Genomic DNA, 57,671 nt, shown 5'->3' with positions numbered 1-57,671 from the left:
ATCCACCGACTTTCAATCTCCAGGTGGAAGGTCCTGCTGATATTGTTGAACATCTGGATCCCACCCAGATCTATGGAGTCGTGGATTTGACCGATTATAAACCGGGAACAGCCAAAGTGATCCCAACACCGGTTGTTCCCAAAGAGATTACAATTTTCAAACAGTGGCCCCCAATATCATTATGGGTGAAACGACAACAAATTTCTGATGATAAAAAATAAGGAAAAAAATGGCACTTCTGCATGTCAATGTAGATCACATCGCAACAATCCGTCAGGCAAGGCGGGGAATTGAACCAGATCCAGTGACTGCCGCACTCATGGCGGAACTAGCAGGAGCGCATGGCATTACAGTCCATTTGAGAGAAGACCGCAGACACATTCAGGATCGGGATGTTCAAATTCTGAGACAAGTGGTTCAGACCAGACTCAATCTGGAAATGGCGGCCACTGAAGAAATGTTTGCCGTGGCTCTTGAACTTAAGCCTGATATTGTTACACTGGTTCCTGAAAAAAGGCAGGAAATCACCACGGAGGGAGGCTTGGATGCCTGCGGCGCTTCTGAAGTGATGCGCCGGGGAATTCAGCGTCTTGTGGAAACGGGAATCCGCGTCAGCCTGTTTATTGATCCGGAATTACCACAGATTGAGGCAAGTGCGCAATTGGGGGCCCAAGATGTGGAACTGCATACAGGGGCCTATGCCAATGCCCGTCTGGAGCAGGATATCACCCATGAACTCCGCCGTCTGGGACACGCTGCCGAAAGAGCGCACCAGCAAGGATTGCAGGTCAATGCGGGACATGGCCTTAATTACAGCAATGTCCAGGCCGTTTGTCGTCTTCCCTATGTCGCAGAATTGAATATTGGCCACAGCATCATCAGCCGGGCCACATTCACAGGAATTCAGATCGCGATCAAAGAAATGCTGTCACTGATGCGTGATGCCTGATTTCCAACACAGCCATCAATATATTTTATAAACACTTTTTCAAATATTCCTTCCATGAAAGACATAATTATCAATTACACGCCTCATGAAACACGAGTAGCCATCATTGAAGATGGACTTCTTTCTGAAATTCATTACGAACGACAAAAAGAACGTGGAATCGTAGGCAACATTTATAAGGGGAAAGTCCTCAAGGTGCTTCCGGGGATGGAAGCGGCATTTGTGGATATCGGCGAAGAAAAAGCCGCGTTTTTATATGTGGATGATGTGCTTCCGGAAGGGGCATTTTCCACTGATCCTGAGGTGGCACCATCGTCAAAAAAAGAAAAAAAAGTAATCGAGGACTTGCTTCAGGAAGGCCAGGATGTTCTGGTTCAGGTGTCCAAAGGACCCATCAGCACCAAAGGCGCACGCATCACCAGCCATGTTTCATTGCCGGGAAGAAATCTGGTGCATATGCCCACCACCGACACCCTTGGTGTCTCCCGTCAAATCACTGATGACAAGGAACGCGGACGGCTCAAGGAAATCGTCAACCGACTTAGGCCTGACAAAGCAGGATTCATCATCCGCACTGTTGCAGAAAACCGGGACGAGGATGATTTACGTTCTGACATCAATTATCTGGTGTCGTTGTGGGCGACAATTCTTAAAAAGTTCAATGAACTCCCGGCTCCGGCATTGCTTCACACCGATCTGGATATTATTTTCCGGACAATTCGGGATATGCTTTCCAGAGAAGTCCGCAAATTTGTGGTGGACAACAAAAACCAGTTCAAGGATGTCCAGACATTCATCAAAACCTATCTGCCACGTTACTATTCCCTGCTGGAATATTTCACCAAAAATGTGCCGATCTTTGATCACTATGGCATTGAATCAGAAATTGACCGGGCACTGGGGCAAAAAGTGTGGCTGAAATCCGGCGGATACCTGATCATTGACCAGACAGAAGCCTTGACAGCGGTTGATGTCAACACAGGACGTTTTGTTGGTAAGGAAAGCCATGAAAAAACTATCCTGAAAACCAATCTGGAAGCCGCCGAAGAACTGGTTTATCAGCTCCAATTGAGAAACATCGGCGGAATCATCATCATTGACTTTATTGACATGGAAGTGGCCCAGCACAGACAAATGGTCTATCAGGCACTGAAAGATCAGCTTCGTCATGACAAGGCCCGCAGCAAGATTCTTCAAATCAGCGAAATGGGTCTGGTTGAAATGACCCGGAAACGGGACCGTGAAAATCTGAGCCGGTATCTGTGTGATCCCTGTCCTTATTGTGAAGGAAAAGGCCAGATCAAATCACTCTCGACCGTCAGTTATGATATTTTCAGAGAAATCTACCGTAGTTGCAAACGGAGAAGTCGTGGTTCCGTGGTCATTTTTGTGAATCCGGATGTGTATGAATATCTCCAGAGTGAAGCACTGAACGATATCAAACAGATTGAAGGTGATATTGGCCAGACCGTCAGTTTCAAACCACTGGAAGAACTGCATCAGGAACAGTTTGAACTCTATGAATATTAATCTTGTCGGAGAAATGTCTTATGCTGGAAAAACAGGCCGTCCATAATCTTGAAACCCACCTCCGTGCCAATCCCTATCCGGGGAGAGGAATCATTATTGGCAGGAACGATCTCCGGGAATGGATGATGGTGTACTGGATCATGGGACGCAGTGCCAACAGTCGCAACCGGCAGTTTGTGTATGAAAACAACATCCTCAAAACAACTCCGGCAGATCCCGCCAAAGTGAGTGATCCCTCATTGATCATCTACAATGCGTTCAGGGTTCTCGGCAGTCAGTATATTGTGACCAATGGCAGTCATACCGATGTGATTCATGACGGACTCAAACAGGGAAAAACCTTTGAGGACAGTCTGCAAGGAGAAAAACATGAACCGGACGCTCCCAATTTCACGCCCAGGATTTCAGGTTTGCTTGATTTGGGAACAGAGCCCCGCGCAAGTTTGTCCATCCTCACCGCCAACCCCTTCAAGGCTGACACAGCCAACCACGCGTTTTATCGTTATCCGCACATTGAACCCGGTTATGGCTATCTGGTAACAACCTATCAGGGCGATGGTTCCCCCCTTCCCTCTTTTTCAGGCACACCGTTGCTGGTTCCCTTGCGTGGTAATTTGTCAGAAATTGCCCAAACCTATTGGAACGCTCTCAATTCAGAAAACAGGATTTCTCTTGCGGTGATCAAAGCCGTGCCCGATCATGCTCCCGAAATGGTCCTGCTGAATCAATATTCGTGACACAAATCTCTGAGTTCATGCTCAGGGATTCTTGATCTTGACATGATTAGCCCAGAATCGTCTTCAGACACTTTCGCAGTGACTGTAAATCCTGGCTTTGGAGAGTTCCCAGTTGTTGAAGTACCATGGATTGTTCCAGGGTAGTAATCACGGGTTTACCGACGGAAGGTTTGATCAATCCAGCCTCTTTCCAATCCTCAATCAGAAACTCTCCCACCAATTGAGCAGAACGGACCTGACTCGTGACAGCCATGACAATCACATCCGGTTTACTTTGCTGATAAAGTGAGGAACTAATCACCACGGCAGGTCTCTTTTTCGTCGCGGTTTGATCGGTGAAAGGAAAGGGAATCAGTAGCACATCCCCAAAATTATAAGTGGTCATACTCGGCATCCTCGGAGTTGTCCCAGACCTTGGCGAAGGACGCTTCAGACGTCCGCATGGCGTCGTTCATCAATTGGCGGTCCGCTTCCCGTTGACTGATGAAATCAATAAAATCTTCCACCTCCTGAAGTCTTGAACGTGGAAGCGATTGAATCTTTTCAATTAAGTGCATTGTTAGAGATTCCATGGTTTTCTATTATTAAGAGGTAGCAGAAGTATTATAAGTTACACGGGTTTGTATCCCTAAGGAGACTATCAATCACGTATAGAATCAGCGCCTTATCAGTGATATGCAGATGATCAAGGGACAAGAGTACACCAGATCCGGTGTACTCTATTTTCTGAAAGCCTGAAATTTTGAACCAGGCTTTGGAGAAGGGATCAGAATTATTTTTTTTGATCGCCTACAACACTTTTGAGTGGACATGGTTTAAATATTGGACATTTTTCACATCCTTTGGCTTTAGCAATCGGACATAAAATCATGGTTTTTCTCCTATGAGGGTTGGTCTGAAAAAATGAAACTCTGGTTTACACGAACTGCTCAGCACAAAACCAAAAAAATCCGTAAAACATCAGGATTTGTCTATCAATAATTTTCGACATGGTGAAGCTACTGTTTGATTTTCAACAACACCTTGTCATGTTGAAAACATCAATACTTAAGTTGATGTGCGGATTGAGACGAACCTATTTCAATGCTTACAATTTGAAAGCTAAAAAATAATCATTATCCAGTGCTGTGTGTGTGAATTGATCACAGTTTCTGTATCCCCCTGTCGTCTTGACCTAAATTATGTTCATCCCGTTTTTCTAACTTCAATTCATCTTGTTTGCAACGCTATCAGTCCTTTAACCCCACTGTTCAATCTTTGAAAGAAGCAGATCACCGATGTCTCTCCGATAATCTCAATGAAATGACTTTCCCTGTTTGATTTTTCTGTTCAGACATATTAACGAACACAATAGACTCACAGTTACACTCTTTGTTAACCTATCATGAGGTGAATCATGACTAAATATGTTGGTGTTTTAACATCAGGCGGAGACACTCCGGGATTGAATGCGGCCATTCGTGCCATCGGCAAATCTGCAATTGGATTCTATGACATGCACATCATCGGATTTCGGGATGGATTTCGCGGATTGGTGGAAAACCGAAAAATCAGACTCGATGAACAGGAGCTTTCGGGCATCCTGACTGTTGGCGGAACCATTCTGGGAACCAGCCGGGATAAACCCAACAAAATGCCGGTAGGGAATAAAGTCATGGATATGACAGAAACCATTGTGGAAAATTATCAAAGGCTTCATCTGGATGTGGTGGTCTGCCTTGGCGGCGGCGGTACCCAGAAAAACGCTTATCATCTCCAGAAACATGGCTTGAATGTGATCACCCTTCCCAAAACCATTGATAATGATGTGGACATGACCGATGTCACTTTTGGTTTTGATACCGCTCTCGGTATCGCCACGGAGGCCATCGACCGTCTCCACAGCACCGCTCACAGTCATCATCGGATCATCATTTGTGAGGTGATGGGGCACAACGCCGGCTGGTTAGCCCTTGGTGCAGGAATCGCCGGAGGCGCGGATGTCATTCTCATTCCGGAAATTCCCTATAACGTAGATCTCATTGCTGACGCGATCCGACGTAGAAGTCGTGCCGGAAAAAACTTCAGTATTGTTGCCGTGGCTGAAGGCGCGATGTCGATTGACTACGCTGAAAAACTGAATGCGGCCAAGGCCCGAAAAAAAGCGGCCAAGGAAAAAGATAAAGACCCGGAGAAAAGCGATGCGGCCGCAGAATTGGCAAAAATTGAGGCAGAACATAAAAACAACATTATTTTTCTGGCACAGAAACTTGAAGAACTGACGCATCTGGAGGCCCGTGTTTCAATCCTGGGTCATGTGCAACGAGGGGGAATCCCGTCAGCGGCAGATCGTTTGCTTGCGTCAAGACTCGGCACAGCCTGCGCTGAACTGATCGAAAAGGAAGTTTACGGAGTCATGGTCGCCTCTGTAAGCGACAAGGCCAAACCGATTCCTCTGGAAGAAGTGGTCGGCAAACGCAAAATTGTTCCGCTTGATCATTCATGGCTGGAAACAGCCCGCAAGTTGGGAACCTGTCTGGGCGATGAGCTCAAAAAATAACCACAACCGGGAACCATTATTTGATGTCGCTATGAACCACATAAAACATCTGGAAATCCCTATCAGGGAAAAAATTCTCGGTACGCCGATAACTCAAGGTATTGCTGAGGTAATCGTTAAAAATGTCACCAGTGACAACCTGATCCTGAAAGAATGTCTGGCCTCCGTGATTGAGAATCATAATTACGGAGACGACAAGCAAAAACTTCGGGATGATTTTGAGGGGATGCAATTTTACGTTGAACAAAGCATTAAGAAGAACAAGATCAAACTATCTCTCATTTGCCACAATGTTCCGGATACCGCGTTATTTGACCGTGAACACCTGACGCCGGCCCAGTTTCAGCAGTTTTCTTCCATCATCCGTGATCTGGCTCTGCCGCTTTATCTTCCTGACAATGAAGAACCTCGAAGGCTGAATGCGGATGATTCACCGGAAACTGTTTCAAAATGGATCAAGGATTTTGTTCATCGCACAGGACTGCTGGACCGTGGCAAGCGTTCTGTCGTATCGTTTGTATGGGGTGGTCACTCCCTGCCGACTGATTATATCGGTGAATTCAACGAATACCGTTTCGCTGAAAAAATCGGATATTTTTATACGTTGATCAACACCCGGCATCATAAAGATAAAAACCTGGCACAACCCGCTGAAGACATCACCGGTAGCGGCCCCGGAATCATGAAAGCTCCGTTCAAGGGTTCCCTGCAGGCCTTCCATGAACTGCAACAGAAAATCAACCGTTTTTTTATCGGTTTTACCGAACAGGGCATCATGTCTGCGGAAAAATCGAATAAACTGGTCGATCGACTGGTGGTGTTTCCTGACATTGAAAAACGCATGGAAGCCTTCATTCGGGCCGCTCACCGTGGAAGAGTGCATCCCGGTGGGATTGGAACGCTGGAAGAAATCATGATGTTTCTGAGCATGAAACTGCATCCGCGCAATCATGGATTGATTTATCCCTTTGACTGGGTTGAACGCCCGGGTGGACAATATTTTGACATGATCGACCAATATCTGAAGACCTGCTTCAAGGATTCCTTTCTGGAACATTACCAGATTTTTAACAACATCTCTCCACGAACCTATGCCCTGCATATCAAAGAAAGTAACCTGAAACTTGACCGGCGGTTCCTGTGGAATGACCATCTGTATTTCCCCAGGGAACTCCAGACGCCATTTCAGGTCACTTTCGAATCTGTGGAAGCTTTGGAATTGTATGATGATGTCGGCCCCTACAAACTGTGTGAAAATCTCCGGAAGTTTTTTTCCGCGCTGGTCACACTGAACATCAAACGTCCCGAAATTCTTGAATCATGGGGGACAGACCGGCCACGACTGCATGGCAGTTCCAATGTTCTTAAAACGACAGACCATCTCATTGATAAACTGACTGCGGCCGGACGTATGAAAATTGAAGGCGAATACATGAAACCCTATCGAATCCACTAAAAATCATTCCATCTTCCAACTGTCAGGATAACCATGTTTGATCGATTTTTTCCCATGACTCCTGTCAAAGTCCTTTGTGTACTGCTATTGCTCATCTGTTTTCATCCGCACACCGGACATGGCGCCTTGACCTATGATCCTGAACTGGAGTGGCAAACGCTGACAACCACACATCTGCGGATTCATTTTCATCAGGGGGAAAAACACCTGGCTCAAAAAACTGCCATGATTGGAGAGCGGATTTATGCCAGTCTCGCTACCTGGTTCAACTGGCAACCGGACTTTATTGACATGATTCTCAATGACCGCGTGGATTACAGCAATGGTGCGGCAACCCCCATTCCCCGAAATACCATGTATCTGTTCATGCATCCGCCGGATGATCTGAACACCCTGGAAGAATTTGATGACTGGCTCGATCTGCTGATACAGCATGAAATGACGCATATTTTCCATCTCGACAAGGCCTCAGGTTTTCCAAAGGATATCAGAAAAATTTTTGGAAGAACCATCGCTGATCCCTTTGTTTTTGCCGCATTTCCTGCGGTTTTTCAGCCTGTCTGGATGCAGGAGGGCCTGGCCACCTTCCAGGAAACCAGCCTGTCCCGGAAAGTTGGACGGGGACAGAGTGCCTATTTTCGCATGCTGATGCGAATGGAATTGATGGGGGGCTTCAAATCAATCCGCCAGGTCAATGACAGCCTGGTGGCCTGGCCTCCAAATACGCAATATCTTTACGGCGTATTTTTTTATCAGTTTCTTGAGGAACGATATGGAACACCCTCTATTCGTGGCTGGATTGAGGAATACAGCGACAACTGGATCCCCTTCGGAATCAACTGGACTGCTGAACAAGTCTTTCAGGATAAGGACATGACTGAGTTGTGGGAGGAATTCTCTGTCTGGCTTCATGCCCGTTTTCAACCTGAAATGGAGGAACTTCGTCAACACACCATTGAGGAAGGTGAGCGACTCACCTCAGACGGATACATGACCAGCATGCCGCAAGTCACTGAAGACGGCAGTCTGTGGTATCTCCGTAATGATTATAAAAGCGCGGGCAGTCTCATGCGACAGATACCGGGCAGGGAAGCTGAAGCGGTGCTGGAAGTCACACACCAAACCCGGTTTGACGCTGACGCTCATCAAGGTGTTCTGTTGACCCAGTTGGATCTCGTGCGGAATCTTAACACATGGAGTGATCTTTATCATTTCAATCCTGAAACAGGAGAACTCCGACAGATCACCGAAGGCGGGCGCTATTTGTTTGCCATTTGGGGTCCGGAAAAAAATGACATTCTGGCTGTGCATACGACCAGTGCAGGCACAGCCTTACGGCGTCTCAACCTCAAGGGTGAGGTGCTGGAAACTTTATGGGACTCAGAAAATCAGGAAATCATTTCATGGCCGGATCTTTCTCCTGATGGCCAAAATCTGGTGGCAATGGTGTGGAAACCTGGAAAACGCTGGAATCTGGAATTGTTTTCTCTTCAAAATCACACCTGGACGCCTTTACTGGAAACTCTGGAAATTGAAGCGCATCCACGTTTTTCGAGTGAGGGAACCAACGTCATTTTTTCCGCAAATTATGGGGGCCGTTACAACATTTATCAACTGAACCTGTCGGATCAACAAATCACCCCTCTGACCTATCTTGCCGGTGGCGGGTTTTATCCCTTTCCTGCCGGAGATCAATTGTATTATGCCGGCATGTCTGTCACTGGCCTGAATATTTACCGTATCGCACTGCAAAGTCTTCCCTTGCCTGTTTCAACAGAAACTTCGCCGATGTTTCAGCTACACGATGAAACCACAATGGCAGACGCTGACAAGGGCTTGAGTCAGGGCGTGACAGAGCCTTATTCTCCATGGCCTGGCCTGAAACCAACATTCTGGACACCATATCTGAATTTTGATTCTATCCGGGGTGAAGCCGGGATAATGACCAGTGTTTCAGATCCACTGAACCGGCACACCTATAACCTGCTGGCAGCGTATGATGTGACCAACAACTGGCCGCGGGGCACAATCATGTATTCCTATGACCGTTGGGATCCCACCCTGATTTTTCGTTTGAGCCGCGAATACCGGGGATATTTTGATGATTTTTCAGAACCACCGGAAACCGCTGAAGAAACCAGTATTTTCCGTAAAATCACCACTTTTGGCGCAGAAATGATCTTTCCCTGGCTGAAAATGCAGCGTCAATGGTTGTTACGGGCTGGCGTGCTCGACTGGCGTGAAGAATTGGTCGATCTTCGACCTGACAACATTTCAGGGACATTGCCTCTGCCGGATATTCCTGCTGATTCCATTCTGGGATTGGCGTTGCAATATCACTCCACTCAAATCTGGGAGCTTTCTGTTTCTGAAACGGACGGCGCTTATGTAAGCCTTATCGCGGAAGACAGCGATTTACTGAACAATGATTACACTGGTCAGGTTTACACTCTGGACTGGCGACAATTTATCACTATTACCGGACTCAATGTCTGGGCTTTCCGAACAACACTTGGCTGGGGAACAGACAACCCCAGGCCGTTTCAACTTGGAGGAAATCAGCAATCCACCGCGATTGGCCAGGGAAGCGGAAGTGCCGATAATTCATTTTTTGAAGTCAGAGATTATGCGTTGAGAGGCTATCCTGAAGGTCTGCCAGATCTGAGAGGGCGTTTCCTGACCCTGTTTTCAACAGAATGGAGATTTCCAATTGCCCGGGTGGAACGACATCTGATGACCCCACCCGTTGGTATTCATCAACTGTATGGCGCATTGTTTGCTGAAAATGGCGATGCGGGCAACCAGTCGGAAGACGCGCAAAAACCGCATCGCTCCGCAGGCATGGAAATTTCATTTGAACTCCTGGTGGGATATTCCAACGCGTTAGTGATTCGGACAGGAGTTGCACAAGGGTTGGATGAAGGCGGAATATATGAAGGCTATATTTCGACCAACACTTCATTCTAGGGGCCTCCAATCCAGTGTTTTTTTTGACTTTCAAAACCTTTTTCAATGTGTCAGGCAAATATAAAGATTTTCAAATTCAATTCTTACATAATTGCTCTGAAAAACGTTTATAAATATCTTTCAGGAAAGATACTAGCCCATGAGCCAACTGGATCTGGAAACTCTGCCTAAAACCGAAAAACGCTGGCTGGCCAAGGCCATCGCCACCATGATCTGTGCAGATGGACATGTGGACTCATCTGAAATGGAATATCTCAGCGAAGCCATTGGATTTCTGGACGATCGGCAGGAAATTGCTGAATTGATGGAGCAGGTCAAACTGATGAAACCGATTGTTCTCGACCCCATGCCAATAGAACCCCAGAAAGCGTTTTTCATGCTCAAACAACTTGTCCGGATTTCAATTTCAGACGGACGGATCACTCCCTCTGAAATCACCTGCTTTCGTACTACCGGTGGGTTGCTGGGATTTCCGGTTTCGGTGACCAACAAAATTCTTTACACTGCCGTGTTTCATCTGGAACACACCAAACCTCATGCAGAACTTATTTTCAGCGATCACACAGAAAATGTGCTGTTATGGGATGTTAACATTAAAGGATGCACCTTCAAATACCATCGAAGCATCAATCCCCATTCCCGACTTTCATTGCGAGTTCTGGATGCGGAGGGCAATCCAGTGAAATCATCCATCAGTATCGCCGTACAACGTGCCGCGCCAAGTGATCTTTACAGCACACAGGTGTATATGGTGCGGGCTGTTTTTCAGGGAATTGTGCATGAGCAACATGGCATTCTGCAACTGATCTATCCTGAAAAATATGCCCAATCAAACGAAGAACAGGTCATCACCTGTAGCAACAATTCACTGATGGGCAAGGCTGTTTCGTGTTATATTTGTGGACAGAATGACATCGTATTCTGGCACTTGCGCTCTCATGCCATGATCACTCAGTCCAGTCTGTTCAACATTCCTGTCTATACTCAAGCCACAGATGAGCATGATTTTTGTGATTATTCACTGCTTCAGATTACCGTTTGTCCCAAATGTTACTATGCCTCAGACGACATCAGTTACTTTAAAGCAGGAAACAGCCGCTCCCCGATCAGTATCTCTGATATTCAGCAGAAATGGCTGACACAAACTGAAACGCTTCGGAAAAGTCTGGCCTTGTCCAAAGATTTTTATACAGAAAAAAGATCCATTCCTGAGGCCATCCAGACTTACAGTCTTGCCTTAAAAACTTGCGATGCGATTGCGAAAATCAAGGAGGATTCTTTTTTTGTGAGGAAAGCCGTCAGTTTTTTGATGAACCAGGCAGAGTTATACGCACGTCAGGATCAGCAGGAATTGGCAGAAGCGAATCTGCATGAAGTCGTCACACGCCTGGAACCTGTTTATACGGATCTTCAGGGGGAATCCATGATCCGCTCCGTGCTGCTGCTTTCACTGATCAAGCTGTATTTTGGCCAGAAACAGGATTTTGGCAGAATGATGAATTTCTTTGCCACTTATGAAAGCACACGAAAATCGGTTCCAACCCTTGGCGAAACCAAAGCCTTCAAGCTGGCCAAAGAACGCATAAAAGCCGCCTACGATCAACGCGACAATTTCAATTATGCCGCCTGGAAAAACAGCCTTTCCCCCCAAAAATGACTTCCTTCGCCTTAATAATGGGCACCTTTCAAAAATAGTTGACACGTTACTGTCGTTGAGTCCATCTCCTGGGCAACGGACTGGATACCTGCCTGCACCGGTATGACCGTTAAGGGCAAACTGGAAACTAAATTCAGTCTTTTTGAAAGATGCCTGATAATGAATTAAAAAAATTATCCATCAACGTCTTTACTCATTGATTAGATAGTGCTACAGCTACCCTAGAATTACCTTTATCCTTCATTTTTGAACATTTTGAAGAGCTGGTGGACATGGCTGCAGAACGAAGAAAGTATTTAAGAGTTTTATTTGAAGAAACAATTACAGTGGAAGCTGAAGAGTGGACTGATCCCATGGCTACTGGACTGGATATTTCACTAAATGGAACGAGATTCCATTGTGAAAACTCTCTTTCGGAAGGTGATGAAGTCGTTATTGGTTTCAAACCGGATTTACGACTTCGTGGAGTTGTACGCTGGTGCTGGCCCATTGAATGGTATTATCAGGCTGCTGTTGAATTTCTTGAACTTGAATCAAGCGAACAGGCTGATCTACGAGACTATATTTCCGGCGTGACAGGTGAGCCTTACCCTGATTATTCTGAAGAAGAAGCTGAGGAAGAGGAATCTGTTGAAGATGATCTCGAAATGGATGATGGCATTGATCTCCCGGACCTGGAAGAGGTGGATGATTCCATGTTTGATGCGGATGCTCTGGAAGAAGATGAAGAAAGTGATGCTGTCATCATGGAATCTTATTCTCAAGGGGATGAGAACAGGCCGATACTCACACCCCATAGTTTTAATGGAAAAGCCATTGGTGTGATGAACCTGCCTGAACAACATAAAGATGTTTTGGAACGCTATCTGCGAGAAAGAACAGGCTTCGAAATTTCACACGCGAAAAACAAAAACAGCCTCTGGCCCATGCTGAAAGCTGGCAGAGCGGATATTTTGCTGATCAACTGGAATCTTGACGGCAATACATCGCTTGAACTTCTGGCGGAAGTCCAGCAGAAGTTTCCCGGTATTCCCGTTATCTTTCTGTCAGAACCGGTGAGTCTGGAAGATCGTCTGGATGCCTTAAACGCGGGTGCCGCGGACTTTATCACTCGGCCTGTGCACATGTCGGCAATTGCCCAAAGCGTTCTCCGGAACCTGGCTCTCGGACAGGCTATCGCAAACATTGACGCTGATTCTGTGGATGCGGATCTTGAGTTACCGGAGGATTTTGGCGATGACATTGAATTGTCAGAAGATCTCCTGACAGATGATTATTGATTTTTCCTATGTTCGGGGACACTACGGTGTCCCCCTTTTCCCTGAAAATTGAGCCCACCTATTTCAATAATTCTTTTGCGGCCTTAGACTTATAAAATTTTTCCAGGCGATGGCGTAGACGTTCTGATACATAACCGGACTCCACAGCTTTTTCCAGCACAGGAATAGCCCAATGCGTTCCTTCAGCCAGCACTCGAGCCTCATCCCAACCAACATCTGTCAGCAATGATTGAATTGTGCGGTTTCCATAATCTTTGAAATAAACATCAATCCAGCCTGATGCGACTTCAAAACATAGGGGTGTCACCCTGAAACTATCCCAGAATTCCTTGATCACCGGTTCCAGTTCATCCAGCAAATCCGGTCGAATTTTTTCCATGCCTTTATGTATTTTCAAACTATGAAAATTTTTCCACAGGTCATCGGTAAGTTTTCGATAGAGTTCACCATCCAGTTCACGGTTTAAAAAATCCTCTGATTGTCGAATGGATGTATTGATCTGTTTTTCAATGAATTGTTTGATATTTTTTTCTAAAGAAGCTTCCAGTCCTGACAGGTTGTCGCCAATAAAATTTTTCCCCATATTGAGCAGTTTGGAGGCCCCCGGAATTTTTTTCGCGACAGGATTTTCCATCAAGGCGAATTCTTTGAGATTGCTATAAACCACATCAGAAATCATTCTCGCGTAAATGGGAACATTCAGCATTTCATGGATAAATTCCTTTCTCAGTTTACGTCGGATCTCAGTCTGCTCGGTGAATTTGTCATACATGCGCTTGGGTAGCACTTCCTCCCAGCGAGTTTCGTGGTCTTTCATATATTCATAAGTGTTCTCCTCGCACTTTCTGATAAAGACGCGGGCTTCATCAGGAACAGGAACATCCATGACATTTTTCCGCAACGATTCCTTGACCTGTTCTGCTGAAAAAATATCGGATATCTTGATTTTCCCCAACCACTGGTATGCGGCTGAGAGTTCTTCCTTGAGTCCGGAAACCAGATTTTTTCCAGTAAACTGTTCAAGTTCAAATTGAAGATGCGCTTCCAGAAGTTCATTAGCTTTTGACATGTCTTTCCCCGAAAATTAAAAATAACTGTAAAGATGCACACCAATCGAAGGACTGGTCGTGACGATTTCAATCGAGTTCTCCAGATTTACCTGACGTTTTGCCTGCTCAAAGGCAAGACCGATTTTGCTAAACTGGAATTCCCAACCAATCCCGGCATAAGCGCCCATCCCCTGAAGCTCGCCCCAACTGCCTTTAGTTTTTAGCGTATTGCTCGACACACCCAACCGAAAAAATATCCCTCCAGCCTTGGGAATCGCATAATATTTAACTTCGACTCCCTGCTTCCAGAGTTCCATTTTCTCATCAATCTGGGGAATTTCAATCAATGCGGGATTGTCAATAAAAATAATGCCGAATGCAAAGCCGAAGGAGTATTGATAGGCTTCTTCCAGCCACAGATTGATAGTAGGACCGATTCCCGACCATGTTTTGTCAATATCTTGTTCAGTAAAACGCACATTGACCGTGTCAAAGTGTTCCCGTGCTCTTAGTTTTAGTTCCAAAGCATTGGCTGAGGAGACAACAGAAAGCACTAAAACGATGATCAGACTGAGTTGCATGAATGAAGTTCTAATCATGATCGTTCTCATTAAAATTGATTATGTTAAAACATTGATACAGGCGTCCCGCTATGGGGAAGTGAAGATCGTTCAACTGCTGATCGGGCATGACGTGGAGACCAATGAATCCCGTGGACAGCCACCGCCCTTGTATTGGGCGATCATCGACGATGGTCCCTATTTCCGGCATGCGCCATCACACACCAGAGATCGTCGACTGGAAATCGCACGAATCCTGCTGGCTCATGGCGCTGATGTCAACGCTTCGGCAGAAGGCAAACCGCTGTTGGCCTATCTGCCGGAAGATCCCGCCGCCAAAGGCTATTTCCCTGAGATGCGGAAACTGTTGCTGGAGCATGGAGCCAGGGAATGACAAATACTTTGCATCCCTAAAAATAATAATGCATCGCGACCGCTGGGCCCATCATGGAAAAACTGACCCTGTCAGCAATGGACTGGTTGGAAACACCGATTTCAGCGGCTATCCCCAGATTTGGAAAAGTGATGGGAAACAGCTCTACTCCAAGCACAGCCTGAAACGACCCGCCTGAACTATTGGTCGATGCCTGACTGTCAATGACATTCAGGTGTCCGGCGCCAAGTCCCCAATAAAGGTGATGATTTCCTTCCTGCAAAAATACTCTCGAAAAACGCATTTCCAGAGACAGGACAGACAGCAGGGTTGTGCCGCCATCCCTGGTCTCTGCGTAGCCCCATAGTAAATTGATGGAATCCGTAGCACTGAGCCAGTTTTTGATTGAAATCGCTCCTGTTCCATATTCGCCAGAGGTGCTCTGACTCGTGAGTGACAAATGTTTTTGATAAAAGCCCACGCCAAACTTCCTGCTGAGATCAGGATGGTACTTATCAAATTCAATGAGCCTGATATCCGCACGCTCAATATGCAGTACACCAAAGCCACGATCAGATTCCAACGACAGAATTTGTTCATCAAGTTTCTGAATCCGTCCGCTCAACGATTCGCCACTATTTAGGTGAACCACTGCCGCAAATACGGCTGAATGGCACACCCACAGAAAAAACATGCCCAGTACCAAGCTTCTTAACCACATCATGAGACCCCGTTGCACAAAATTCACATTAAAAAATTTCTTTTGTATTTATTATCGGCAGAATCAGTGTTTTCTTGACTTTCCCATGATTTTTCACAAAATACGACTTCATTTGAGAACATTTACATGTTCAAAATCATAAGATTATCAATATCTGTTTTCAGAATGGATTCATGTCAGTGATTCAGGAGTTTCAACGAGCGGTTCAGGAGTACTGGCAAAGTATCGAAACGAGAAATGTCTGGAATGATTGGATCAAATTACTATACAACCTGGGTTGTGATCTTAAATTCAACAGACCGGAGACAGTCAGGCCTGATGAAAAAATAAAATTTGTGGTCTTTCTTGAGGCTGTGAGTCCGATCTTGCGGAATCATCCCATCTGGCTGAAACAATTGACTTCACCCAAATGGTTGCATGCGCATAACATTCTTGTCATGGCCTTTGGAAACGCTATAGCGGAAAGTCCCAAACCTGGAAACAATCAAGAAGACGCTGTCCAGATTTTGCGAAGTACAATTCAGGATCTGACCAATAAATTTGAAAGACTTCAACAAAGAGTGGTTCAGATTGAACAACGGAGTGTGCTTCAAACACCATTCGATGAATTCGACCGACCGGAACCGTTGAGACGGGAAACACCATCGCTGCCTTTAAGAACAGCCGATTCGTCGTTTTTGAAGCAAGCGCAACTCATGCAGAAGGAACTGACGATTCGTCAATTGACCAAGCCTACCAAGTCAAGTGTTGCACAGATGGAAGCCCCGAAAAACTCCGTGGAAGTGGTAGAAAAGGCCTATCTTCCATACAATGAATGGTTGAATCTGTTGGCACAGGATGGAACCGATCTTCAGCAATTGAGCAATGAACCTTTGCAGGTCGCCAGCAGTCATCGTATTTCCTTTGAACAATTTGGTCACAGGGTCGCCAGAAAAATTACAGATCCGGAAAAATTACAAATATTTTTAAATAATTTCATTGACAGGCACCCGGATGGTATTGAGGTTCCGCAAATAAACTATGACACCGAAACAACTCAACCCGCAGAGACAGTGATTTCTGCACCGAGCCAGGCTTCTGCGGGTTTTGTTCCGCCATCCGTGGACACCTACAATGATTTTCAGGCATGGGTTCAATGGCTGAGACAGGCAGGCATTGATCTTAAAAAATTTACGTCCAGAGATTTCGATGATGTCAACAGCCACCGAATCTCATTTCAACAATTCTGCCGCCGTGTGGAACGCTATCTGGACGATGTGCCTGGATTTAGAACCGCACTGGGATTAACCACGCCGTAATACTAAAGGATACGCATGCAAGCTGAACTGAATGAACTTAAAAACACTGCTTCTGAGGCCCTGCAGGGTACCACCAGTCAGGAACAACTGTCTGAGTGGTTTCGCCAGTATTTAGGGAAAAAAGGCGCATTGACTCAAATTCTGAAGCAAATCGGGCAATTGCCTGCTCAGGAACGGCCTGTGATGGGGCAGGCTGTCAATGAGTTGAAGGAATACCTGTCAAATGCGTTTGAAAAACAACAGACTAAAGTTCAGCAGGAACAGATTCAACAATCCATTGAAACAGATAATGTTGACATTACCTTGCCTGGACGCCCCTGCGCCACAGGACATTTGCATCTCACAACCCAGACACTCAGAAAAATCTTCCGGATTTTTCAGGAAATGGGTTTTCAGATTTATGAGGCTCCTGAAGTTGAATCAGATGAATATAATTTTCAGATGCTCAATATTCCTGAATACCATCCCGCCAGAGATATGTGGGATACGTTCTGGGTCAATGACAAGGTGGTGTTACGAACACACACATCTCCCGGACAGATCAGAATTATGCAAGAATGCTATCCTGCGCCAATCCGTGTAATTCTACCGGGAAAATGCTATCGCTATGAACAAATCACTCCTCGTTCCGAACATCAGTTTTATCAGGTTGAAGGGTTGGTGATTGGTGAAAATATCCGGATGACAGACCTGATTGGCGTGGTCAATGAATTTGCTAAAAAAATGTTTGGCGAAGAACGTAAAACCAGAATCAGAGGCAGTTATTTCCCCTTCACTGAACCAAGCATTGAAATTGATATGGACTGCATCCTTTGCAAAGGCGAGGGTTGTCGGGTATGCAAACATACAGGCTGGCTTGAAGTCGCCGGCGCTGGAATGGTGCATCCCGTTGTGCTGACAAATGGAGGGTATTCTCCTGACAAATGGAGCGGTTTTGCGTTTGGACTGGGTGTCGAGCGGCCTGCGTTGCTGAAACATGGGATCCATGATATCCGGTATTTTTATAACAATGATCTTAATTTCCTTCGCCAGTTTTAACTATGCTTTCAGTTCATTTATTCAGTTTTGGTTATCGTCGTTCCGGAATTCCTCAAGATCCCAATGGCAATGGTGGCGGATTTGTGTTTGACTGCCGTTGTTTGCCGAATCCGGGACAACTGGATGCTTTTCGGGATTTAACAGGGAAGCAAACCGAAGTGCAGGAATGGTTGAAGCAGCAAGACAGGTTTCATCTGTTTGCCGGGCAATGTCTGGCATTGATTGAACAGAGTATTGAATTTTATCAGAAACGGGGCTTTGAACACCTGATGGTTTCATTTGGTTGTACTGGTGGTCAGCACCGGTCAGTATTTCTATCGGAATGGACCTATTCCCGACTGCTTCAGCATGAGATTCATGTGGATCTTGTTCACACAGAAATGAACCATTGGCCGGGAAATCAAAATGTTTAACTCTTTTGACCCAAAGGAAAAAAAAGCCATCATTGTGTTTTTTGTGGTACTATTTCTGGGGACTGTGTATCTGCTCACTCACGATCAGTCATGGCGTGAACCTCCACGACCTTTACCGCAGGATGGCGCACCAACACGGTTTGAAGATAGAATCGAACAACCGGAACCACGTCCACGCTATGATAGCGAGCGATATTTTTAACAACAATAAGCAAATTTATTTTTTATAAATATGCTTTTTCCTGCTAAATTTGTTTGAGATTATTTAAAATAGCTCAAAAAAGGTGTTGCTTGGCGAAAAATCCTATGTTATAAGCTCCGATTTAACAGATTCACTATAATTTTAAGTGTTAATCCTGAACATTCAGACTTTCCTTCCTGTTTATCTCATGACATTTGAGTCTCGATCCTCTCTGCCAGTTCTATTAGCATTAATGGACAGGGCCCAATCTGTATCTGTTCAATTCTCCATTGCGACAAAACAGATTTTCAATTTATTTCCTTCGGGAACATGTGTTTGGAACTGCATGATACCTCAATTCATGTTTTCTTGTTAACCTCAGAGCGGTCTGTTTTTGAGATTCCGGTTATCGGATCAGAAATCAACCACCAGTGTAAAGGCACAGCATGTCCACAACGTTTCATAACAGACATCGAATTCGACGATCGTTTGGAAAATTACAGTCTCCCATTGATGTTCCACACCTGCTTAAGGTTCAACTCGATTCCTATGAGCGGTTGCTTCAACGAGATATTCCACCTGATCAAAGAAAAAATGAGGGGTTGGAAGCCGTATTTCGTTCTATTTTCCCTATTTCGGATTTTAGTGCGACCTCCACGCTGGAATATGTGCATTACCGCTTGGGAGAACCCAAATATTCAGTGGATGAATGCCGGATTCGGGGAGTGACATACGCTTGTCCCTTGCGGGTCGCGCTCCGATTGATTATCTGGGAAAAAGACGCTGAATCAGGAGCTAAGCATATCCGTGATATCAGGGAACAGGATATTTATCTGGGCGAGATGCCCTTGATGACACCGACAGGCTCCTTCATCATCAATGGAACAGAACGGGTCATCGTCAGCCAGATGCATAAAAGCCCCGGGATCTTTTTTACGCATGACAAAGGGAAGGGAAGCACAGGAAAATTAATGTACACAGCCCGAATGATTCCTCAACGGGGTTCCTGGCTCGATTTTGAATTTGATTCCAAAGATATCCTGTATTGTCGTATTGACAGAAAACGAAAGTTTCCGGCGACAGTTTTTCTAAAATCACTGGGCTTCAGCGAAGAAGCGTTACTGGATTATTTTTATTCCAAAGAAATCGTGGATTTGAGTCAGGTCAAACTGGATGATGATCCGGATCAACGGATTTATAACAAGAAAATTGACAGTGAAACAACCATCAATCAGATCACATCGGCCAATATCAATGATCCTCAAACGGGTGAAGTGATTGTCAAAGCCGGACAACGGATCAATAAACGGCTTTTGAGCAAATTGCAGAAAGCCGGCATTGACCGCATCCCTGTTTCGTTGCAGACCCTTAAGGGAGCCTATCTCGCAAGAAATATCATTATCGATAAGGATACACAGGCAGAATGCAACACCCCTGTCACGGCGGAATTGCTTGACCAACTTGTTGAAAATGGAATCACATCCCTTGAAATTCTGCATATTGGTAGCCACAGTGTGGGTTCAAGCCTGAGAGATACTCTGGAAATTGACCGTATTCGCTCCGTAGATCAGGCGTTGATTGATCTGTATAAAAAAATGAAACCCGGTGATCCTCCAACCCTGGATGCCGCAAACACCATGTTGCACAATTTTTTCTTTGCGGAAGACCGTTACAGTTTGTCTAGGGTCGGACGTTTGAAAATCAACCGGAAATTTGGCACAGACTTGCCTCTGGACCATGTGGTATTGACAAATGATGATATTCTGCGATCTGTCAAATATCTGTTGTTATTGAAGGAAGGTGCCCCCAATGTGTTTGTGGATGATATTGACCACTTGGGGAATCGCCGCATTCGAAGCGTTGGCGAGTTGCTGGAAACACAATTCAGAATCGGACTTGTGCGAATGGAACGAACCATCAAGGAGCGCATGAGCCTTCAGGATACTGAGACCATGATGCTCCATGATATTGTGAACGCGAAACCGGTAGCCGCGGCAATTCATGAATTTTTTGGAAGCAGTCAATTATCCCAGTTCATGGATCAGACCAATCCTTTGTCTGAAATCACCCACAAGCGTCGTTTGAGTGCCTTGGGGCCCGGTGGTTTGACCCGTGAACGCGCAGGATTTGATGTTCGTGACGTACACGCCTCTCACTATGGACGGATTTGCCCGATTGAAACGCCCGAAGGTCCGAATATCGGTCTGATTGCGTCATTGGCATCTTATGGCCATGTGAATGAATTTGGTTTTATTGAAACCCCCTACCGCAAAGTGGTGGATGGTCGCGTCACGAATGAAATCACCTATCTTTCAGCGATTGAAGAAGACAATTTCAGTATCGCTCAAGCCAATGCGGAACTCGACACTAATGCCTGTCTCACCTCAGAATTTGTGTCAGCACGGACTCATGGCGATTTTACCACAGTCCCTCGTGACCAGATTGAATATATTGATGTGGCTCCCTGTCAATTAGTGTCTGTCGCGGCATCGCTCATTCCATTTTTGGAACATGATGATGCGAACCGGGCCTTGATGGGATCCAACATGCAACGGCAGGGAGTTCCAGTGGTTAGACCACAGGCTCCACTGGTTGGAACAGGCATGGAATTTCAAGTTGCCCGTGACTCCGGAACCTGTATTGTCGCCACTCGCTCAGGGCTGGTTGTAAGTGCCGACGCAGGTCGAATTGTGATGCAGGCGGATATGGACCTGACCGGTGAGGAAGCTGTGATTTCCGGAAACATTGATATCTACCATTTATCCAAATACCGGAGATCCAATCAAAATACGTTCATCAATCAACGACCGCTGGTGCGCAAGGGCGATCGGGTGAATGCCGGAGATATCATTGCCGATGGCAGTAGCACAGAAAATGGAGAACTGGCACTGGGACAGAATGTTCTGGTCGCGTTCATGCCGTGGAATGGATACAACTTTGAGGATTCCATCATGGTTTCAGAAAGGTTGCTGTATGAAGATCGTTATACCTCCATTCATATTGATGTACTCGATACCGTCGCTCGAGATACCAAGCTTGGCAAAGAAGAAATCACACGGGATATTCCCAATGTGAGTGAAGATTCGCTGACAGATCTGGATGATACAGGTGTGATCCGCGTTGGAACATTTGTCAGACCGGGAGATATTCTGGTAGGAAAAGTCACACCCAAAGGAGAATCTCAACTCAATCCTGAAGAGAAACTTCTTCGTGCGATTTTTGGTGAGAAAGCCGGTGATGTGCGTGATACCTCATTGCGAGTTCCCCAGGGAATGGAAGGCATTGTCACCGATGTGGTCGTATTCAACAGGGAAGGCGTTGACCGTGATGAACGAACTCGCCAAATTGAACGGGATCTCCTGCAAAAATATGAAAAAGATCATAAAGATGAAATGCGCATTGTGCATAACAATCTGGTGCAACGTGTGCTTTCACTGGCTGAAGGGCAAAAGTTGTCCAACAGTATTCATACCCTCCAGCAAACCATGCTGTTTCCTGCAGGAACCATCATTTCTGACGAAGTGTTGAAAAAAATTCCTGTAAAAAGCTGGGATCATGTGAAAGTGGATGATGAACAGATCAACACCTCCCTGTCCCGATTCATCAACAATGCCTTGCAACAGATGTTTCTGCTGGAAAATATTTATCAGGACAAATGTGAAAAAGTTTCCCGTGGCGATGATCTGCCTCCGGGAGTGATCCGGATGGTCAAGGTGTTTGTTGCCACAAAACGGAAACTGGCGGTTGGTGACAAAATGGCCGGACGCCATGGAAACAAAGGGGTTGTGTCAACCATTCAACCTCTTCAAAACATGCCCTATATGGAAGATGGCACGACGGTAGACATTGTACTCAATCCGCTCGGGGTTCCCTCACGGATGAATATCGGTCAAATTCTGGAAGCGCATCTGGGATGGACGGCTCGTGGCTTGGGCTATAAAGTGGAAGAAATGTTGAAAAAATCGGAAATTCCAAAGTTGCGGGAATTTTTGAAAAACGTTTATGAAGCACCAATTGTCAATGAGCATATTGATTCTCTGAATGATGATGATTTTCTGGTGTTAGCCAGGAAATATATCAAAGGTGTTCATATGGCGACACCTGTATTTGACGGTGCGACAGAACAGGATATCCACAGAATGTCAGAACTGGCAGGTTTGTCTAAAACAGGACAAATCTGGTTATGGGATGGTCTGACTGGTGAAAAATTCAGTCAGAAAGTTACTGTGGGGTATGCTTATGTGCTGAAGTTGCATCACCTGGTTGCCGAAAAAATCCATGCGCGTTCCATCGGACCTTACTCTCTGGTCACTCAGCAACCGTTGGGTGGAAAAGCCCAGTTTGGTGGACAACGTTTTGGCGAGATGGAAGTATGGGCTCTGGAAGCTTATGGTGCGGCCTACACCCTTCAGGAACTACTGACTGTTAAATCAGATGACGTCTATGGACGAAACAAAGTTTATGAATCTATTGTTAAAGGTCGTCATAAACTGGAAACAGGTCTCCCTGAATCATTCAAGGTACTGATCAGTGAATTGAAAAGTTTGTGCCTGAATATTGAACTACTTCAGGAAGTAGAAGACGAAGAACTGGAAAGTTTGGAGGAATCACAGTCCTGATGGGACTGATCATCGGTTATTCATTTTCCTGGTTGGACTTTTTTTAACTTAAATAAGGGTATCGGCATGTCTTTACAGCAATTGTTTGAAATCGCGGAAGATCCCAAAAATTACACAGCCATTCGGATCAAAATCGCAACTCCGGATGATGTATTGTCCTGGTCGTTTGGGGAGGTTAAAACATCTGAAACCATCAATTATCGTACTTTCAAACCAGAAAGGGATGGTTTGTTCTGCGGAAAAATTTTTGGTCCGGTTCATGATTATGAATGTATCTGCGGTAAATACAAACGGATGAAGCATCGGGGCATCACTTGCGAAAAATGTGGTGTGGAAGTGATTGAATCCAAAGTACGCCGTGAACGTATGGGGCATATCAAACTGGCATCCCCGGTTTCCCATGTCTGGTTTCTCAAAGGAGTTCCCAGCAGAATTGGAACCTTGCTGGACATGCCCTTGCGGGATCTGGAACGAGTGCTGTATTTTGATTCCTATATCGTCGTCAATCCGGGAAGCTCTGATCTGGAAAAACAGAGCATCGTGGAAGAAGATGCCTATTATGAAATGATGGATCAATTCCCTGATTTACATTTAGGCATGGGAGCCGAAGTGATTCGGGAATTGATGAGAGAGATTGACCTGGAAAGCCTAGACGCCCAATTGCGTGAAGAACTGCGATCCGTTAAATCAGAAACCCGACGTAAAAAAATCGCCAAACGACTGCATGTGGTGAGTGCCCTGCTCAGTTCAGGCAATGGTGCGGATGCCTTTATTATTGAAACGCTGCCGGTTCTGCCGCCTGAACTTCGTCCATTGGTTCCACTGGAAGGCGGTCGTTTCGCAACCAGCGATTTGAATGACCTCTATCGACGGGTGATTCATCGAAATAACCGTTTGCGACGCCTGATTGAATTGCGCGCTCCCAATATTATTGTAAAAAACGAAAAGCGCATGCTTCAGGAATCTGTGGATGCCCTGTTTGACAATGGCCGGAGAGGCCGACCTATGGTGGGCTCCAACAAACGTCCGTTGAAGTCCTTGAGTGATATGCTTAAGGGAAAGCAAGGACGATTCCGTCAGAACCTTCTGGGAAAACGTGTGGATTACTCAGGACGAACCGTGATTGTGGTTGGACCGGAATTGAAACTGAACCAATGCGGACTTCCTAAAAAAATGGCTCTCGAACTCTTTAAGCCCTTCATTTATCATAAGTTGATTGACCATAAAGAAGTTCACACCATTAAAATGGCAAAAAAGAAACTTGAACAGAACCTGCCTGAAGTGTGGGCTATTCTGGAAGAAGTCGTGAAGGAGCATCCAATCATGCTCAACCGTGCGCCAACCTTGCATCGTTTGGGGATTCAGGCCTTTGAACCTGTTTTGATTGAAGGCAAGGCGATTCGTCTGCATCCGCTTGTTTGTACAGCGTTCAATGCTGATTTCGACGGAGATCAAATGGCAGTCCACCTTCCTCTTTCTGTTGAAGCGCAGTTGGAAGCCAAAATTCTGATGATGTCCACAAATAACATTCTTTCTCCAGCTAATGGTAAGCCCATCATGGTGCCTACGCAGGATATGGTTCTTGGATTGTACTGGATTACGCGCAAGGGAACCGAAGTCAAAGGTGAAGGAAAAATATTTTCAAACCGTGAAGAAGTTTTGAAAGCCTTTGATCATGAGAAAGTAGATTTGCATGCCGAAATTACGGTGAGAATCAATAATGAAATGATCAAAAGTACCGTCGGTCGAGTTATTCTGTCCATGGTGATTCCTGAAGAAGTTCCTTTTGAATTCATCAACAGGCACTTGAAGAAAAAACAGTTGAGCGAACTAGTGGATATCGCCTATCGGCGCGCGGGCAATAAAAAAGCGGTCAAGATGCTCGATGATATTAAAAAACTGGGATACACCTATGCGACCCGTGCAGGTTTTTCCATCAGCATGGGAGACATGGTTATTCCACAGGAAAAAGTGGGAATGCTCAACACTGCCCAGTTAAAAATTAACGAAATCAACACTCAACATCAGGATGGTTTGATCACTGATGGCGAGCGATATAATCAGGTGATCGACGTATGGGCTCGCGCAACAGAAAAAATCGCTGAAAAAATGCTCAGCACTCTGTCTGATGAGACGATTGATGAAGAAGGAAACCGCCGGGTGAATTCAATTTTCATGATGGCTGATTCCGGTGCTCGTGGAAGCAGTCAACAAATGAAGCAGTTGGCTGGAATGCGAGGCTTGATGGCAAAACCTTCCGGTGAGATCATTGAGCGTCCGATCACAGCAAACTTCCGTGAAGGTCTGAATGTTTTGGAATATTTTATTTCAACACATGGTGCCCGTAAAGGTCTGGCGGATACAGCGCTGAAAACAGCAAACTCCGGTTATCTCACACGTCGTCTGGTGGATGTTGCCCAGGATGCTGTTATTCTGGAACACGATTGTGGTACAGTGGACGGTATCGAGATTAATGCCCTGATAGAGTCTGGCGAAATTATTGAATCTCTGGGCGATCGTGTCCTGGGGCGAGTCGTCCTGGAAGATGTCTATAATCCGGAAAATCCTGATGAAGTGATTATCCATGCTGGCGAGGATGTCACGGAAGCGGTTGTGGAAAAAATTGAAAGAACCGGTATTGAACGAATCAAAATACGTTCCGTGTTGACCTGTCTGACACCTCGAGGCGTTTGTCAATCCTGCTATGGACGGGATCTGGCACGAGGTCATATCATCAGCATGGGTGAGGCCGTGGGTGTGATTGCCGCTCAAAGTATCGGTGAACCTGGAACACAGTTAACCATGAGAACCTTTCACATTGGTGGAACCGCAAGCCGACGAGCGGAACAAAACACCTGGGAATGTAAATTCAGCGGGATTTTGAAATTTTACGAATTGAAAGAAGTTCAAAACCGTGATGGAAACTGGGTTGTTCTGGGACGAAGAGGTGAGGCTGTAATCGTTGATGAAAATGGACGGGAAAAAGAACGCCATCCGTTACCAATTGGAGCAATTATCAAATATCCTCCGGGGACACCTGTCAAACAGGGACAACAGATTGCAGAATGGGATCCGTTCTCTGTGCCAATTCTAAGTGACGTAACCGGTTTTGTGAAATTCAATCACATCACTGAAGGTGAAACCTTCAAGGAACAAGTCGATGAAGTTTCCGGGGTATCCAGAAAAGTGATTCAGGAATCACCAAATCCTGAGATTCGTCCATCCATCATTATTCAGGATGAACGGAAGCGCCCGGTTGTTCGTCAAAACGCGACTGAAGCTGAATTTACGTTACCACTCAAGGCTGAACTGGTCGTTGAAGATGGCCAGGAAATTTTTGCTGGAGATATTTTAGCAAAAATTCCACGAGAACTTGCGAAAAACAAGGATATCACAGGAGGCTTGCCTCGTGTTGCTGAATTGTTTGAAGCACGATCTCCCAAAGATCAGTCAATTATCTCTGAAATTGACGGGATCGTGGAATTTGGTACGGATATGAAGCGTAAACAACGCATTATCGTTCGACCTGAAGATGAAAAAGGGGAAGCCAAGGAATATCTGGTTCCACGAGGTCGTCATATCACGGTTCACTCTGGAGAATACGTCCGGGCTGGAGATCCTTTGATTGATGGTTCGCCGAATCCTCATGATATTCTGGCGGTGAAGGGTACCAAGGAATTGCAGAAGTATCTGGTGGACGAAGTTCAGCAGGTTTACCGCCTTCAAGGTGTGAGCATCAATGACAAACACATCGAGGTTATTGTTCGTCAAATGCTACGACAGGTTTATATCGCTGATCCTGGTGATTCAACCTTTCTGATTGGTGAAGTCATTTCCAAAATGAAATTTCATCAGGAAAATCAGAAGTTGATGGGACTAGGCATGCGACCTGCGACCTCAAGACCGGTTCTTCTGGGAATCACCAAGGCGGCCCTGAGCACCGATTCGTTTATTTCGGCTGCATCGTTCCAGGAAACCACTAAAGTATTAACGGATGCCGCACTTGCCGGGAAATATGACACGTTCCGTGGTTTGAAGGAAAATGTCATTCTCGGACGCCTCATTCCTGCGGGAACAGGATATTTTACCACACAAAATATCGGTTATGAATTTGCCGCAGATCAATTGGAAGAATCAGATACTTACGAAGAAGAAGAACTGGTTTAACCTTAATTTCAGACTCACATGACAGTTTGTGGTACTGTCATGTGAACAAAAAATCCCCTCCCTCCTTTATTTTACATTCCTTATTCACCTTTTTCAGATGGAATCTATGACTGTTGTTTCTTCCGAACTTCGTGAACAATGCGTAAACACCATTCGTTTTCTTGCGGCGGACGCTGTTCAAAAAGCTAATTCAGGACATCCCGGAGCCCCAATGGGCACAGCGGATATCGCCTTTGTCCTGTGGACCCAATTTATGAGATATAATCCTGAAGACCCACAGTGGGTCAATCGGGATCGTTTTGTATTGTCCATAGGGCATGCATCAACATTATTATACAGCATGCTCCATCTGGCAGGCTATAAAATCAGTCTCGAGGACCTGAAGCAATTCCGTCAATGGGAAAGCATCACACCCGGACATCCTGAATATCGTTTAACGCCAGGTGTTGAATGCACAACAGGTCCGTTGGGCGCAGGATTTTCCAATGGTGTTGGGATGGCCCTCGCCGCCAAAATGACTGGCGCACGGTTTAACACAAAGGATACAACCTTGATAGATTCCCGTGTTTATGTGTTGTGCGGAGATGGCGACATGCAGGAAGGTGTTGTGTCTGAAGCCGCCGCGTTAGCCGGACTTTGGGGACTTGGAAATTTAATCGCGATTTATGACAGTAACAATATCACCATTGCTGGTAGTACCAAACTTTCCATGAATGAAGACACCGGCAAACGGTTTGAGTCACTGGGATGGCATGTTCAGCATTGTGATGGGCACAATCAGGAGCAAATTGCGGATTGTATCAGAAACGCGCAAAATGAATTTCTGAAGCCCTCCCTGATCATCGCAAAAACAACAATTGCCAAAGGTGCTCCTACCAAAGCAGGAAAATCAGCAGCACACGGTTCGCCTCTCGGACATCCTGAAATCCAGGCGGCCAAGGAACAGGCTGGATTGCCCAATGAAACATTTCTTGTTCCAGATGCTGTCAGGAAGGTCTTTGACCAACGAAAACAGGAAAATCTGGAAATCTATACTGAATGGAATCAGACTTTCAAGAATTGGCGCAATAGTTCTCCTGACAAAGCTGAACAATGGGATACTCAATGGAATCTGAAAGTTCCGGATGATTTATTGGAATCACTGCTGAAAGACATTCCGGAAAAAAAAGACGCTACCCGCAATCTATCAGGCAAAGTCATGCAGAAACTTTCTGAACGACTTCCATGGTTTGTAGGTGGCTCCGCGGATCTGGAACCAAGTACAAAAACCCTGATTGACAAGGAAACAAGTATTCTTCCTGCCTCAGTAGCGTCCGCCAGTCTGCCGGATCCATCGTTTGCCGGACGTAATATTCATTTTGGAATACGGGAACATGCAATGGGCAACATCTGTAACGGAATATACCTGTTTGGTGGATGGCAACCATACTGCAGTACATTTTCTGTTTTTTCAGATTATATGCGCGGAAGCATTCGTCTTGCCGCGATTTCAAGAATTCCCACAGTGTTCATTCTAAGCCACGATTCTTTTTGGGTCGGTGAAGATGGTCCAACCCATCAGCCAACGGAACACACATGGGTACTCCGGTTGATACCTCATTTAAAGGTATGGCGTCCCGCAGATACCGTGGAAACAATTGTCGCATGGACTCAATGTCTTGGTGCCTCGAATTCAAGTGCTTATGCAATGTTGTTGAGCCGACAAAATACAGAGACCATTGAGCAATCTGAAACGTTTGATCCTGCCATGATTGCCAAAGGTGGATACATTGTTTCAGAACCAGCGACATCGCTTCAGGCTGTGCTTGTGTCAACGGGTGCTGAAAGCGGCCCGGCACAACAGGCGTGCAAAATAATCAATAAAAAGGGCACTGGAATTCGGCATGTATCCATGCCTTGTCTCGAGCAGTTTCTTGAACAACCGGAAGAATACCGGAAAACAGTCTTACCAGCCTCTGCAAAAATCATTGTGGTAGAAGCTGGCTCCACAACTCCCTGGTATCGCTATGCCGATCATGTGATTGGACGTGACGATTTCGGAGACTCAGCCCCCGGTGAGCTTCTTGCGGAAAAATATGGCTTCACCGCCGAAACCATTGCACAGAATATTTTATCCTTCCTGAAAGCCTGCTGAACGAGAATTATCCTACTCTCTGACACGACAACTTCAGATGGAAATAGCATTTCTGCTTTTTCCGTCTGAACCCCTCATTTGCATAATCCAGATTTTTGAACTGTAGCATTCACGTAGTTTGCCAATAAAATTATCAGAATTGCTATTTGCAATGCATAATGTTTCACGCCGCCAACCCATAGTCATCAACAAATTCAATATATTAAACAAAAGCCAATCGTAATAGCTCTTACCATTGCAGATTAGAACAGTCCGGTTGGCAACAATTTATTTGCCTGAACTTGTAATAAAAATAATATTAAATTGAAATTTTTCTTTATTAGAGGACTTACGCCATTTGATTGAACATGTTATATCAATCATAGATTGGCATCAATAGCGCAATGCTGTAAGAAATCTAATCAGAAAAATTTAATCAGGGAGAAGGTATGAAGCGTTTCAGAACAGGTTTTTCATTAATGGAAATTGTCATCAGTCTGGGTGTTATGTCTATTTTGGTGGGAACAGCGGCCCCCCTGGCAAACAATGTCAACAGAACCCTGGAAACTCAATCCAGCATTAGTGAAATGAAAAATATTGAAACCGCTTTGGTGACATATTTTAGAGATACAGGAACTTTTCCAGTAGAAGCACAAGGGCTAACAGCGCTCCAACAAATTCCTAATCCTAATCCTGCTGAATGGAATGGTCCTTATCTTTCAGGCGCTTTAACCAGTATCACCACAGATTCCTGGAGTGCGCCTTATCAGTATGCGACATTTCAGGGCTGTCCTCAGGATTGTTCGCCGGCAGGTTGTAAAATTGCGCCAAACAGTTGTACCGCCTTATCAATGGTCTCGGCAGGCTTGTATGATTTACGTGTGACTCAGACAGCAAAACTGTTTTCGCCGGGTCGAAATACAGCCGATGAAACCAGTCTGGTTGCGTGCGCGACGACAGCACCGTGTGGGGATGATTTGTTTTTGAATATTTCTTCAGTCAACACAGCCCGCGGTATTCAAACAGATACTCTTGAGCGTCTTGGCTCAATCATGGAAGTGGTTCAACAGGTGCGCATGACCAATCCAAATTTATTTACAGAACTTGACGCAAAACGGGCAGGAGGAAATTGCACGATCAGTAATCTGGCAATCAATGAAGTTAATGTTCAAAGCGGGGGCGCTTTAGGTTTTTTTCATGGTCAGGATCAATGGGGAAACTGGTTTCAATGGAGCGAAGGTGCCAGACAGTTTTATAGCGTTGGTCCAGACCGTACTGATAATACATGTGGAGACGATGGCGGCATCAGCGTTTCTGACATTGCGGGGAGTTTTTGATATGGAAACAACAAATGGCAGAAGGCGTAAGCCATCAGGTTTTGGCTTTTTTCTGATATTGGCCGCATTGATTGGACTTTCTGTAGGCGTCAACATTGCCGTTCCAATTATCAGCAAAATTCAAAAAGACCGGACTGTGCAAAACATCACTGAGGACCGTCTGGAGCAGATCAAGCAAACACTTCTCAGTTATTATTGGCGATATGGCCAGTTTCCTGATTCGCTCCAGGCACTGCAAGGGGCTTATTTATCACGAACCCAGTTGATTGATAAATGGGGTCATACGTTCTGTTATCAAAAAGCAGCACCAGCAAACTGGATTCCGAATCCCTATAAATACAATGACCAGCATTTTCAGAACACTCCTGCGCCCATCCCCTATGCGACTGTCTGGACAAATCAGGAACAGCAATGTTCCAATCAAGTGAATCCAACTGATTCAGATCTGGTTACCAAAGTGATTCCTGATGTTGGACGCTATATTGACAACACTAAATTACGTCTGGATGGATTGGTCAAAGCTGTTGGACATTATCGGATCTCAGCTCTGGAATTGGACACCAAAGTATTATTGAATAACAGAAAAAGTGGCTTACTGGCCTGGTTGTCCAACAATGACACCGGTAAATTGCTCAGTACTTTTGAAAAGAAAGACGCTTTGGGACAGCAAATCATCTGGAATGAGAGTGATCGATTTTTTTATGCGCCCGGTCCTAATCGTATTGATGAGAATGGTGGTGGCGACGATGTGACCAGTGTGGGGATTGAACAATTGAGGGTTCGTTTATTTTGGGAAATGAGACATCCCGCATCGAGCCAGAGGAAATATGTCAGCAATAATGAACCTAATCTGGATCTTTATCTGAAGCTTCCTGTCAATGAAAATGAATCCTATGATTTGTTTGATACAAGTCTGAAAAATCTCATGGGGACTCCGGATAAAGGCGATTCTCCCTATATCTTCTGGGGAAACCGTACATTCCCGGGAAATTATTCCAGTAATGCTCTTGGTGGGCATTTGGGAGTGTCAACATTTCCAGAATGCTCCAGTGAGGAATCTGCTCCGTTAGACAGCGGAGCCTTGCTTTCTGGACAGGCATGTCCCAAGGAAGCCTTTAATCTTGGTAACTGGTGGGTGGAAGATATCCACTGGGATCTGCATGAAAACATGCGATTACCCGCAGGAACTTACGAAGTCCGGATTGGTGCCAACACGTATTCTTCAGACCGGAACAACATCAATTACAGGGTCGCAATCTGGGATGAATTCAGTTTTAACGAAGTTCAGGGAACTTTGTATCAAAACTCCAACCATAAGGACTTGAGTCAAGTGCGTAGCGGGGCACAGATTGAGCAGCACACTGCCGAACAATATCAAACCAACCGTGAAAAAATTGACATTCCAATGGAGCGGTCACGAACAAACACACTTTTAATCAACTCAACACCACAAGTCTCCTCCAATACTTTGGCCAACCGTTACAACTTATGGGAAAATAAAGAACCCATTTTGAAAGAACGTGTGTATCAGCGTAATCTTCATCAGTCAGAAATTGCCTACAACAACATGCAGGATATTGATGGGAACACCACATTGGTTTATCATTTTAATCAACCCATTGAAAAATTTCGTCCTGAATGGAATGGTTCCCAGATTCGTACCGAGGAATCATTGAGTGTGACCTGGAATCGAACTCAAAATGCCAAACAGTTTATTTTTCTGTGTGAAGGAACATCCTGCCCGGAAAATTATCTATTGGATGGACTGGTGGCATATTTCCCACTGAATAACGATGCTACTGATTTGAGTGGAAATAACAAACATGGAACGCTGGTAAACACACTGGGCGTCAATGACAGATATGGGCATACCAATACGGCAGTTGCCTTTGGAAAAGATCCGAAGTCCAGAAAAAACAGATATCTACAGGCCACAACCCTTGAAGTTCCAACGGCAGCATACACCTTTGCGTTCTGGATGAAACCGGAAGACAATATGACGGTTGACTCTCCTCAGCAATTTTTTCTGCATTGGGGACAAGGAGGACGACCTCACATTCTGTTTCATAAAAAGTCAGGAACCATTCGTCTTTTTCCCAATGTCAATGGTGTGAATATAGCCGCAGTATCAACCGCAACCAATTTCTGGTTCGCCAACACCTGGTATCACCTTGCGTTTACCTGGGACGGCACAAAATTTCGTGTGTATGTGAATGGCGATAAACAAGGCAATGATATCACCAGAGCAGGAACCCAGAGCTTTGCCTCAGAGTTATATATTGGCGCAAAGGCCAATCATACAGCGCCCTTTTATGGTCATATGGATGAAGTGATGATCTATAACAGAGCACTGAATCTTGCTGAAATCAAAACGCTAGCAACCACACTCCCTCCGACCGCAACCAGTTTTGACTATCATAACCTGGATGCCAATCAGGATTATACGGTTAGAATTGAATCCAGAGCCAGATTTTTGGATGGTCAACAGGAACTATCCCTAATGAATCTGGGGGCTTGTGATCCATTAAAAAATAATGATCCCTGGTTATCCGCCAAGTGGGAATCACAACCTAAAAATCAGAAATGTATTGAATACCACCTGCCCATATCAGGTCTAACCCCACCCACAATCACCAATGCAACGTCCACAGATACCAAATTTGAAATTGAGTGGAAACGTAGTCCTGCCGCAAATGTTCGCCCTGATGTGGTGCATGTTCTCAAAGTCTGCACAAACAATAATTATGATGCGGTGCATAAATTTTGTCTGACCAATGCAAAAAAGGAGTACACCAATGTGCCTACAGGCACCAACATCGCACCCGCTACAGATGTTCCCGGCTTCAACCTGGTATGGGGAACAACGTATAATTTCTGCATGCGTGCGGAATTAACAGCAACAATTCACAGTGACTGGATCTGCCAACCCTTAACATCTATGAGTCAGGAAATTCGGGATCCAACCATTGTGACATCAACTTTAACCATCAATTACACAAATTTTAGTATTCAATGGCGTCCAAGTTGGACTTCCGTCAATCTGGTTCCTGAAATTCGGCACCAGATCGAAGTTTGTAGTGAAGACCAGTATGATTACAGTCACTTCCGTTGTGGAACAGCACTCAATCAGACGATTATTGAAGATAACCAGATCAATCGTGGTACAACAACCAGTCAACCCACGCTTAAAACGTTCACAACCCCCACATTGCAAGGCTATGGTAAACAATATTATTTTTGTATGAGAGCTGGTGTTCCGGGAACAGGTGTAAATTTGCTGAACACACCTCCTCCAACAGCATGGGACTGTGAACTTGTGGTGACTAAAAGCTTGAATATAACGCCACCCACATGGGTTGGGACCCCAACGGTAACGCACAACAGCATTAATTTTTCCTGGAAGATTGATCCGACATCACCTGATCAAAAGAAATTGCGGTCCAAGGTGTTGGTTTGTTTGCCAAATCAATTCAGCAATGGCACCTGCACCACAACTCCAGTGACAAAAACAGCCATTTTTTCAGGAACCGTCAATCATTCCGCAACATCCCTCAATCCCAACACACAGTATTATTATTGTGTGCAACTGGAAACGACAGACGGGAACGTTAATCATGGAGCCCCGCTCTGTAGTAATGTCACGACCAATAAACTCACTTTGCAAAACCCGACCTTGAGTCAAAGTAAAGTGGATGTTAATGGAATCCATGCTTATGTGAGTCCGATTAGCCGGACAACCACCAACACGCTGGTGAGCACAGCATTGATTCGCTATGAACTGAAGGCCTGTACAGAGGGGAATCCCAATCCACAGGGATGCAATGGAACAACAGAGCAAATCAGCAGTAATTCGTGGGTCAAAGTATTGGACTATTCCGCTGTATTTTCAAATACAAACTATCGGTTATGGGTGAGAGCGTCTATGACAGATGGAAGTGCGGAAAACAGTGAGTGGGTTCAAGCCGCAGATACCGTGATGGTTAAAAAACAACTGGGTGTGAGCATGTCAATTCCCAGTGTTTGTACCGCATGGAGTATGATTTGTTGGGAACGTCGAATTGAGGTCAAAAAAATTGGAGTGTATCATAGTAGTGGTGCTGTCACCCAGAAAAACTATCCCAGTGAACGGAGTCCCAGCATGAATGATACGCTGTCACTAGCGGCACCATTGACGGCTCAGGATTCCGTTTTCATGGATATTGATAGCCAGGTGCTGGAAGTTCCTTGGTGGATCCCACTCGTTGGTGGTGTACAGATTGCTGCTAATAACCTGCTTCCTGACACAGGAACCTCACAATGGAACAAAGAAAAAAAAGAAACTGCCAGCTTGAGTACGATGACGTACCAGGGAGGGGCATTGAACTGGACTGTTCAAATTCCAGTGATCAGTTGGTGTGGGTGGCGCCCATGTTTCAAAAATCAGGATTTTGGTTTCAAGGCTGATCCCATCACCGTAACCCTGACACCCCAGTGATATTTCAAATCCGGCCCATGAATTTATAGCTGAGCAATCCCATATATTCATGGGCTATGGTTTTGAGATTATTGAAATTACGCCAGTCAAAATAATAAACCCACCAGGGGTCATATTCCCTCAATACTGCCTGATTTGCCGCAAAGGTATAAACCTCAAAACCGAGCTTTTCAAACACGGCCACCAGTCTGGGCAAATGATAATCATGAGAAACCAGGATAATCGTTTTGAGATTTAGTTTGTTCAGAATTTTTGCGGTTTCAATCCCGTTCATGTGTGTATCGACCGATTGGTTTTCGATCAAAATATGATCTTCAGGCACCCCCATTCCCTTAAGAATGATATGTATTCCCTTGGTATCCACAGGTGGTTTGTAAGGTTCCGTGACACCTCCAGCCACAATGACCAGTGGTGCCCGTTTTTCAAGGTATAACTGTGCTGCGGCATGAGCCCGCAAGGTAGAACCAGGTGAGGGCGCACCGGAATCATAGACGCCTGCTGATGCGACAATAATCGCGTCAGCATGTTTTTTAGCGTTGGGAGGTATCATCTGTCGTAAAGGATATGAAAATAAAAAATAGAATCCATTGCTGGAACAAATCATGAGAGAAACCCATAACATTAAAACTACTTTATATTTCGATTGTATTCGGGTTTCTTTGGAACTGAACGGCCATATCACCACCAGGCCCAATAAAATACACCAGATCAAGGGGCCAAAGATGATATCTTCAATGATTAATTTCATGGAGTTTTGCATAAGATCACTCCGCCTTTTTTTCCTGTTTGTTATCAGTTTTCATATTCCCCCCGGAAATTGTTTGTACTGGTGGTTGCGGTGGCACTTCAGGACAGGGTACCTCGGGAGTCGGCATACAGGGTAACGTTTTTTTCACGTCTTCCACCATTTTTACAGAGGCTTCATAGCTAAAATCGTGAGGACGCTTGGGTTTGATCTTTTTTTTCGGTCCGCATGGAACTTGTGGAGTTGGCACACATTCCCTCTGATTTTTAAGAGCTTCATTCACCCGCAGAGAACCCTCATATTGCTTTTTTGCCAGTTTCGCACGATTTCTTGGAGATCTTGGATCTTTGAGATGTTTGATGCAGTAACGCAAGGCAATCACTTCTTCATAAGTCTGGGGATTGTTCAATTTATCACAATTTTCTTTTTCTGGAACTTCCTGAGCTATTGAAGTTCCAACCGGAATCATCATGATTCCCAAAAGTAAAACAATACAAAAATGATAAAGCATTTTTTCATGGAGTTGAGGTACGATCATGGAATAGCCCACCACGGTAAGTTCTTGGGTTGACATGCTTTGGATGAAAATTATCTCATGTGCTATGACTATTTGAAGATGCTTTTATTTTTTATGCTTGCATTCAACATAAGAGTCAAATTATGGGTTTATTCGTTCATTGTCCTCGTAAGCATCAATAATGTCTGGTTACAGACAAACACTTATCAGTAATTTCTTTATAGTTTTATCATGCAGTTGATCTGGCTTGTTCCATGCGGATTGTTGGCACTTCTATGGAGTTTTCGCTTTCGGGTATATCTGATTGCCATGCTCATTGCCTCTGGCATTATTTTTTTGATGTATCAATTCTTTTTTCAAATCCCTGAGTGGCATCAACATTTGATTGAGCAAACGCAACAACAAATTCCTGTAATATTTCGTGGAACAATCCTGACTGCGGACAAGGAAAAAAATGAGCTACGGTTGCACTTGAAAAATGTCCAGGTAGTGGCTCATGACCAGTCCGCGTCATTTCAGGAGATGCTCCTGCGTTTTCCTTACCGGGGACAAAAAAAACGGTTTTATTATAAAAAGCATTTTCAGTTCAGCGGTGTGCCGACCTCGGTTCTTGTGAACAGGCACCGTCTCGATGTTGTGCTGAAATCCGCACAGTTCCATGAGGTCACACAACCCACCGGTATTTTGTCTCAAAAGCTATCAAGTTTGCGCGCACGCCTGATCAACCGTGCTCAATTTTATCTCTCACCGGAAGCCGCATCAATCTATCTTCCCCTCACCCTGGCTCATCGAAGTTATTTTCCAGAAACCCGTCAGGTTTTCAACGAAACCGGCATGGCGCATATCCTAGCCATCAGCGGATTGCATATCGGACTGATTTACGGGTTATGTCTGTTCATGGTGATTCAAATCGGCAAACGGATTCAGCCGCTGTTATCGACCATTCATTTCCTGCAGGGATGCCATTTTGTCAGCCTGGGTCTGATTTGGGGATATGTCGGATTTCTGGGATTTCCGGTACCAGCTCTGCGGGCGGCAGTCATGATCACTTTCTGGGTTTGTGTTCGCTGGTTTGCGGGGTATCATCATCGCTCACTGGATATTCTGAGCGTCACCGCCGTGATTTTTCTGGTTGCGTCCCCAACTGCCATGTATGACATTTCATTTCAATTATCCTTCACCGCGGTGTTGTACATCCTTCTGTTTTCGCCTCTGTCGAAAATGGTGTCATTTTCTGCCCATCCTCTCAATAAAATCCTGCGATATTGCTGGAGCAGTTTCTGGGTGACAGGTGTGGTCAGTCTTGGTTTATGGCCTGTGACGGCATGGTATTTTCAATATGTTTCACTGGAATCATTCTGGATGAATCTTGTCATGATTCCTGTTCTGGGAGTGTTTGTGTTGCCTGTTTGCCTCATAACATTGGGAGTAAGCACATTGCATCTTGAGACAATTCCAAATCATTGGCTGGAACAAACCCTGTTCCAAATCACAGAATTCACACTGAATCTATGGTTTTCTGTCATGAAGTGGCTACATTTTTATGGAAGCTGGGCTGGTGGGAAAATCAAGCTGGAGTGGGAAATCCCTGAATTTTTATGGTATTACGGTCTCACCGTGTTTGCCGGTTTCTTCATCCAGTGGATTGTTCCACGGTATCTGTCACGCCAAAAACTGATAAGTTCATCTTCTTATTCTTCCCAGAGATAATGCTGAAGCTCGTTTCGATTGATGTATTGTTCAGAGATGGCCTTTTCCCCAATGGATATTCCCGCCTGGCGCACCGTTTGACGGTCGCCGGAAACCAGAGGATGCCACCAGGGCAGAGGCTGTTCTGAGCCCAACACACGATAGGCGCATGTGTCAGGAATCCAGGCAGGCAGGCAATCTGGCGACAACATCACACAGCCTGGAACTTTTTTGGAACGGTTGGGGTAGTCCTGGCATTGGCAGGTATTCAGATCCAATAAACGGCAAGCCACGCGGGTATAGCAAATTTCTCCGGTATCCTCATCTTCAAGCTTGTGCAGACAGCAAATGGCGCAACCGTCACAAAGCTGTTCCCATTCTGTGGGGGTCATGTCCCGCATGGATTTGGTTTCCCAGAAAGGTTTTTGTAATTGTTCGCTCATGATGCCACGTCACCTTCTATCCCGAGTTTTTCATCCAGAGCCTCACGGGCTTTCATCAGGGATTCCCATTCCAGCATTTGTTCTTCCAGTTTGTTTTCGAGCCGTGTTTTTGTTTTATTAATTTTTTCCACATCCTCCAGGGAACTGTTCTGATAAAAATTCACATCTGAAAAAATATCTTCCAATTGTTTGATTTCTTTCTCCAAAGTTTCAATGATTCCAGAAAATTTATCCAGTTGCTTATTGATTCTGACAGACTCCTTTTTGAGTTCCTTCCGTTCTTCGTGAGAAAGTGCCGATCCCGCGGATGTTTTGGGTTTGGAACTTTGAGTGGTACTGATTGGATTTTGGCGGTTCAAATAATCTTTTCCCTGTCGAGCCAGATATTCGGTATAAGAACCATTGAAATCAATCGCGCCGGTTGGAGTGAGTTCTATGATCCGGGTTGCCAGCGCGGTGACAAAATGGCGGTCATGACTTACAAACAGCAACGTTCCCGGATATTCCACAAGCGCGTCCTCCAGGGCTTCAACACCTTCCAGATCCATGTGGTTGGTGGGTTCATCAAGAATCAGTACATTGGATTTTTCCAGCATCATCTTGGCAAACAACAACCGTGCGGCTTCGCCTCCGCTCAACGCCTGAATTGATTTTATCGCGTCATCCCCTGAAAATAAGACTTTGCCCAAGGTTCCCCGAATGGTGCCGATGGTTTCCTGTGGTGCGGTTTGATAGAGCCATTCATAGACGTTCATCTGGGTGTTCAATTGTTCATGATGATCCTGGGCAAAATAAGAACACCACGTTTCATACCCCCATTGAAACTGTCCGTGATCGGGTTTGATTTCGTCCAGAATGATTTTAAGCAAGGTCGATTTTCCAATTCCATTGGGGCCGATGATCGCGATTTTTTCGCCTTTCATTACGGTAAAGGAAATATCTTTGAGCACAGAGACATCACCAAATTTTTTATTGATATGCTTGATTTCAAGAACAGTTTTTCCTGAGGGACGTTTTTGTTCGAATTTAAGAACAGGCATGACCCGTGAGGAGCGTTTGATTGGTGGAATTTCAATTTTTTCAATTTGCTTGATACGTGACTGTGCCTGACGGGCTTTGGTGGCTTTGGCTTTGAAACGATCCACAAACGATTGCATATCCGCGATTTTCCGTTCCTGACTGGCGATCTCTTTCAACCGTTGTTCCATGGCCAGCGCTTTGGCCTCCATAAAATAATCGTAGTTTCCATGATAGAGAATCATGGTTTCATAATCGATATCCACAATATGAGTAGAAACGCTGTTAAGAAAACTCTGGTCATGGGAAATAAAGATCAGCATTCCCTTGTATTGATTGATCAGGAATTGTTCCAGCCATTGAATTGAAAGAATATCCAGATGGTTGGTGGGCTCATCGAGCAGTAACAGTTCAGGTTCCTGAAACAGGGTCTGAGCAAGAAGCACCCTGAGTTTGAAGCCACCGGATAAGGCACGCATCGGTCTGCGGTGATATTCTTCACGGATACCCAGGCCACTCAACAGTTCGGCACCGAATGATTCGGCGACATAACCATTTTGTTCAAAGATGATTTCCTCCAGATGCCCCAGCCGATGTCCCCCCTCATGATCCAGTTCAGGATGTTGGAGCAATACTTCTTTTTCCTGGAGTGCACTCCACAACACAGGATTTCCCTGCAGAACCACATCCAGAATCATGGAATCTTCATATTCAAAATGATTCTGACGCAACACGCCCACCTTGAGACCTTGAGGAATCACGACCTGCCCATCACCAGCGGCAACATCGCCCGCAAGAATTTTGAGAAAAGTGGTTTTTCCGGAACCGTTAGAGCCCACAAGCCCGTAACGTTTACCCTTGTCAAACTTGAGACTTACATTTTCAAACAGGACTTTGTGTCCAAAATTGATACTGAGGTTGGCAACAGTGATCATAGCGCTTACAAATCAGGAAAAGTATAGAAATAAAAAAATGGAAACGACTCTTATAGCAATGAACGCAGAAGGCTCAAGCGATTATTCTGTGGTTGTCCTGTGTTCTGTTATTGTATTGATGACAAGTTTCAATTGACAAAACAGACTTGAGTCGATAACCGAATAAATATTACCTGAACAATTATTTTGATGGGGACTCAATGGGAATTTACTCACGCTATGTTTTTCCGGTTTTAATGGATTATACCATGTCATCCGGGACATTAGGACAATTAAGGCAGGAATTATTGAAGGATGTCAGCGGAAATGTTTTGGAGATTGGTTTTGGCACAGGACTGAATCTGCGCCACTATCCTGAACATGTCAAAGTCCTGACGACCATTGATAATAACTCGGGAATGCATCATCTCGCCTCAAAACGCATCGAACAAAGTGGCAAAACAGTAAAAGTGGAAACACTTGACGGGAACAATATCCCTCTTGCCGATTACTCCTTTGATTGTATTGTGAGCACCTGGACGTTATGCAGCATTCAGGAAGTGGATCGTGCACTCCGGGAAGTGTTTCGGTTATTGAAACCTGGAGGGCGCTTTTTTTTCATGGAACATGGATTGAGTGAGGAACCCTCTGTCCAAAAATGGCAACATCGACTGACCCCTCTTCAAAAAAAAGTCGGGGATGGTTGTCATTTGAACAGGGATATTGTTCAGATCATTTCGCGGCAATTCAATACGATTGATTCCCTGAAACGGTTTTATCTCGAAGGTGTGCCCAAATGGGCGGGGTATATGTATCAGGGCATAGCAGTCAAGCAGGAGTGACGACGTGACAAGAATCATACAAATATTTATTTTGGGAGCCTTCCTGGCAATGCACGGTCAGGTCCGGGCATCTGTTCTTGACCTTGGCCCGGAGCCTTCCTATGAGGTCGATACGTTGGTGGACTGGGTGGAAGATACACAGCATCAATGGACCTTTGCTGAAATCAGCGATTCTGTTTTTTCCAAAAATTTTGTCCGCAATGATTCTGCCAAATCGCTCAACTTTGGTTTTACACAGTCAGCCTACTGGTTCCGGTTTACTGTAACAAATCCATCGCGGGAATGGAAAGAGATGTTCCTGGAATTTGTTTATCCATTGCTGGATCAGATTCAGTTCTATGCACCTGATCAGACCGGCGAGTATCACATGCGCCAGGCCGGTGATATTTTTCCGTTCCATCAACGGGAGATTCATTTCAGAAATTTTCTATTCTCCCTCAATTTCCCGCCAAAGTCTGAAACCGTTTTATATTTCCGTGTGGAAACTCTGGGGTCTTTACAATTACCAATGCGACTTTGGACAGCACACGCTCTGCTTGAACAGATCAATAATGAAAAATTTGGCCTAGGATTGTATTATGGAATCATGTTCGTCATGATCTTTTACAATCTGTTCCTGTTTATTGGCGTGGGCGATAAAAGTTATCTGTACTATGTGGCTTTCATCACTGCGTTTGCCGGATTTCAACTGACCTTGAACGGAGTCGGATTTGAGTATTTATGGCCTGATTATCCCTGGTGGGGTAATCGGAGTCTTCCTGTTTTTGTAGGAGGATGCCTCTTGTTTGGTGGCATTTTCTCCATGGATTTTCTCCAGTTAAAAGACAACTTGCCACGGCTCAACCGGATATTGACCATTGTTGCCCTTGCAGGAGCACTCCTGATGATCGCGACCCTGTTCATTCCCTATACCGTGAGTGTCAGGCTGGCGTCAGCATCCGGCGGGATTTTTGTGACTCTGCTGTTGATCAGCGGATTTCTCAGTCTGAAAAAGGGCTACCTTCCCGCAAGATATTATCTGCTGGCTTTTGTGGTTATTCTTGTTGGCGCCTTGATGTATACCTTCAAAACATCAGGGGCCATTCCCTCCAACTTTCTGACAGAATACAGCATGCAGATCGGGTCCGCGTTGCAGGTGGTATTGCTGTCACTCGCTCTTGCAGACAAAATCAACACGCTGAAACACGAAAAAAATTTGGCGCGCAAAGAACAGATGGAAGCCCAGTCCGCATTGGTTGAAAGTCAGCGTGAAGCTTTGGAAAACCTCAAAAAAGCCGACAAACTTAAAGATGAATTTCTGGCCAATACGTCGCATGAACTCAGAACCCCCATCAATGGGATTGTCGGGTTGAGTGATGCCTTGATTGAGGGTTCCTGCGGACCGTTGACTCCAAGCCAGAAACATAATCTGAACATGATTGTTCTGAGCGGCAGACGTTTAGCCAATCTGATCAATGATATCCTGGATTTCTCAAAAATGAAAAATCAGGAAATTGAACTTCAGCGAACATCTGTCGATTTGCGTGAAATCATGGATGTGGTGTTTACCCTGTCTCGACCACTCATAAAAAATAAACCCATTGAGCTTCATTGTGAGATTCCTGAAAATTTGCCCTTGCTGGATGCCGATGAAAACAGATTGCAGCAGATACTGACCAATCTGGTGGGGAATGGCCTTAAATTCACGCATGCGGGTGAGGTGCGGGTTTCTGCTGTCATCGAAGACAGTCGGGTGGGAATTTATGTTGCGGACACAGGGATTGGTATCCTGGAAGAAAACTTTGAGCAGATTTTTGAAACCTTCAAGCAGGGCGATGGCTCCACGGCCAGGCATTATGGCGGAACAGGACTCGGATTGGCAGTGACCAGAAAGCTGATTGAACTGCATCAAAGCACCATCCACCTGAAAAGCAAACCGGGTGAAGGTTCCACTTTCTGGTTTTCTCTTCCTGTCGCGACAGAACAGACCTTGTCAGGAAAAAATTCTGTTTCGCATGTGGCATATCACCCTTTGCAAATCGATGATTCAGAACAGATTCCGGAGATTTCAGACGACACCAATACTAAAACAATTCTGGTGGTGGATGATGAACCGGTCAATCTGGAGGTGCTCAAAAACCAGCTTCGGCTCTATCATTACAAAGTACTGGCGGTTGATAATGGTTACGAAGCCATGGAGATCCTCAAAAGTCACAAACCAGATCTGGTACTGCTTGATTTGATGATGCCGGGAATGAGCGGTTATGAAGTGTGTCAGCGGATTCGTGAAATCTATGATCCCACCCTATTGCCCGTGATTGTGGTTTCCGCAAAAAATCAGGTGGAAGATCTGGTCAAGGGACTCGAATTGGGCGCCAACGATTATATCGTAAAACCATTTTCCAGAGATGAACTGATTGCCCGAATCAGAACACACCTGACACTTTCTGATATCAGCGAACTTCTGGCGGGAGCCAAATACCGGCTGGAATTGCTATTGCTGTGTTCCAAAGAACTGGTGGTGACAGATAATCATTTTCAGGCTGTTTCCCGTGCGCTTTATTTCACAATTCGAAAACTCAAACTGGCAGAACATTGCCACTTGCGCTGGGCCTATAAACACAGGCTCTCTTCAGGTGAATCAGAGTATGTTCATTATGAGATGGAGCTTTGTTCCTCGGAAATCCAGAAATTATTATCCTTAAATCAAGATGAGTTGACCTCCGTTCACGCCCAAATGCCGGAAGGATTTTTACAGGAAGTAAATATTTCTGAAAATTCCAGTTATCAAAGCAAAGGGAATTTGTTACACCTCGATATAGTTTATAAATCCCAGCTAAGTGCCATTTTTGAAATACAGGGACTTGTCACTGAGAATCTGCTGCCTGAAGATCAGGAATATCTCGAAACCCTGTCCGGTTTCCTGGCAACAGTGCTGGATGATCTAAGTTTTACCCTTGATCTGGAAATCAAGGTCCGGGAACGCACACAGCAGCTTCAGGAATCCATGCATCAATTGGAACAGCAAAATACCCATCTGACAGCCAGTAATAAAAAACTGGAAGAGTTGAATGATGTCAAGGGACAGCTTCTGGACAAGCTTAGGGACATCTATGAAAATTATTGGGTATCGCTCAAAAATCAGATAGAAATCCTTCGAACTGAAACCATCAATGAACCGGGTACCTTTATAAGAGGATTGCTACGAGAGGTGCACCACATTGATGAACTCATGGAACCCATTAAATCCTTGTATGATACGGAAAAATCCATTCAAAGCAAACGGGTGCTCTTGTGTGAAACCAACAAGAAGCAACAGATTATCGCGAAAATGGCCTTGAGAGGAACAGGTGTTGATCTGGACATTGTGACAACGCATGAAGAAGGCCAGGCCCTGATTGAGCAAAAAAACTATGATATTGTGCTGGCCGACAACAATCTCATTTCTCTGGCAAAGCTGGCCTGTGAACGAAATTCTCAGGCTAAAACAGTGTTCATGACTTCCGAAAACGCCTCGCACTACTGGAATATTCTGCTTGAGCATCCATTCTTGAGCAACATAGTTTCTCGCAGCGATGACGATCGAACGTTCACCATCAAAAATATTTTAACCACCGTCAGCAAACTGGTGAATACGGATCTGTTCGGCTTGGAAAAATATCTAAGCTGGGGCGTGGAAGTCAAAGAACATGCCGTAATCAACAGCAACGATCGACCTGTACTGATTGCGGAAATGGAACAATATCTCAAGGAACTCGGATTGCGAAGCCGGATCATCACGCAAGCGAACATGGTGGCTGAAGAATTGCTCATGAACGCAATTTATGACGCTCCCCGAGATCTGCATGGACGAGAGAAATACAACCACCTTTCCAGAATTGTTCCGGTTCAGTTGGAAACACACGAACAGGGAAGATTCCGTTATGCGTGTGATGGTCTCTTGCTGGCGGTTTCTGTTGAAGATCCATTTGGCGCCCTGGGCAGACAAACGATTCTGGATTATTTAAGAACTTGTTACCAGGGGCAGGAAGGCAGTCTCAATGAGCATAAAGGCGGGGCAGGACGTGGCTTGTTTGAAATCATGGAAACTTCTGATTTGCTGGTCATGAATGTCAAATCCAATGTCAAAACAGAAATCATTTCAATTTTTAACATAGATCCAAACAAGCCTAAAACTGGAAACAGTACCTCATTCCATTATTTTCACACATGAGTTTTTTCGAAATCAGGATCCGGAAATTTTGAATACCCTATTGAAGGCCCGTCTCAGAAAGTCTTCAGTCTGCACGCCCTGCAACGTGGTGATGCGCTTACCATCTGGTCCAAAAAACATGAGTGTGATGATTGGAACCTCGTGGTACTGAGCAAACCATTTTCCTTCCTGAGAAGTGATATCCGCCATCAGAAACAGAATTTTTCCTTCATACTCTGGTTTTAGCAGGTTGACCACCCGCTTGAGCTCAAGGCATTTGGGTCAATGCGGATCATGAATCTGCACAACCACATTTTGTCCTTTACCAATGAGTGTGAGGTCATGATTTTCGTCAGCATCCCCCAGGAAAATCATCAGCAATGCACTGATGATCAGAATTCCGGAAAATCCTCCCAGAAAAAGCTGGATTGCTTTTTTGGATACACGGTTGTGTTCTGCTTTCATTATTTCTCCTGAAAAACAATTTTTGTTCATATCGGAAAAGAAAGGATCAATTCCTTAACAGCTTCTTGTTAACATTCAAGTTGTGTCAAATTTTTCATACTTATTCTGTTTTTAAACCTGACACCGCCCGAAGTATCCTTTATATTGCCCGCCGATTGATGAGTTATGTTTTCATTAACCTTTTTTTGGGGGGTATTCCATGAGTCAAAACAATTATCCACATTTGCTGTCTCCGCTTGATCTAGGCTTCACTCAGTTACGCAACAGGGTGTTGATGGGTTCCATGCACACGGGCCTGGAAGATAGCGCGAAAAATTTTGACAAGTTGGCTGAATATTTTGCGGAACGGGCTCGAGGTGGTGTCGGCTTGATTGTGACTGGTGGTTTTGCCCCAAACATTCCCGGATGGCTCTCACCCTTGGGGTCCAAACTATCCAATCCCCTCGAAATTCCCCGTCATCGAAAAGTCACCAAAGCTGTCCATGACGCTGGTGGAAAAATTTGTCTGCAAGTGCTGCATGCCGGACGGTATGGCTATCAACCGCTGAGTGTAGCGCCTTCCGCCATCAAATCCCCGATCACACCATTCAAGCCCAGAGCGCTGAGTACTCGTGGTGTTGCAAAAACCATCCGTGATTTTGCGCGCTGTGCCAGATACGCGAAACTAGGGGGTTATGATGGGGTAGAAATCATGGGTTCTGAAGGATATCTGATCAATGAATTTCTGGTAGAACACACCAACAAGCGTACCGATCAATGGGGTGGAACTTATGAAAACCGGATGAAATTTCCGGTAGAAATTGTCAAGGCGGTCAGAAAGGCCGTTGGCAAAAATTTCATTATCATTTATCGCTTATCCATGCTGGATCTGATTGAAAACGGTAGCACCTGGGATGAAGTTGTCCAATTAGCCAAAGCCATTGAACAGGCAGGAGCAACCATCATCAATACTGGAATTGGCTGGCATGAAGCCCGAGTTCCCACCATTGCCACTGTTGTCCCCAGAGGTGCTTATACCAAAGTGACCAAAAAGCTTCGCAAAGAAGTTGGCATTCCTGTCGTCACAACCAACCGGATCAATACCCCCGAAGTCGCAGAGGAAATCCTGTCATCCGGAGATGCGGACATGGTTTCCATGGCCCGTCCGTTATTGGCGGATCCTTATTTTGTCAACAAGGCCGCTGAGGGCAAAGCCGACGAAATCAATACATGCATCGCCTGCAACCAGGCGTGTCTGGATCATGTGTTTTCAGCAAAACGCGCATCCTGTCTGGTCAATCCCCGTGCCTGTTTTGAACTGGAACTGACCTACAAACCAACCATTAATCGTAAAAAAATCGCGGTGGTCGGTGCCGGACCCGCAGGGCTTTCATGCTCAACCATCGCGGCACAACGCGGGCACATGGTGACTCTGTTTGACGCGTCGTCAGAAATTGGCGGACAATTCAATATGGCAAAGAAAATTCCAGGCAAGGAAGAGTTTTATGAGACCTTGAGATATTACAAAAAGCAACTGGAGTTAACCGGAGTCGATGTTCAACTCAATACCAAAGTCACAGCACAGGATCTGATCAAACAGGGTTTTGATGAAGTCATTCTGGCCACAGGCGTTTTGCCAAGAGTTCCGTCTGTCACAGGGATCGATCATCCCAAAGTTATGTCTTACATTGATGTTCTGCTACACAACAAACCTGTCGGTGGTTCTGTGGCGATTATTGGTGCGGGTGGAATCGGTTTTGATGTGGCTGAATTTTTGACGCACTCCGGCAAATCATCGAGTTTGGATGCTGAGGCCTTTATGAAAGAGTGGGGGATTGACAGTAATTTTGACGCACGGGGTGGTATTGCGGGCATCAAACCGGAACATGCCCCCTCTGCGCGAAAGGTGTACCTGATTCAGCGTAAGGCTACCGGGTTGGGAAAAAATCTGGGTAAAACGACAGGCTGGATCCATCGCACCGCCCTGAAACATAAAAAAGTAACGATGATTGCAGGGGCAACCTACAATTATGTGGATGATGCCGGCTTTCATATTACGGTGAATGGCAATGAACAATTGCTGGAAGTCGACAATGTGATTGTCTGTGCTGGTCAGGAATCTCAGCGGTCACTACAACCGGAACTCGAGGCCGCACATGTGAAAACGCATTTGATTGGTGGTTCCAAACTGGCAGGAGAACTGGATGCCAAACGAGCCATTAAGGACGGTGCGACTCTGGCCGCTTCTCTATAATTTATGATTATTGATATGCCTGATTTTCCTTCAATCAACGTATTTATTGGATTAGGTAGCAACCTGGGCGATCGTCGGACTCATCTGGAGCAGGCGATCACCCTGTTGTCCCGGTCGGCAATTCAAATCGAGCAGGTTTCCTCAATCTATGAGAGCAAACCTTACATGGGGATGAAACAACCGGATTATTACAATCTGGTTGTTCGCGCTTCCACGACATTCTCACCGGAGTTGTTACTCCAGCAATGTCTCAAAGTGGAAAGCCAGATGGGGCGAGTTCGAACTTATAAATGGGCACCGCGCATCGTGGATATTGATATTCTGCTGTATGGAAACCAGATCTGGAACTCGGATAATCTGAATATCCCGCACCCTGATTTCCAAAACCGTGGATTTGTTATGGCGCCATTGAATGAAATTTCACCCGACTGGATTGACCCTGTGACAGGACAATCCCTTGGGCAGTTATGGAAACAATGGGCTGCCTCTCATGTCGATGAAATCCCCATTCTTTCTTCGGCCCTGTTATTCTCACAGGAACTAAAGCATCCCTCTGCCCTTCCTTCAAACGGTCTATTTTTTGCTGAACAAACCGTTTAACTCCCATCCTTCTGTATGAAAACAGAATAACTCCCGTTAGAGTAAAAGTCTTATGCTTGAGTTCAAAGAAAAGGGTTGCAATTTTCCGGACTGCCTTTAATCTTGTGGATGGGGAACATCATACTAACTATTCATGGAGAACTACATGAAGTTTGATACGGATTTGATTAATGACAATGTCATGGTGGAAAATTTTGAGTCTGTGTCTGTTGAGAATGGCTTGGAGGATGCGATTCTTGAATATGCCATAGACACCTTCCCTTATCGGGAAACTTTCAGTCAAATCCCCGGTCACAAAGATGACGAATATCGGGAAACGTTGTCAGAACTGATTGATGCGGGGGTTTTAAAAGTAGGTTTTTATTATGAGGAAATGCAGGAAAATCTGATTATTTTTTATTTTCTGCAATGTGATGAAGAAAATTATCTGGTCATCGGTCTTGATCCTGAAAAGGTTCGAGTCAATATTCCGGGCGATGTTGAAGGAGTATTTCGCCTGGACGATGAACAGTACCTGGACATGCTTCAAATGCCCCTGGTCTAGCAAATTCCCCTTGAAACATGAGAGAGCAGATACCTGCTCTCTCATGGCAATCATGCCTCAATTTTACTGAATAATTTATTATACCGCATATTGACCGCAATGTTGCTGATGTTCAACAATCCTTTGGTGAACGCCGCATCAGCTTGTATCCTGCCAAATTCAAGATCAACAAACACCTCATCCGACGTTTCAATCAGACAATCATATTTGTCTTTGAGGCTATTTTCCACGGTACAGGATTGACTGTTGATCAATACCGAATAATCACCGCCATTCTCTCCTGATATTTTATATCCGAGAGTCAGTTGAACGCCATCGGCCTTTTCCGAACGAAAACGTTTAGGCAATGTTTTGAATATATCCTGAACGTTTTCTTCGACTTTCAACGTTTCTTTTACCGGAACTGGCTGAACTGTTTTTTCCGGAGTCGGTTCCGCTTTTGTTACCACTGCGGGGGACTTCAGCTCATTGATTCCGCCAAGTCGTTGTTTCAAAACATCCGGAGTGATCCGTTCAAAAAAGGTGACAAATTGCATCATCGCACCAATATTATCCACCTTGAGTTTTCCTGACATGAACGCCACCTGTGGTTCCATGCGCCCCAGTTCAACATCCAGATAGGCCTGATCATTCACATCAACCACACAGGTTGGTTTTCCAACCAAACCCTTTTCTACCTCACATTTCCCATTTTCCAGGCGAACTGAATATTCCCCACTCTCTTTTCCTGAAATTTTGAAGTGAACCAGCATCGTGCCATTTTTTGCGCGATCAGCCAGAAACCGTGTTGGTAAAATTTTGAACAGATTGGAAACGCTTTCAACGGGAGCTTCCGACACGACAGGTGAAGGTGCGACAGTTACGACAGGTGCGGACTTCAGAAGTTCCGGTGTAACTTTGCTGAAAAAACTGACAAACTGCATCATTGCGCCGATGTTGCTCACTTTCAGTTTGCCACTCATGAACGCCATTTGTGGATTCATCCGTCCGAGTTCTACATCCAGATAAACTTTATCTTGAACTTCGACAACACACGTAGCTGTTCCCTGATGTCCTGCTTCGACTTCACAACGTCCATCCTGAACTTTTACCGTATATTTGCCGCCGGTGTCACCGGAAATATCAAAGTGCACCACCATGGAAACACCCTGTAGCTTTGCGGCAACCGCACGTTTAGGCAAAATCGCAAACAAGTTCTCAATGCTTTCAGGCGAAACGGGTTTTGTGGCAGGGCTTTCGGCGGCGACCACCGTTGGCTTGGTGGTTTTCGGTTGAATGTTTTTGGTTTTAAAATGGGGCAGTGATGCTGTTTCTGTTTCCTGTCCCAAAACACCTTTTTCTTTCAGTTGCTGAGATTCTTCCGGTGAAATTCCGAGTTGTTCCAGAATTTCCTGATTGTTGGCCCCGGGTTTGGGACCAATGTGATGATACACTGGAGCGGTTTGAGAAAATTTGAGGGGATGGGCAAGTTGCCGAACTTTTTTTCCTGCGTCTGAAGACAGTTCAATCGCCATTTCCCGTGCTTTAAACTGCTCTGTTTGTTCAACTTCAGCCAAGGTCAGGACAGGTTCCACACAGGCATCCAGATTTTTAAACACCCCTTCCCATTCTTTCAGGGTTCTGGAGGCAATTTTCTGTTCTATGAGTTCAATCATTTGATTGGGGTCTGTGGTTTTAAGAAGTTCCGGCAATTCCAGCCCCTTGGCCAGTTGTTCAAAAAATTTGGGTTCCAGCGAGCCAACAGACAAATAACGTCCATCTTTGGTTTTGTAATGGTTGTAGAACGTGCCGCCGTTGAGCAGCCCTGATTCATACGCTGAGTTTTTCTGTTGTCCCAGCCATTCTGACATTCCCAGAATTCCTAATGCCATCGAGCCATCGAGCATGGAAACATCGATGTGCTGACCTTCCCCTGTTTTTTGCCGATGAATCACCGCCGTCAGAATACCTGTCACTGAAAAAAGAGCGCCGCCACATAAATCCGCAATCTGGGTTCCCAACATGGAGGGGCCTTGTTCATGGGTCCCTGAAAAGGAATTCAGACCGCTCAACGCCAGATAATTGATATCATGTCCGGCACGTTGCGCCATCGGCCCTGTTTGCCCATAACCAGTCAAGGAGCAATAAATCAATCCGGGATTTTCCTGACGCAGGGTTTCATAATCCAGCCCCAGAGATTTCATGACACCCGGACGAAACTGTTCAAGCACTACGTCATACTCATGCACCAGTTTTTTGATAATGGCGACAGCCTCAGCGGTTTTTAAATCGAGACAAACAGATTTTTTATTTCGATTCAAGGTGTCGTAAACCACAGGATTGCTCAGGCGTATCAAATCCGGACGATTGGGGGCATCAACCCGTAAGACGTCTGCGCCAAGATCGCCCAGAATCATGGTTGCGTAGGGACCAGGCAACAACGTTGAAAAATCCAGAACTTTAACGCCGTGAAGAGGTGCATGAGACATAATGAACTCCTGAAAAAGAAATCAAGCATGACAGATACAGGGATTGCTCAATCCACATATCCATTGGAATAAAACCATTCGATGGAATCTCTGATCGAAATTCCAACATCTCTGGGTGCAAAGCCCAGTTCACGCTGGGCTTTGTTGTTATCAACATAAATATACTGTGAAATATAGCGCACTTCAGCCGGAGTAGAGAGAGGGGTTTTATGGGTATAATGATCCGCCACCATTTTCAGGATGTGGGCTGCGCCCTCCATAGCGAGTTTGGGAAGAGGCACTGTGATGGTACGCAATTTTTTTGGAGAAACTTCCGCGACAATTTCGGCAAATTCAGAAATGGTAAGATCGCGATTACCCAAAATGTATTTTTCACCGCGTTTTCCATGTTCAGCGGCCAGAATATGCCCAATGGCCACATCCCGAACATCAACCGCATTGAACCCGCCTTTGATATTCAGATGAACTCCTTTCAACAGATTGAGAATCAACTGTCCGGTTGGCGTTGGACTTCTGTCACCCGGACCAAAGGGAAAAGCGGGATTCACCACCACGACATTCAGTCCATGCTCAGAAAATCCAATCACTTCCTGCTGGCTTAAATATTTGGAAAGCACATACGGATTGGCATCATATTGATTGAACTCCGTCTCTTCATTAGCCACATTGGTTCCGGGTTCGATTCCAAGAGCGGAAATGGAACTGGTGAACACCACTTTCTTGACGTTGTTTTCCAGGCTGGCCCACATGATGTTCCGGGTTCCCTGAAGGTTGACTTCATACAGCGGTTTCCAATCAGGCATCCAGATCGAGTAAATTCCGGCCAGATGGAATACGGTATCAATATCTTTAATACAGCGTCTTAAAAATGTTTTATCCAGAATATCACCCATCATGATTTCCAGCGGCAAGCCTTCGAGATTACGGGGGGATTCTCCCGGACGCAACACGGCCCGAACCTCGACACCCTGATCCAGCAGAACTTTGGCAACATGTGATCCAATAAACCCTCCGGCTCCAGTCACTAATGCTTTCTTCATAGAAACTCCTTTTTTCATTATAAAATTAACAGTGGTTTAAGAGATAATCATTTTGCTGGAATCATTCGGTGGTGTTGGATGGATCTCTGGATGCGTATGGCTCCGGATGAGCACATCTCCCAGAAACGAAAAAAAATTCGTCCAGTCACTGATTTTTCCCTCAAAATATTGGGCTGTCATCATTTCAATGGCTCCATGAGCTAAAGCCAGTCCCGCACAACTTAGATATGAGACTGGAACATTGATTAAAACCCCCTCTTCAATCCCCCGTTGCAAAAGATTTTCCAGAATGCCTAGTGATGCGTCTCTCTGTGCCTTGAATTTTTCAAGAGTCTCCGGTTTCAACTGATCGAGTCCCCCTCGTTTTTCGCAAGACCGCAAAATTTTATAGGCCACAGGATTTTCAAAATAGAATTGGATGTAACGTTCATAAAGTTGCCTCAATTGCTCAAGCACAGGTAGGTCTGGTGAAATCTGACTGATATGATTGAGCCTTTCCAGATCTTTTTCTATGAACAACCGGGCATAGATTTCATTTTTACTTTTAAAGTGCTGATACAGGGTGCCCACAGAGACTTCCATTTTTTCAGCGATTTCTTCCATTTTCACGGAATCCACCCCTTTTTTCTGAAACAAATCAGAAGCTGTTTTTAAAATTTTTATTTCTCTGCGTTCAAAGTCTCTTGCCTTGCGTTCAGACGTTCCCATGCAAATCCGGAATAATTATGTTGGATGAGTATCAGCCGGCAGATCTTTTTTGCTGGCTACAGGAAAAATTATCCCTGGATTTTGCGGAATAGTGACGCAAACTGCATCATGGCACCAATGTTACTGACCTTGAGCTTTCCACTCATGAAGGCCATTTGAGGTTCCAGTTTGCCGTTCTCGATATCCAGATACGTCTGCCCTTCGACATCAACCACACACGTTGGCTCGCCGTCATGTCCCTGCTGTGTATGACATTCCCCATTCTTAACCGCGACCGTGTATTTCCCGGACAATGCGCCGCTCAGATTGAAATGAACAATCATGTTCACTCCCGATGATTTTTCAGTTTTCAAACGGGAGGGAAGTCCCTGAAACAGTTCGTCCAAGGCTCCGGTTCCTGTCGCCACAGGCGCAGGAGTTGCGGTTGCAGAAACTGATGCGGTGCTGGTCGCCTGAACCGGAGTGGTGCTTTGTGTGCTGAACATATCAGGTGTGACTGGTGAAAACCAGGTGACAAACTGCATCATGGCCTGAAGATTATTTACTTTGATTTTTCCGGTCATGAATGCCATTGCCGCTTCCATTTTCCCAAGTTCCACATCGAGATAGGTTTGCGCATCCGTTTCTACCAGACATTTGGATTCTCCCTGTAATCCATGCTGGACAGAACACTTGCCCTGAGCCACAATGACGGTGTGCTCACCGCCTTTTTCACCACTGATTTTGAAATGAACAGTCATGGTTGCGGTCTTTGCTTTTTCAGGTTGAAACCGTTTTGGTAAAATATCAAACAGCGCTGTGGTCGTATCCGGAACGGCAGAAGATGCTGGTTTGGCAGGTGTGACGGGAGCTTCAGTCTTTTGTGAAGCTTCGGCTTTCCGGGGTGCTGATTCTTTAGCGGGAGTTGCTTGATCCGATTGATACGCAGACTGATATTGAATCTGGTCAAACATCATTTTCGCGATGATTTCCCGCATGATTGCTGACGCGCCGCCTGCGATGGTACCAACACGAGTATCACGGTACATGCGTGAAATCGGATATTCGTCCATGTAGCCATAGCCGCCAAAAAACTGGAGACATTCATCCGCGACTTTTTTGGCGAGTTCTGTGGCATACAGTTTGGCCATGGAACATTCTCGGGTCGCGACAGAGCCTTCCGCATGGAGCCAGCAGGTGTGATAGGTCAGTTGGCGCGCGGCTTCCACCTGTGACGCCAGGTCAGCCATTGTATGCCGGATCACCTGGAATTTTGCCAGTGGCCGGTTGAAGGCCTCGCGTTCATTCAGATATCTCATGGTCATATCGAGACAGCCAACCATGCCACTGCATGAAATAATTGCCGCGACCAGACGTTCAAGCTGGAAACTTTCCATGATGTAATAAAATCCTGAGTTTTCCTGCCCAATCAGATTAGATGCCGGTACACGAACATTATCGAAGGATAATTCAGCAGTATCGGAACTGTGCAGTCCCATTTTTTCAAGTTTGCTGGCTTTAAATCCGGGAGCGTTTGTATCGACAACAATCAGACTGATGCCTCCTGCTCCGGCTTCAGAATTTGTTTTACAGGCAAGGGTTACAAAATCACCATAAACGCCATTTGAAATAAAAATTTTTGAGCCATTGATCACATACTCATCGCCATCCCGAACGGCTTTGGTTCGAATGGCTGATACATCCGATCCGGCTCCGGGTTCTGTGACCGCAAGCGCGCCAATTTTTTCTCCTTTGATGGCCGGTACCAGGTATTTTTGTTTGAGTTCGTCACTGCCGGCAGACGCGATGTGCGCTGTTGCCATATATTGATGCACTGAAACCGCCGTCGAAAATCCTCCCATTCCAGAAAGCGCGAGTTCTTCCAAAAAAACCACCGAAAAGAAAAAATCAGCATCACTGCCGCCAAAACGTTCCGGATATGAAATTCCCAGAAAACCTAGTTCTCCCATGCGTTTCCAGACACTGCGTGGAATCTCCCGGGCTTTTTCCCAGGCATCCGTGTGTGGAATCACTTCCTTCTGGATAAACTGCCTGACACTGTTACGGAAAATTTCATGTTCCTGAGTAAAATATTGAGATTTCATAAGGTCGACTCCGGCGGATATGGATGGGAAACAATGAGTAGATTTTTCAATAATAAGAAACAACGTCTTATTATTCATAAAATGAATCAGGTTCAAAAAATAATGCGTATTCATTACAATGCAAGCTTTTTTACCAAGCGATTGCTTGGTTGATTCATGTTCACTTATAATTGGGACGTATCCCTGACATGCTTCACGTAACAGTGACTTTCATTCAGGCAACAAACCGGGAGTGAAAGATCATTTGGTAATTTGGAAAAAACAAAAACCTGAATGGATGGATCAGGAAACCCGGTTGATATTTCCTGAATTTTTGACAATGCGAGAGGTTAAGTCAGAAGGAAAAATACTGGTCACTTCCATGCTGAATCCCAAAGAGGTTTATCGAAAGGAGTTAGCGGAACTCTATAAGAAACCGTGGTTAGTCGAAGTGAATCTGAAAGCCATTAACAACACAACGCAGATGGGAATACTCCGCTGTAAAACTCCAGAGATGGTACGAAAAGAAGTTTGGGTGCATTTGCTTGCTTATAACTTGATCCGAACAGTAATGGCTCAAGCTGCTTATCAGCGGGTCTTCACCCTGGAAATATCGGTCACCAACGCAGGCCGTTCTTTATTCCATTGAATTGGTTGGACAGATGCCTGTCATTTTCGAAACAGCCTTTCCATGAACGATTTCTTTTTCAAAATCGGGCCTGTGCGGGGATTAAATTCAAAGTTTGTATCGGCTTGTAGGGGTTGGCCCTCTTGCATCAATTTTATCAATTTAAGATTTCCCAGGGCAATCTCATAGGATGGATCAATTAACAGAGCTTTTTCCAGCGCCTCCAGGGCCATCTGTTTGTTCCCGAGCATTGCATAACAAAGTCCCATATTTCCGTATGGTTTGGGGGAATTGTCATTCAGGGAGATTGATTGCTGAAACAGTTCTATTGCCTGTTCAAATTCACCCTTTTCCATGTGAGCATAGCCCGAATCGAATAGTTCATAGGCTTCCATGTAGGTTTTCAGGTCAACACCCTCTGTTTCTTCAATGAAGGCTTCACTCCTCTCAAGTTCTTTCCTGGCATTTTGTACCGCAGGATCATCAGGAGGGCCTGTTTCAATGATGAGTTGAAATGTTTTCAGCATGTGGAGAATTTCCGCCCGCTTTTGATGGGTGGCCGCCTTGTTATTCATCGCTTCCAGAAATCCGGGTGAGACTTCAATTGCGGCGTCAAAATAATGCAGGGCGTCATCAAACATGTCCTTCCCGTAATAGAGATTGCCCATGGCGAACAAAACATCAGGGTGTTCCGGGTATTTTTTCATCAGCATATTGAGAATATTTTGTGCCTGGTCCAGATCTCCGTTTTCGATCAATTCCATGGCACGATTTGCAGAATCTTTAATTCTGGTGAGAGATTCTTGCTCAGAAAACAACACTTTTTCAGGCATGGGCATCATATAATGGTAGTTTCCGGGACCCGCATAACGTTCCAACGCACTAATGATTTGTTTGCATCGGGGAACTGTATCATAGGGACCTGCCATAAAAAACGGCTTTCCATCTTTTCCAAAAGACCAGGAAACGGGACAGGCTGTTGCGTCAATATCTCCAAATATTTCCACCTGTGCAGGTGTATTTTACGCAACCAGTTTAAACTCAAGGACATGATGCTTAAACCAGGTTGGATATTCCTGATTCTTTTTTAAGGCCGTCACCGAAGCCAAGGCCACACTCCCTGCCT

At 45.2% G+C, this 57,671-nt stretch carries 42 protein-coding genes (1 of these 42 running past the window's edge); 26 read left to right on the top strand and 16 right to left on the bottom strand.

Features of this window, described 5'->3' with window-relative positions; genetic code table 11:
- The 4 genes in view from HQM11_14225 to HQM11_14210 are tightly spaced (at most 54 nt apart) and all read left to right on the top strand, a layout consistent with a single transcriptional unit that may run on beyond the window.
- A protein-coding gene (locus tag HQM11_14225) for a hypothetical protein (GenBank protein ID MBF0352186.1) crosses the window boundary here: on the top strand, positions 1 to 221 show its final stretch. It extends 730 nt beyond the left edge of the window; the window shows 221 of its 951 coding nt (coding positions 731-951); its start codon lies off the left edge, out of view; its stop codon occupies positions 219 to 221.
- An 8-nt stretch (positions 222 to 229) separates the two neighbouring features.
- A complete protein-coding gene (locus tag HQM11_14220) occupies positions 230 to 949 on the top strand; it encodes a pyridoxine 5'-phosphate synthase (GenBank protein MBF0352185.1) in 720 nt (239 codons plus the stop codon).
- A 54-nt stretch (positions 950 to 1,003) separates the two neighbouring features.
- Complete coding sequence (locus HQM11_14215) at positions 1,004 to 2,479, top strand: Rne/Rng family ribonuclease (protein MBF0352184.1); 1,476 nt, start codon at positions 1,004 to 1,006, stop codon at positions 2,477 to 2,479.
- A 20-nt stretch (positions 2,480 to 2,499) separates the two neighbouring features.
- On the top strand, positions 2,500 to 3,216 hold the full coding sequence (locus HQM11_14210) for an inosine monophosphate cyclohydrolase (protein ID MBF0352183.1): 717 nt from the start codon (positions 2,500 to 2,502) through the stop codon (positions 3,214 to 3,216).
- 46 nt (positions 3,217 to 3,262) lie between these two features.
- Here HQM11_14210 and HQM11_14205 read toward each other — a convergent pair whose 3' ends face one another.
- Positions 3,263 to 3,610 (bottom strand): type II toxin-antitoxin system PemK/MazF family toxin, encoded by a 348-nt coding sequence (locus HQM11_14205; GenBank protein ID MBF0352182.1) that lies wholly within the window; start codon positions 3,608 to 3,610, stop codon positions 3,263 to 3,265.
- On the bottom strand, positions 3,588 to 3,788 hold the full coding sequence (locus HQM11_14200) for a toxin-antitoxin system, antitoxin component, Xre family protein (protein MBF0352181.1): 201 nt from the start codon (positions 3,786 to 3,788) through the stop codon (positions 3,588 to 3,590). The genes HQM11_14205 and HQM11_14200 overlap by 23 nt, the downstream gene beginning before the upstream one ends.
- A gap of 824 nt (positions 3,789 to 4,612) precedes the next feature.
- Between HQM11_14200 and HQM11_14195 the strand changes: the two genes are divergently transcribed.
- The 5 genes from HQM11_14195 to HQM11_14175 all read left to right on the top strand — a co-directional run bounded on the left by HQM11_14195 (position 4,613) and on the right by HQM11_14175 (position 13,115).
- The gene (locus HQM11_14195; GenBank protein ID MBF0352180.1) at positions 4,613 to 5,755 is read left to right on the top strand and encodes a 6-phosphofructokinase; all 1,143 of its coding nucleotides are present in this window, start codon (positions 4,613 to 4,615) and stop codon (positions 5,753 to 5,755) included.
- A gap of 31 nt (positions 5,756 to 5,786) precedes the next feature.
- Complete coding sequence (locus HQM11_14190; protein ID MBF0352179.1) at positions 5,787 to 7,211, top strand: DUF3412 domain-containing protein; 1,425 nt, start codon at positions 5,787 to 5,789, stop codon at positions 7,209 to 7,211.
- 33 nt (positions 7,212 to 7,244) lie between these two features.
- Positions 7,245 to 10,178: a PD40 domain-containing protein gene (locus HQM11_14185; GenBank protein MBF0352178.1), complete on the top strand. Its 2,934-nt coding sequence runs from the start codon at positions 7,245 to 7,247 to the stop codon at positions 10,176 to 10,178.
- A 139-nt stretch (positions 10,179 to 10,317) separates the two neighbouring features.
- Positions 10,318 to 11,835 (top strand): DUF2225 domain-containing protein, encoded by a 1,518-nt coding sequence (locus tag HQM11_14180; protein ID MBF0352177.1) that lies wholly within the window; start codon positions 10,318 to 10,320, stop codon positions 11,833 to 11,835.
- 272 nt (positions 11,836 to 12,107) lie between these two features.
- Entirely contained in the window at positions 12,108 to 13,115 is a 1,008-nt protein-coding gene (locus HQM11_14175; GenBank protein ID MBF0352176.1) for a response regulator, read from the top strand.
- A gap of 58 nt (positions 13,116 to 13,173) precedes the next feature.
- Here HQM11_14175 and HQM11_14170 read toward each other — a convergent pair whose 3' ends face one another.
- Both HQM11_14170 and HQM11_14165 read right to left on the bottom strand, forming a co-directional pair.
- Positions 13,174 to 14,184 carry a hypothetical protein gene (locus HQM11_14170; protein ID MBF0352175.1) on the bottom strand — a complete coding sequence of 337 codons (1,011 nt, stop codon included), beginning with the start codon at positions 14,182 to 14,184 and terminating at the stop codon, positions 13,174 to 13,176.
- Positions 14,185 to 14,199: 15 nt separating this feature from the next.
- Positions 14,200 to 14,763 carry a hypothetical protein gene (locus tag HQM11_14165; protein MBF0352174.1) on the bottom strand — a complete coding sequence of 188 codons (564 nt, stop codon included), beginning with the start codon at positions 14,761 to 14,763 and terminating at the stop codon, positions 14,200 to 14,202.
- Here HQM11_14165 and HQM11_14160 point away from each other — a divergent pair.
- Positions 14,744 to 15,118, top strand: coding sequence for a hypothetical protein (locus HQM11_14160; protein MBF0352173.1), 375 nt, complete (start codon positions 14,744 to 14,746; stop codon positions 15,116 to 15,118). The genes HQM11_14165 and HQM11_14160 overlap by 20 nt on opposite strands.
- Positions 15,119 to 15,134: 16 nt before the next feature.
- On the opposite strand, the gene HQM11_14155 is transcribed toward HQM11_14160, so the two are convergent.
- Positions 15,135 to 15,821 carry a hypothetical protein gene (locus HQM11_14155; protein ID MBF0352172.1) on the bottom strand — a complete coding sequence of 229 codons (687 nt, stop codon included), beginning with the start codon at positions 15,819 to 15,821 and terminating at the stop codon, positions 15,135 to 15,137.
- 170 nt (positions 15,822 to 15,991) lie between these two features.
- On the opposite strand from HQM11_14155, the gene HQM11_14150 reads away from it, so the two are divergent.
- From HQM11_14150 to HQM11_14110, 9 genes are all read left to right on the top strand, one after another.
- A complete protein-coding gene (locus HQM11_14150) occupies positions 15,992 to 17,116 on the top strand; it encodes a hypothetical protein (protein ID MBF0352171.1) in 1,125 nt (374 codons plus the stop codon).
- A gap of 15 nt (positions 17,117 to 17,131) precedes the next feature.
- Complete coding sequence (gene pheS, locus HQM11_14145; protein ID MBF0352170.1) at positions 17,132 to 18,154, top strand: phenylalanine--tRNA ligase subunit alpha; 1,023 nt, start codon at positions 17,132 to 17,134, stop codon at positions 18,152 to 18,154.
- A 2-nt stretch (positions 18,155 to 18,156) separates the two neighbouring features.
- The gene (locus HQM11_14140; GenBank protein ID MBF0352169.1) at positions 18,157 to 18,567 is read left to right on the top strand and encodes an ATP-binding protein; all 411 of its coding nucleotides are present in this window, start codon (positions 18,157 to 18,159) and stop codon (positions 18,565 to 18,567) included.
- Entirely contained in the window at positions 18,560 to 18,769 is a 210-nt protein-coding gene (locus HQM11_14135; protein ID MBF0352168.1) for a hypothetical protein, read from the top strand. The genes HQM11_14140 and HQM11_14135 overlap by 8 nt, the downstream gene beginning before the upstream one ends.
- Before the next feature lie 425 nt (positions 18,770 to 19,194).
- A complete protein-coding gene (gene rpoB / locus HQM11_14130) occupies positions 19,195 to 23,367 on the top strand; it encodes a DNA-directed RNA polymerase subunit beta (protein MBF0352167.1) in 4,173 nt (1,390 codons plus the stop codon).
- Between the two features lie 66 nt (positions 23,368 to 23,433).
- Entirely contained in the window at positions 23,434 to 27,534 is a 4,101-nt protein-coding gene (rpoC, locus tag HQM11_14125; GenBank protein MBF0352166.1) for a DNA-directed RNA polymerase subunit beta', read from the top strand.
- Between the two features lie 97 nt (positions 27,535 to 27,631).
- Positions 27,632 to 29,668, top strand: a complete 2,037-nt coding sequence (tkt, locus tag HQM11_14120; GenBank protein ID MBF0352165.1) for a transketolase — start codon at positions 27,632 to 27,634, stop codon at positions 29,666 to 29,668.
- A 428-nt stretch (positions 29,669 to 30,096) separates the two neighbouring features.
- Positions 30,097 to 30,984: a type II secretion system protein GspG gene (locus tag HQM11_14115; protein MBF0352164.1), complete on the top strand. Its 888-nt coding sequence runs from the start codon at positions 30,097 to 30,099 to the stop codon at positions 30,982 to 30,984.
- 1 nt (position 30,985) lies between these two features.
- Positions 30,986 to 35,458: a LamG domain-containing protein gene (locus tag HQM11_14110; GenBank protein ID MBF0352163.1), complete on the top strand. Its 4,473-nt coding sequence runs from the start codon at positions 30,986 to 30,988 to the stop codon at positions 35,456 to 35,458.
- Between the two features lie 4 nt (positions 35,459 to 35,462).
- Here the strand turns inward: HQM11_14110 and HQM11_14105 are convergent, their stop codons facing one another.
- Together HQM11_14105 and HQM11_14100 are read right to left on the bottom strand one after the other, a co-directional pair.
- The gene (locus tag HQM11_14105; protein MBF0352162.1) at positions 35,463 to 36,218 is read right to left on the bottom strand and encodes a YdcF family protein; all 756 of its coding nucleotides are present in this window, start codon (positions 36,216 to 36,218) and stop codon (positions 35,463 to 35,465) included.
- Positions 36,219 to 36,222: 4 nt separating this feature from the next.
- Positions 36,223 to 36,777 (bottom strand): hypothetical protein, encoded by a 555-nt coding sequence (locus tag HQM11_14100; GenBank protein ID MBF0352161.1) that lies wholly within the window; start codon positions 36,775 to 36,777, stop codon positions 36,223 to 36,225.
- Positions 36,778 to 36,951: 174 nt separating this feature from the next.
- Between HQM11_14100 and HQM11_14095 the strand changes: the two genes are divergently transcribed.
- Positions 36,952 to 38,430 carry a ComEC/Rec2 family competence protein gene (locus tag HQM11_14095; GenBank protein MBF0352160.1) on the top strand — a complete coding sequence of 493 codons (1,479 nt, stop codon included), beginning with the start codon at positions 36,952 to 36,954 and terminating at the stop codon, positions 38,428 to 38,430.
- Here the strand turns inward: HQM11_14095 and HQM11_14090 are convergent.
- Positions 38,412 to 38,852: a YcgN family cysteine cluster protein gene (locus HQM11_14090; GenBank protein ID MBF0352159.1), complete on the bottom strand. Its 441-nt coding sequence runs from the start codon at positions 38,850 to 38,852 to the stop codon at positions 38,412 to 38,414. The genes HQM11_14095 and HQM11_14090 overlap by 19 nt on opposite strands.
- Positions 38,849 to 40,804, bottom strand: a complete 1,956-nt coding sequence (locus HQM11_14085) for an ATP-binding cassette domain-containing protein (protein ID MBF0352158.1) — start codon at positions 40,802 to 40,804, stop codon at positions 38,849 to 38,851. The genes HQM11_14090 and HQM11_14085 overlap by 4 nt, the downstream gene beginning before the upstream one ends.
- 200 nt (positions 40,805 to 41,004) lie before the next feature.
- On the opposite strand from HQM11_14085, the gene HQM11_14080 reads away from it, so the two are divergent.
- The gene (locus tag HQM11_14080) at positions 41,005 to 41,625 is read left to right on the top strand and encodes a class I SAM-dependent methyltransferase (protein ID MBF0352157.1); all 621 of its coding nucleotides are present in this window, start codon (positions 41,005 to 41,007) and stop codon (positions 41,623 to 41,625) included.
- 4 nt (positions 41,626 to 41,629) lie between these two features.
- A complete protein-coding gene (locus tag HQM11_14075) occupies positions 41,630 to 45,817 on the top strand; it encodes a response regulator (GenBank protein MBF0352156.1) in 4,188 nt (1,395 codons plus the stop codon).
- 12 nt (positions 45,818 to 45,829) lie between these two features.
- Here the strand turns inward: HQM11_14075 and HQM11_14070 are convergent, their stop codons facing one another.
- Positions 45,830 to 46,054 (bottom strand): hypothetical protein, encoded by a 225-nt coding sequence (locus HQM11_14070; protein ID MBF0352155.1) that lies wholly within the window; start codon positions 46,052 to 46,054, stop codon positions 45,830 to 45,832.
- Between the two features lie 24 nt (positions 46,055 to 46,078).
- Positions 46,079 to 46,261 (bottom strand): hypothetical protein, encoded by a 183-nt coding sequence (locus HQM11_14065; protein MBF0352154.1) that lies wholly within the window; start codon positions 46,259 to 46,261, stop codon positions 46,079 to 46,081.
- 199 nt (positions 46,262 to 46,460) lie between these two features.
- Between HQM11_14065 and HQM11_14060 the strand changes: the two genes are divergently transcribed.
- The 3 genes from HQM11_14060 (at position 46,461) to HQM11_14050 (ending at position 49,638) form a co-directional block, all read left to right on the top strand.
- The gene (locus tag HQM11_14060; protein MBF0352153.1) at positions 46,461 to 48,494 is read left to right on the top strand and encodes an NADPH-dependent 2,4-dienoyl-CoA reductase; all 2,034 of its coding nucleotides are present in this window, start codon (positions 46,461 to 46,463) and stop codon (positions 48,492 to 48,494) included.
- Between the two features lie 15 nt (positions 48,495 to 48,509).
- Positions 48,510 to 49,094 carry a 2-amino-4-hydroxy-6-hydroxymethyldihydropteridine diphosphokinase gene (folK, locus tag HQM11_14055; GenBank protein ID MBF0352152.1) on the top strand — a complete coding sequence of 195 codons (585 nt, stop codon included), beginning with the start codon at positions 48,510 to 48,512 and terminating at the stop codon, positions 49,092 to 49,094.
- Between the two features lie 145 nt (positions 49,095 to 49,239).
- Complete coding sequence (locus tag HQM11_14050) at positions 49,240 to 49,638, top strand: hypothetical protein (GenBank protein MBF0352151.1); 399 nt, start codon at positions 49,240 to 49,242, stop codon at positions 49,636 to 49,638.
- 50 nt (positions 49,639 to 49,688) lie between these two features.
- Here the strand turns inward: HQM11_14050 and HQM11_14045 are convergent, their stop codons facing one another.
- The 4 genes from HQM11_14045 to HQM11_14030 form a co-directional block, all read right to left on the bottom strand.
- A complete protein-coding gene (locus HQM11_14045; GenBank protein ID MBF0352150.1) occupies positions 49,689 to 52,106 on the bottom strand; it encodes a CoA transferase in 2,418 nt (805 codons plus the stop codon).
- Positions 52,107 to 52,153: 47 nt separating this feature from the next.
- Entirely contained in the window at positions 52,154 to 53,146 is a 993-nt protein-coding gene (locus tag HQM11_14040) for an SDR family oxidoreductase (protein ID MBF0352149.1), read from the bottom strand.
- A gap of 36 nt (positions 53,147 to 53,182) precedes the next feature.
- A complete protein-coding gene (locus tag HQM11_14035; GenBank protein MBF0352148.1) occupies positions 53,183 to 53,854 on the bottom strand; it encodes a TetR/AcrR family transcriptional regulator in 672 nt (223 codons plus the stop codon).
- Positions 53,855 to 53,922: 68 nt separating this feature from the next.
- Positions 53,923 to 55,938, bottom strand: coding sequence for an acyl-CoA dehydrogenase family protein (locus tag HQM11_14030; protein MBF0352147.1), 2,016 nt, complete (start codon positions 55,936 to 55,938; stop codon positions 53,923 to 53,925).
- A 244-nt stretch (positions 55,939 to 56,182) separates the two neighbouring features.
- Between HQM11_14030 and HQM11_14025 the strand changes: the two genes are divergently transcribed.
- On the top strand, positions 56,183 to 56,566 hold the full coding sequence (locus HQM11_14025) for a transposase (GenBank protein MBF0352146.1): 384 nt from the start codon (positions 56,183 to 56,185) through the stop codon (positions 56,564 to 56,566).
- 20 nt (positions 56,567 to 56,586) lie between these two features.
- On the opposite strand, the gene HQM11_14020 is transcribed toward HQM11_14025, so the two are convergent.
- Complete coding sequence (locus HQM11_14020; protein MBF0352145.1) at positions 56,587 to 57,474, bottom strand: tetratricopeptide repeat protein; 888 nt, start codon at positions 57,472 to 57,474, stop codon at positions 56,587 to 56,589.
- Between the last annotated feature and the right edge of the window lie 197 nt (positions 57,475 to 57,671).

Source organism: SAR324 cluster bacterium, assembly GCA_015232315.1.
Lineage (GTDB): Bacteria > SAR324 > SAR324 > SAR324 > NAC60-12 > JADFZZ01.
This window is presented reverse-complemented; position numbering and strand designations above follow the sequence as displayed.

Bases quoted from the DNA above. Each gene is read 5' to 3' on its own strand.
- HQM11_14220 (MBF0352185.1), top strand. From the start codon at position 230: ATGGCACTTCTGCATGTCAATGTAGATCACATCGCAACAATCCGTCAG.
- HQM11_14215 (MBF0352184.1), top strand. From the start codon at position 1,004: ATGAAAGACATAATTATCAATTACACGCCTCATGAAACACGAGTAGCC.
- HQM11_14210 (MBF0352183.1), top strand. From the start codon at position 2,500: ATGCTGGAAAAACAGGCCGTCCATAATCTTGAAACCCACCTCCGTGCC.
- HQM11_14205 (MBF0352182.1), bottom strand. From the start codon at position 3,610: ATGCCGAGTATGACCACTTATAATTTTGGGGATGTGCTACTGATTCCC.
- HQM11_14200 (MBF0352181.1), bottom strand. From the start codon at position 3,788: ATGGAATCTCTAACAATGCACTTAATTGAAAAGATTCAATCGCTTCCA.
- HQM11_14195 (MBF0352180.1), top strand. From the start codon at position 4,613: ATGACTAAATATGTTGGTGTTTTAACATCAGGCGGAGACACTCCGGGA.
- HQM11_14190 (MBF0352179.1), top strand. From the start codon at position 5,787: ATGAACCACATAAAACATCTGGAAATCCCTATCAGGGAAAAAATTCTC.
- HQM11_14185 (MBF0352178.1), top strand. From the start codon at position 7,245: ATGTTTGATCGATTTTTTCCCATGACTCCTGTCAAAGTCCTTTGTGTA.
- HQM11_14180 (MBF0352177.1), top strand. From the start codon at position 10,318: ATGAGCCAACTGGATCTGGAAACTCTGCCTAAAACCGAAAAACGCTGG.
- HQM11_14175 (MBF0352176.1), top strand. From the start codon at position 12,108: ATGGCTGCAGAACGAAGAAAGTATTTAAGAGTTTTATTTGAAGAAACA.
- HQM11_14170 (MBF0352175.1), bottom strand. From the start codon at position 14,184: ATGTCAAAAGCTAATGAACTTCTGGAAGCGCATCTTCAATTTGAACTT.
- HQM11_14160 (MBF0352173.1), top strand. From the start codon at position 14,744: ATGAATGAAGTTCTAATCATGATCGTTCTCATTAAAATTGATTATGTT.
- HQM11_14165 (MBF0352174.1), bottom strand. From the start codon at position 14,763: ATGATTAGAACTTCATTCATGCAACTCAGTCTGATCATCGTTTTAGTG.
- HQM11_14155 (MBF0352172.1), bottom strand. From the start codon at position 15,821: ATGATGTGGTTAAGAAGCTTGGTACTGGGCATGTTTTTTCTGTGGGTG.
- HQM11_14150 (MBF0352171.1), top strand. From the start codon at position 15,992: ATGTCAGTGATTCAGGAGTTTCAACGAGCGGTTCAGGAGTACTGGCAA.
- pheS (MBF0352170.1), top strand. From the start codon at position 17,132: ATGCAAGCTGAACTGAATGAACTTAAAAACACTGCTTCTGAGGCCCTG.
- HQM11_14140 (MBF0352169.1), top strand. From the start codon at position 18,157: ATGCTTTCAGTTCATTTATTCAGTTTTGGTTATCGTCGTTCCGGAATT.
- HQM11_14135 (MBF0352168.1), top strand. From the start codon at position 18,560: ATGTTTAACTCTTTTGACCCAAAGGAAAAAAAAGCCATCATTGTGTTT.
- rpoB (MBF0352167.1), top strand. From the start codon at position 19,195: ATGTCCACAACGTTTCATAACAGACATCGAATTCGACGATCGTTTGGA.
- rpoC (MBF0352166.1), top strand. From the start codon at position 23,434: ATGTCTTTACAGCAATTGTTTGAAATCGCGGAAGATCCCAAAAATTAC.
- tkt (MBF0352165.1), top strand. From the start codon at position 27,632: ATGGAATCTATGACTGTTGTTTCTTCCGAACTTCGTGAACAATGCGTA.
- HQM11_14115 (MBF0352164.1), top strand. From the start codon at position 30,097: ATGAAGCGTTTCAGAACAGGTTTTTCATTAATGGAAATTGTCATCAGT.
- HQM11_14110 (MBF0352163.1), top strand. From the start codon at position 30,986: ATGGAAACAACAAATGGCAGAAGGCGTAAGCCATCAGGTTTTGGCTTT.
- HQM11_14105 (MBF0352162.1), bottom strand. From the start codon at position 36,218: ATGCAAAACTCCATGAAATTAATCATTGAAGATATCATCTTTGGCCCC.
- HQM11_14100 (MBF0352161.1), bottom strand. From the start codon at position 36,777: ATGTCAACCCAAGAACTTACCGTGGTGGGCTATTCCATGATCGTACCT.
- HQM11_14095 (MBF0352160.1), top strand. From the start codon at position 36,952: ATGCAGTTGATCTGGCTTGTTCCATGCGGATTGTTGGCACTTCTATGG.
- HQM11_14090 (MBF0352159.1), bottom strand. From the start codon at position 38,852: ATGAGCGAACAATTACAAAAACCTTTCTGGGAAACCAAATCCATGCGG.
- HQM11_14085 (MBF0352158.1), bottom strand. From the start codon at position 40,804: ATGATCACTGTTGCCAACCTCAGTATCAATTTTGGACACAAAGTCCTG.
- HQM11_14080 (MBF0352157.1), top strand. From the start codon at position 41,005: ATGGGAATTTACTCACGCTATGTTTTTCCGGTTTTAATGGATTATACC.
- HQM11_14065 (MBF0352154.1), bottom strand. From the start codon at position 46,261: ATGAAAGCAGAACACAACCGTGTATCCAAAAAAGCAATCCAGCTTTTT.
- HQM11_14060 (MBF0352153.1), top strand. From the start codon at position 46,461: ATGAGTCAAAACAATTATCCACATTTGCTGTCTCCGCTTGATCTAGGC.
- folK (MBF0352152.1), top strand. From the start codon at position 48,510: ATGCCTGATTTTCCTTCAATCAACGTATTTATTGGATTAGGTAGCAAC.
- HQM11_14050 (MBF0352151.1), top strand. From the start codon at position 49,240: ATGAAGTTTGATACGGATTTGATTAATGACAATGTCATGGTGGAAAAT.
- HQM11_14045 (MBF0352150.1), bottom strand. From the start codon at position 52,106: ATGTCTCATGCACCTCTTCACGGCGTTAAAGTTCTGGATTTTTCAACG.
- HQM11_14040 (MBF0352149.1), bottom strand. From the start codon at position 53,146: ATGAAGAAAGCATTAGTGACTGGAGCCGGAGGGTTTATTGGATCACAT.
- HQM11_14035 (MBF0352148.1), bottom strand. From the start codon at position 53,854: ATGGGAACGTCTGAACGCAAGGCAAGAGACTTTGAACGCAGAGAAATA.
- HQM11_14030 (MBF0352147.1), bottom strand. From the start codon at position 55,938: ATGAAATCTCAATATTTTACTCAGGAACATGAAATTTTCCGTAACAGT.
- HQM11_14020 (MBF0352145.1), bottom strand. From the start codon at position 57,474: ATGGCAGGTCCCTATGATACAGTTCCCCGATGCAAACAAATCATTAGT.